Consider the following 55,427-nt stretch of genomic DNA (forward strand, 5'->3'; position numbering starts at 1 on the left):
AAGATCGGGAAGTTCAGTATTTTTCAATGCCTTATCAAGCACAATCATGGTCGAAACCCCGTCGTGTCTGTATTCGATCAATCCGTGAAGCAGGAGAACTCCTCTTTCAACACGCATTCATTGTGACTAATCTATCCGATAATGTCTCACCTGAAGTCATATTCTCTCTTTACGGCAAGCGAGGGACAATGGAGAATTTCATCAAAGAAGCGAAAGGTGGCTTTTATTTCGATAAAACAGATAGTCCACGCTTCTTAGAAAATCATGTCAGAATGATGATTAGTCTGCTTGCATACAACCTCATCAACTGTCTAAAGACTATCGGCTTTGATAAAAAGAACCAAGGGATGACTATTCATTCCATCCGACTAACATTCCTTAAAGTCGCTGGCAAACTTGTGCAAACAGGCAGACGAGCCTATCTAAAATTGTCGAGTTATCATGTGTATCAAACTGAATTCTATAGGGTCTTCGAGCGCCTACGGCGATCCAGTCAATGGATTTAAATCAGTCATCACGTTAATTTTTTGAATCAATCGTCTACAAGGGAGAAGTATGCCTTCAAACAAACAAGAGAATCGTAAGAAGGTTCATTTAGTTAAAATCTACTTCGAGAACGCACTATTTTGTAGAAAAATTTCCAATTTTTCCAAGAACGATTAATTTATTCAAGAAACCAGCTTAAATTATAGAGGTATGAATTATTCAGGTATAATAAAGATTTCGTGAAAATTTATAAAATTAATGATACTGAATTCCTTTTTGATTTCAGTAATCGAGTTTAGGAAGGATTTGATAATTGTGCTTAATATAGTTGAAACGTTTAGTGGGGTGGGCGCACAATCCGAAGCACTTAAGCGCGCTAAAATCCCATTCAAAGTTTCTGCTACCGTTGAATGGGAACTAAGCGCGATTTATGCATATGATATCTTGCATAATGGTCCTCAGGATTTAAGTCTTTATCGTCATCATAATAAAGGATCTTTATTGAAGGAATTGGCTCAATATAATTTAAGTTCTAACGGTAAAGAACCCATGACTGAAAAAGCTTTATCTGCTTTAACTGTTGGGCAACTAAAAGCAATCTATCATTCATTAATAAACAATAATAATCTTGTGGATATTACTTCAGTTTCTGCAGATGATTTGGACGATGATATTGATATCTTAACTTATAGTTTTCCTTGCCAAGACTTATCAGTTAGCGCTCGATGGTGGAATAATTCAAGTGGATTAGATCGGGATTCTGGAAACCGCTCAAGTCTTTTATGGGAAATTGAACGACTATTAATTGAATTTAAGGAACAAAATAAACCATTCCCTAAATTCTTACTCATGGAGAATGTTACAGCAATTAGATCTAAAGCTCACATTGAAAACTTTAGAGTATGGACTAATTTTTTAGAAGATTTGGGATATGTTAATCAAATTTATGATTTAAGTGCAACCAATTTCGGTGTACCTCAATCAAGAAAACGAACATATATGATTAGCGTATTTGTTGGGGATGATCTAGAGATTGAACAAGAGGTTATGAACTATTTCCTATCAAATAATCTTGAGCATATCAAACTCTCCGCAGAAAGTATCAATCCAATCAGTGATTACTTAAGATTAGATTATTCAGTAAAGCATTATCTTGAGGAAGCAATTCATGCTACACCGAATTTTACAGCTTCTCGAGAAAAAATATTTAATAACAACTTAAAATTAGCAACCGATAGTCAAGCAGATAACTCTTTGATTGCTCGTACTATTACTACAAAGCAAGATCGTAATCCCAATTCTGGTATTATCGCTTATGACAAGAACCCTTTAGTTGAAGGAACCAGATATCGAAACCTAACACCTAGAGAAGCCTTTTTGCTTATGGGATTCACGGAGGAAAGTTTCGATAATCTAACAATTAAGAACCCTTCTGAAGACGTAAAAAAAGCTTTTCTAACGCAAGCTAAGTTATTAAAGCTAGCTGGAAACAGCATTGTAGTTAATGTCCTCTGTGGTATTTTTAAACAGATGGATTACATAAACACCCATATTCTTCCTCAAGATGACAAGGAATCCCAAAGTTTATCCGACTTTGGTTTAGAAATTAATATACTATAATTCTTAATAAACGCAAACGAAGTTAGGCGCTCTACAAATTTGTAGAGCGCCTTGTTTTATTGGTGGCATTTCTTTGAATATAATTATTGATCGCGATATTAAACTATGAGATCATTAATAAAACGAAATAAAGAAGGTATTATTATGGATATATTGAAAATTCAAGAACTGTTAAATCAGCAAGAACAAATTAATGCTGAAATAAAACAACTTAATCAAAAGTCTTTTGAAATTAATGAAGAATTAGAAAATTATTTATTAGAAAAAAATGTTCCTAAAACTAAGTTAGGTAAAAGACAATTATTAGAATCACTAGGTTTTACTGTTAGTACAACAAGTAAAAATGGCACTCAAGTTAGCATTATAAAAAATGCCTTAGTCGAATACACTGTGCTATTCAAGCAAAGCAAGTATTATTCCGAAAGCTCGCATAATGCTTGGTATACCTTTAATTCAGGTATTGAAAATTATATTGATTTCGTAATACTCGAATACTCAACAGGAACAGAAAAAACAATTTACTCAATTATAGATAAAATATTATTCTCTGAAATTGCTGAAAAGGCTAAGAAATTTCCTGATGGACGATTTAACATCTACATTCTAGGGGATGAAGAAAAGGCAAGTGTTCATAACAAGACAATAGATCTTACAGAAACATTGAATAATTTCGATATTCTAAGAAAATAATTTTCTATAGCCTAACAAATCCTTATGTCCTTCTTTTCATGAGAAAAAATATTGTATTTAGACCAATTAAACGAGTATAGAAGCTGAGCTATTTACAGTCATCTATACTCGTTTAATATTTTTTTATTTTATAACATCTCCTGATTCTTTATCAAAGAAATGTACTTTATTCATATCAAAAGCAAGTTCCAACGTATCACCTATATGGTACTTGATTCTAGAGTCTACTTTTGCTTGTAATTCAACACCGTTTTGTTCAAAGTATAAAATAGAGCTAGTAAATAATTCAAAGAAAAGTGGCTAACTTAAACTTGAAATTTACGTAATATTAATATATAAGGTACAACACATAGTTATTTATAAATCCATATAAAAAGCCACCAATAAAATATAGAATCTCAAATTAGTGGCACTTTTACTAAAATAATTTCATGGATAATACTTTCCCCTACACCACTTCTACCCCCATCAACCCAACCAAGCCTAAGGCTTGTTCTCTGGACACTTGGCAGCCTTTCAAGTCTTCGATGGCGACTCGGATTGAGTCAAAGTTTGATGTGCTAAGGTTGATGCCTTTTAAAGGTGTATGATCAAAGGTAATGTCATTGAGTTCACACTCTTCAAAGTTGACTTGCTTTAGTTTACATTCAAAGAAGGCTGCTTCTTGAAGTGACGACTCTTGAAAGTAGACTCGCACTAACTTTGAATCCGCGAATGTAGATAAGTTTAAGATTGCCTCTTGGAATAGTGTGTCACCTAACATGGTTTCAGAGAACTGAGTTCCGAGTAACTTACAATTTTCAAACTCTACTCGGTGAATGGATGCTTGGCTTAGATTTACATTCGAGAAGTCACAGCCGATAAAGCGCACATCAGTCAGATCTGCATCACTTAAATCCATATCGTTGAATATACCGTCACGAATGACGCAATTATATAATCGCACTTGTTCCACCTGAACGGTTGTAAAGTCAGGTTCATTCAAATCATAGCCATCTAGTTCTAAGATATAATCGTGGGGTTGGTATAAGTCTTTTAACTCTTTTTCTTCTATATCCGCTTGTATTACTGGTCGTTTAATTCGCATCATCTCGCACCCTTCTTTTTACTTATGGCTATTGTAGCATAGGCTCTATCTTTTTCTCATCCTTCTTTGATTATCAATTGCGACTCTTTGCGTATTCTGTTAGACTTTTTCTTATTAGTCATTTAAAGGAGGTCACCCGATGCTTATAAATTTAGTAGACAAGGATCCTGATGTAATAAAGGCTGTCGCTGATTTGTGGTTAATTGTGAATTTGGAAGTGCATGATTTTGTTGACCCAGCCTATTGGACCAGTCATTATGATGATGTGCTTTCAGCTTTTCATGAGGCGAATATGGTGCTTTATCAAGAAGACAACCGACTGTTAGGCTTTATTGGTATGACGGGAGACTATATTGCGGGTATTTCTATTGAGAAGGAGAGTCGCCACAAAGGCATAGGAAGCCTGTTGTTGACTTATTTAAAAAGCCAACACAAATCTTTGACACTTTCTGTTTATTCACGCAATTCGCAGGCGATACAATTTTATAAAAGGCATGGTTTTCAATTTATTGAGGAGTGCTTAGATGAAGAAACTCACGAGAAAGAATGGCTAATGACCTGGACAGCAACTTAGATTATCAAAGCCCCCAACCAAACTCAATATGAACTGCCCCCTGTCAAGTAGACAAGTAAATAATAAAAATGGTTAAGGCGAATCTTTAGATTCGTCTTTTCTTTATATAGGTTTGGATGCCCATCCATTTCATTAAGTGCTAGACACACTTATGATTAACGGCGGCTTGTTGGAAGTGATTTAAATAAATAGTCCTACGACGATAGCCATAAATTCCATTACATGTTTCATGTGCTTCTTGAATGAATACCATTAATTTTTTTAAGAGCAATTCTATATGTGATGGTTGACGTTTTAACTATTTATAAAAGATCGATTGGCTCACTTTTAATGCTTGGCACAGCCAGATTACTTTTTAGGCTTTTTCTTCGTAAGTCGTTTCTTTTCCTTTCACAGATACACCTCTGGCTTTGAATTGTAGGATTGAGACTCCCCACCATTAGTATACCTAAAAATCCAGCTACGAATCGTTTTCTGAGATGGAACATTATATTTAATTGCCAGTTCATTGATGGATATCTTATCGACCAGGTGTTCTTGTGCCACTTGTTCTCTAAATTCCGATGAATAGTGTTGATTCTCATTCGGTGGTTGGAGGCTATCAATGCCATGTTGTTGATAGAGCCTCACTTCAAATAAAAAGTATGTATTCTCATACTGTAGTCCTAAATTCTTCAACATAGGAAAAGTCATACCCTCTAAATATTGAAGAATATAAAATTCCAGTTCAGCCACTGTATACTTCATATTTGAGTACATAAAAAATCCCCCTAAAGTAGTTTACTTTTTTAAGTGTCTACTTTAGAGGGAGCATATCATAAACTCTTCATATAATTTAATCACCTTTTAGGCACTATAAATCTGCTCTCTTCTCACTTCGACTTAATTCCACAAAGAATCTTTAGGCCAAGCAATAGACCGCTCATATTCTTGTGTTCCTTTAGAATATCGAATCTTCGAAGTTTTCGACGGCGAGCGATCAAAACATTTAATACTTACCTTGTGATGTACCTTAAAATACAGGTTCCTACTTCTCGAAAGATGACCTCACCTTTTTCATCTAGCTCCATTGTATAAGTGGACAAGACCTTTTATTACAAGAATAGTTGGTTGAATACAATACGCCAATGAAAAAGGTTAGAGAAGTATCACTAATTTTATAAGAAGCATTCACTCTCTTATACTCAACTTTAGATAAAACGAGTGCACCAAATTCAACTCCAGTAAATCTCCGGTGTAAGCGAAGATTTAAAACTGTCTTCATTTTCTACAATTGGATTTATTTCTAGGATATTTACGTGCACTCCTACTCATAATAAGCACTCCTTTAATCTGATAACCAAGGTACACGTTAATTACATATTAACAAAAAACTAAATATCTTCATTGCGCATCATCCAATATCCCAAAATCTTCTTCAACCACCTTATAAATATCGACTTACCAATCTAGTCTGCATAAGCTAATCCATACCTTACCCCCATCTTCTGACAATTTTATATCCTTTTAACAAAAAAACTTTTTTTCTCCTTAATTTTATTATTTTCAATCCTTATACTTGTAATTAGTTGAGGCAATTAATGATTAGTTTTATGCGATTTATAAATTAATTTTCTCAATTAAATACACCTTTGTTTTTTGTTATATTATATAACGATGTTATCCTAATTTTGGTTAACATTATCAAAACAGCCTTTTTTCGCGTTATATTTTATAACACCATCTGTCATAACTGACTTGTTTTGTGTATTTTTTATGGATATAATCTAACAATACTAAATAATATTATTAATATTTTATTGGAGGGTTTTATATGACGACGACTTGGACAAAAGAACGAATTATGGCAGATGCGAAAGAAAATAATGTAAAATTTATCCGCTTAATGTTTACCGACATCTTAGGCACGATAAAAAACGTAGAAATTCCTCTGTCTCAATTAAGTAAAGCTTTAGACAACAATATGACCTTTGATGGTTCATCAATAGAAGGCTTTGTACGAATCGAAGAGAGTGATATGTACTTGGTACCTGACTTACAAACTTGGCTGATTTTTGATTGGAATATTGCAAGCGATGATACCAAGCGCATTGCCCGTCTGATCTGTGACGTTGAGACATCATCTCGTGAGCTATTCTCAGGGGACCCTAGAAGCAACTTGAAACGTGTTCTGGAAGAGATGGAAGAACTCGGCTTCTCTGACTTTTACTTAGGCCCCGAAGCAGAGTTTTTCTTATTCAAGTTAGATGAAGAAGGGAATCCAACGATGACATTGAATGATCACGGTGGTTACTTTGACTTAGCGCCGACAGATTTGGCGGAGAACTGTCGCCGTGATATTGTTCTAGAACTAGAAGCTCTTGGCTTCGAGATTGAAGCGAGTCATCACGAAGTGGCCGATGGGCAACATGAGATCGACTGGAAATACGCTGATGCGGTGACGGCTTGCGATAATATTCAAACTTTCAAGCTCATTGTTAAGACCGTAGCTCGACGCCATCATCTTCATGCTACGTTTATGCCGAAACCGCTTTTTGGCATCAATGGTTCTGGTATGCACTTTAATATGTCACTCTTTACTGAAAGTGGTAATTCTTTCTACGATGAAAGTACGCGGTCTGGCTTATCTAAGACAGCCAAGCATTTTATTGCAGGTCTGATGGAATACGCACCGGCCTTTACTGCCGTCTGCAACCCAACCGTGAACTCCTATAAACGACTGGTCCCTGGCTACGAGGCCCCAGTCTATGTGGCTTGGAGCGAGAAAAATCGCTCCCCATTAATTCGTATTCCAGCAGCTCGTGGCAACTCAACCCGTGTTGAATTAAGGAGTGTCGATCCATCGGCCAATCCTTATCTTGCTCTAGCGACGATTCTTAGCGCTGGATTAAAAGGTATTAGAGAAGAACTCGAAGCACCGGCTCCGGTTGATTGCAACATCTACAGCATGACCGCTCGCGAGCGTCTTGACCAAGGGATTACAAGCTTGCCGGGTTCATTACAAGAAGCCATACATGAATTGAAAGCTTCAGACCCAATCTTGGATGCTTTAGGGCCGCATATCTCTACTAGCTTTATTAAAGCCAAAACAAAAGAGTACGAGGAATATGCCAAATATGTCTCACCATGGGAAATTGAACAATATTTTACTAATTATTAAAACATGATTAGTAATTAGTTGACGTCAATTAGTATCAATGTTACTCTATAAAAAAGGTTTTGTGCGAGGCGCGGTTGACATGAGGACTTATGGGTCTGGGGGGATATCGCCGAAACGAATTATCGTTGGTTAGTCATCATAATAGGTGGCTAACTGTTCAACTTAACTGCCAGTTAAGCTGATTGTGCAAGCAATTACCGGGCAAAAGTATACCACTCTTCTACTGGAAGGATCATGGACTTTTGTTCGTGGTCCTATTTTTTATTCACTAAATTAAGGAGAGAGTGTTATGACAAAATTAACAAATAAAAAGGCCATTCCCTTTACAAAAATGGAAGGAATTGGCAATGACTATGTTTATATTAATGACTTAAAGGAAGAGATTGAAGATCTAGCAGAATTAGCAATTCAAGTAAGTGAACGACACTTTGGCATTGGTAGTGATGGTCTCATCGTGCTTCGCCCATCTAATAAGGCAGATTTCCAGATGCGGATGTTCAACCTAGATGGCAGCGAAGGTCGGATGTGCGGCAATGGCATCCGTTGTTTAGCCAAATTTATCTACGATAATGGCCTTTGGGATCAAGAATCGATTGAGATTGAGACACTAAGTGGCGTCAAAACCGTCCAGCTCATTTTCAATGATCAAGGTGAAGTCACAGGAGCTCGGGTCAATATGGGCCAAGCAATTATCGACACGGCCTTGATTCCAATTACGGCAGAGGAAGACCAATGGATTAATCAGGCCATTACAATCGCCGGACAAGCTTATCCAGTGACTGGTGTATCGATGGGGAACCCTCATCTCGTTATCTTTCAAGAAAATATCAAAGACTTGGACTTACAAGCACTTGGACCTCGCTTTGAATATGACACGCGCTTTCCTGAACAAATCAATACCGAATTTGCCCACGTTCACAACCGGCAAGAAATTAGCATGCGCGTGTGGGAACGTGGGAGTGGCGAGACTTTGGCTTGCGGAACCGGCGCCTGTGCGGTTGCGGTCGCCGGGGTGTTGAATGGCCTTACTGAAGAGACGGTTAAGGTGAACCTCTTAGGGGGAACACTCACAATCACATGGGATCGGAGCGACACAGGGCATGTTTATATGGAAGGCCCTGCCCGCACTTCATTCACTGGTCACTACTTTCCACAAGTACATTAGGAGGATTTATCATGCAAGCAAATCATAATTATTCAAGAATTTCTGACAGTTACTTATTCTCAACCATTGCTCAAAAAATTGACACTTACACTCAACTAAACCCTGACAAAGAGATTATTCGTTTAGGCATCGGGGATGTGACCCAACCCCTTGTTCCAGGAATCATTCAAGCCCTCCATCAAGCGGTGGATGAACAAGCTTCTACTGATACTTTTCGTGGATATGGCCCTGAAGGCGGTTATGACTTTCTGAGAGAGGCAATAGCCCAACATGATTATCAAGAAGTTGGCCTGTCAATGGATAGCAGTGAAGTCTTTGTATCAGACGGCGCCAAAAGTGATATCGCCAACTTGCAAGAATTATTCGCACTCGATAGCGTCATCGCCATGGGAGACCCTATCTACCCTGTCTACATCGACAGCAATGTACTCACAGGTCGCTTGGGCGAATGGAATGAAGAGCTTGGTCAATGGAGTGAGCTTGTCTATTTAGAAAGTCATGCGGAAAATCACTTCCGACCTGCCCTCCCTACTGAGAAAGTTGATGTCATTTACTTATGCTACCCCAATAACCCGACTGGGATGACTCTAACGAAAGATGAACTGCAACAATGGGTCGATTTTGCCTTAGAAAATGAAAGTTTAATCCTCTTCGATGCAGCTTATGAAGCTTATATTCAAGAAGACGGTATTCCTCATTCCATCTATGAATGTGAAGGTGCCGAGCGTTGTGCGATTGAGGTCCGTAGTTTCTCTAAGAAAGCCGGTTTTACTGGCTTACGTTTGGGATACTCCGTCGTTCCAAAAGCACTGACTTTCCAAAATATGAATTTGAACCAAATGTGGCACCGCCGTCATTCGACCAAATTCAATGGCGTCCCTTACATCATCCAAAGAGCCGGTTGGGCTTGTTACCAAGAACCTGCCAGGACACAAATCGAGGAAAATATTAGCTATTATATGGAAAATGCTCGAATGATCAAGGAAGGTTTGAAAGAAGTAGGTGCAACCGTTTATGGTGGCGACAATGCACCTTATATTTGGCTTAAAACGCCAGTTGGTGTCTCATCCTGGGAATTCTTCGATCAGTTATTGGAAAAAGTTCAAGTAGTGGGAACCCCAGGGGTAGGATTTGGACCAAGCGGTGAAGGATACTTTAGACTGACCGCCTTCAATACCCGCGCTAAAACTGCAATAGCGATTGAGAGATTGCAGAAGTATTATAGTGAGTAGGGTTTAGAGAGTGTAGGCGATTTTGTTAGTAGATTAAATTTTGATATAATGATACCCCCAAAGGTTAGATTTTAGTCTTACTTTGGTTCTTTGTCAAATAGTGTTGGTGAATATTTAAGGCGATAGATTTAGTTCTATCGTCTTATTTTTTGATGTAAGTTATTTCGCGATCTGTTGGATTGGAGGATATTCTTTTATAGAGCCCCTTCGTCACAAAAATACAATGGGCGTACAGATTCAGCATTAAGTTGTTGAAGTTGGGTTGAGATTAAAATACGACACCTTAAGTGACCGTAATTGCGATAACCTTAGTCAGATCGTTTGATTATCTAGATTTTATTTACGGTGCCTTCCACAACGCTATTCGAGAGTGTATAAGTTAAGCTGTTTTTAATATCTAACGCGTAGGAAGTTAAGGTTCGAAACGCTGTTCTCACCTTGTGTGGGAATACCTATCCATGGTGATGGTTTTTACCTGCCGCCGTTCTTCCAGTGAGAGCCGTAAGAAATAAGCCCTTAAATACAGTTGAGTTCGGCCTTCAAGGATCTCCACCATTTGATGTGTCGCGTTATTCATTAACAGACACGACATTGCCCCAGGAACATTTTTAACCGATTTAAATTCATCGATCGTCAAGTGGGACGGTAAGCAACTGGATTTAGGATTTAGGTTGTCCCCATAGGTTTTTAATTGACGGATGACCGTTGTAGTTGAAACATTCAGGTGTTGGGCGATGAAGGTCATGGACTGCATCTGAGCTAATTCTTCAAGGATGACATACTTCACCGCATTAGAAATAAAACAATGCCGACGAGTTAAGGGAGTGACGGCCACTGTGGTCCGACGGCAATGTTTACACAAATAGCGTTGTTTCTTTAACTTTAAATAGACAGGTTGAAAGTTGTATTGTCCCAATAAAACAACGGAATTCATCGTACCGTTTCGAATGATATCGTGACTACTTTGATTTAGACAGCCACAATGAGAACAGGCTTGAGGCAGATGATCGAGATCCCCGTCACCGTGAGGACTTTTCGATGGGTCACCTTCACATCCAGGGACGTCGATTGAGCCGATGGCGGTAGAATGTAAGTAAGCCATGTTGATTTCCTTACTTATGTGTTTGGTCGTACTTACATCATAGCGGAAATCACTGGCTTTTTGTGTATACAAAAATAGTGCGGGTGATTTCTCACCAACACTAAAAAATATAAAACCAAAAAAACAACCTCACACTAAAAAGCATAAGGTCGTTCTGATTGGATGTAAGGACTGATTTCTAAGATCTATTCACTATTTAGTACGACATGGGAAACGATATGATTAATTAAATTGTGCCAAATTTCTACAAAAAGTAGTCTTTTGAAGAATTATTTGGTATGCCTATTATTCTACTGATGTCTCTCTAAATAGTACTTGATTAAAAGTAGGGATAGGACCTGGTTTACAAGTCCTATCCATTATATTATAAGGTATTTTATTGTTTAGGTGTATAAATTAAATGTTCATTTAAGAAAGCAGTAAAGCCTAATTCACTTAATTCACGACCATAACCTGAGTTTTTAACGCCTCCGAATGGCAATTCTGGCAGTGAGGTCCAACCAGAGTTCATAAAGGACATCCCTGTCTCCACTTTTTCGGCAACTTTGCGAGCGTGGTCTAAATCCTCACCATAAACTGAACCACCAAGCCCATAACTAGAATCGTTGGCTAACTCTACCGCCTCATCTTCATCTTTAACTTTATGAACGATAGCCACGGGACCAAAGATTTCTTGATTAAAGATTGGGTTGTCTTTTGTAATATCAGTCAATATCGTTTGCATTACAAAGTTACCTGGATGGTCAATCGGCTCGTTACCATAAACCACTTTTGCTCCATTATCAACTGCTAATTGAATTTTTTCTAAGACCTCTTCCTTCGCTTTTGCTGATGATAGTGGGGCTAAGGTTGTTTCTGGATCCATTGGATCTCCCCATTTAGCTCCTTTGAAGCTTTCAACTAATATCTTTAAGAATGCATCGTAATTTTTCTCTGTCACGATGAAACGTTTAGAAGAAGTACACACTTGCCCGGCATTATTCAAACGTAAGCCTGGTAGTAATTCTTTTAGGCCATCTAAGTTCGCATCATCCAAGACGATAAATGCATCATTACCACCAAGTTCTAAGGTCGATTTCTTCAAGTTACGCCCAGCAATCTCAGCAATCGTTGCTCCCCCACGTTCAGAACCTGTTAAACAAACACCTGAAACACGCGGATCAGCAATCACTTTAGCAACTTGATCATAATCTGCGAATAAGTTCTTGTAGGCTCCTTCTTGCCCGCCAGCTTCTTTTACTAAATCTTCAAAAGCTTGAGCAGATCCTGGACAGATGGAAGCATGCTTAAGAACCATTGGGTTACCTGCTACATAGTTTGGTGCGAATACGCGCATAATTTGGTAGTAAGGGAAGTTCCATGGCTCCACTGCCATAATCACCCCTGTTGCTTGGCGCACGACATAAGCGTCTCCTGTATCTGTTTCAAAAGGAATTGGTTTCAGGAATTCGTCAGCCTTATCAGCATAGTATTCTGCAATGGAAGCAGATAATTCGACTTCACCCTTAGCTTCTTCGAATAATTTACCCATATCTTTTGTCATAATCTCAGCGTATTTATCGATATCACGACGTAAAATTTCAGCTACTTTATATAAGACCGCTTTTCTATCTTCTAATTGCCCCTCTTTGCGCCATTGTTTGTATAACCTGTGACCATTCTCTAGATGTTTCTCAATCTCTTGATCCGAAATATTTTCGTATGTCTTCAAAACCTCGTTAGTAAAGGGATACTTTGTTTGATATGCCATAAAATAATTCCTCCTTAGAATAATATATATTTTTATTATAACACAAATGATAGCGCTTGCTAGTATTTGGCTCCTAACTCACTATGTTAATTTATAATCACCTATAAATTTATATAATTCATTGTAAGAGGTTTCATTAATAATTCTAAAACGAATAATATTTTTTTATGCTATCAATCTCTAAATTAAAATCCGTTATAATACATCCATTGCCACATGTCACTACTTCCGTTACAATCCGAAATAACTCCCTATATGTATTTGTAAATTAGAAAATGGAGCGTCGTGAGTGGGTGCCACGGTCTGCTTTCTAGATTTCGGTGCGTAGCAGGAGGGTGCCACGCTAAAGTTTGACAAAACGGATCATTTCGAAGGGTCGCGACGCCCTCAAGCCTTGAAATCAAATAATCTAGATAAAAAAACTACCAGTAACTTTCCATAGTCTCTAGCAGTTTAGTTGTTTTAATCTTAGCATCTAGTTATTTTTAATCATCCAGGACGAATACACCCGTTCCTAAGATAATTCCTCCGTGACGGTTGCTAAAGTAGCCAGTAATATTTGTGGACTTGAGATAGAATATTCTTCACGATGATGTTTCCTAAAGCAATCAAATCAATCCCAACTTCTTCCGCTAATTTACCTTTTTCAACAATGTTCGCAATGACTCTTCGAAGCTACTACGCTTCCCCGTAGGACTATCTAACGCCTCTTCACCAAATGTATCTAAACCAAACTGTAACTTATTTATATTCATATAGTAACCCCATCTCTGTGCTGTTTTTTATTATGCACATCATTCTAATTGTTATTTGAATTTGATGTAGTCAACAAAAACCCCACTCTGTTGATTAAACAACAGAGTGGGAAGGGTGTGGAAGAGATTACTTTAACTTGGCTAATTCTTAGACTAACTAGGCTAATTGCTCGACTCTTTGTCTTTCAATCTCAAACACTTTCTTCTTCAGCGAATCTTCAGACACAACCGTTGCATCTTGTGCTTGACGTCGATCAAAAGCATCTGACACAAGCGAATCATGCGCATATTGGTTAAATATATCAGACTTCTCGACAAGTATTTCTAACATTGTTTCATCAATACTTGCTTCAGTCAGCAGACGATATACAATAACATTTTTAGTTTGTCCCATTCGATAAACTCTACTTATCGCTTGGTTCTCAGTAGATGGTTTCCATTGTGGTTCGCATAAAATAACAATATTGGCTGCTTGAATATTTAATCCTACTCCCCCAGCTTCTATTTGACTTAAAAGTATCTTCCCATCTTCAGCTTCAGTAAATGCATCGATCATATCTTGTCGTTGGTTGGTAGAAACATCTCCAGAAATCATACCCACTACATCTTCTCCAAGTAGATTCAGTAATTTGTTTAAAACAATTTTAAAATAAGAGAATATTAAAACTTTATCTCCATTTTCTTTCGCTTCCAAGCAAATATCCATTAATTGTTTAACCTTTTCTGAATGTTTAGGTTCATCACCGGCAAAACCAGCCCGCCTCATCTTCATTAATCCACTAAGTCCTAATGACACAGCGTGATTATAATATTCCTGCTCTATTTCTGAGAAGTTTGACCATAGTTCTACCATTTCAATTTCAGGTAGCTCTTTCAAAACCTCATCTCTTTTTCTTCTTAAGTAGACATAAGAAACAAGTTGTTTAAACTTTTCAGGATCATAATCAGCAAAATCTCGATCGATGCGTCTAACTAATTTAGGTTTGAGATACGAAATCAACTTCTTCATCTCTTCTAAACGATTTTCAATAGGCGTTCCTGTCATATATAAATGATATTTTGATTTTTTAGCTAGTGCATTGACATTTTTGGCCCGCTTAGTCGCTTCATTTTTTATGTAATGAGCCTCATCCACTATGATTAAGTCTAATTGCTTCAACTTGTCATCATTTACTAAATGGTGAGTTTGTTCAAAGTTTGTTAGTAAAATACCACCTTGTTCTTGCCATTTATTCAGCGAAATTCTCCTCAAATCTCCTCGATATATATAGGTTGGTAAATCAGACCATTTTTCAATTTCTCGTTTCCAGTTTGCCAACACACTAAGGGGTGAGACAACTATTGAATGTTTATTATTATCTAAATACAGATGATTAATCATCGCAATACCTTGAATGGTTTTTCCTAATCCCATCTCATCACCTAGCAAAGTACTTTTATATTGCAAAGCATACTTTGTCCCAAATTCCTGATATGGTCTTAAGGTAACTTTTAAACTATCTGTATTAAGTGGGTACTGATTTACTTTTTCAACTATAAAAGAAGGCAGATCATTTGGTGAATATGTTTTAGTTCCTCCAATAACTCTATCTAACATAGCAAAATAATTCGCACTATTTTTCTCAAAATCTTTTCTGATTTCATTTGTTGTTAACTGTACGAGTGGAATGTTTTGCACTTCACTAAATTGTTCAATAAATTGTTCTAAACTGTTAAACAGATTTTCCTTGTATTGAGTGATATTATGTTTAATATCATCGTTATAAAATTGTCGTTTATAGTCGTTTGCATCTTTTTCAGCTAATATCTCTAAGATCGATTTCACTTGGGTTAACGGATTTTTAGCTTTATTAACAATATCTCTTTCAAATTTTCCCAATTGTTGGCGGTGGTGGAGGTGCCCTAGAAGTTCGATTTCCTCCTCAGATAGATTATTTGACCTCAATTGGGGGTAAAAATCTTTTTCCATCGTCTTTACAAAAATATTTAACTGATTTATTAAATCATCATAGTCTTCCTCTGATACATTATCTTTTAATTGCTTTAATTTATCAGATTCCTTTTTCAAACCACCAATTGTTGTGATACCAATTCTATCCAGTTCATTAATAGGTAACACTTTCTCACTATTAGCTTGTAATACTTCAACCATCATGGAGTCTAATTTATGAGGAATTTGTATCTCTTTTGTCTTATTCCAGCTTTCTCTAATGCGTTTTTCAATGACTTCCTCATCAAATTCCATCATTCGATATTCAAGCTCTGCAACTTTTTCAGCAATAAGTTTATTTAATAAATCTCCTTCCTTTGTGTCATATTCAATAACCGCCAAGATTCTTTCCATGTATTTTGAGGGATTTAAGTTGAAGTCGTTGCGCACCTCTATTTCACTGACTGATATTTTATCGAGAAGCTGTAGTTCTCTTTCGAGCGTCTCAATTTTATAGAAATTTGCCATGAAATTCTCTCGCGAATCATTAAGTTTTTTCTTAATTGATCCTCGTTGGAAGAATTTCATAAATGCATTCTTATCATGTTGAATAATATAATCGAGTGAGTTTTTTAACTCTACTATCATTGGCATATACTCTTTTTCTATATTAATTTTTTTCACTTTGATGGCATCTGACACGAATAAGACTGTCAGCAGTTTGAGTTTTTGTTCTGATATTTCAGCTCCGATCATTTTAGGAAAGGTATTCAATACTAGTTTGTCTGATAAATTTTGCTTTGCTAATGATATATTATTAGCAGAGTAATTATTGGGCATTATCTTTGAAATAACTGACAATGCTCTTTGATTGAAGGGTTGATTTTCCACTTTTAATTCTTTTGAATGTGTTTCAAATAATGAAAGTATAACATTAACTGGTAATACATCCACCTTATCTTTTACAGCTTGATTTCTTAAATCGGTTGCTAATGAGCGAACATTATAATCAGTAAATAAGTCGTCTGATTCAGTTAAAAGCTTTTCAATGTCAGTGATTTTACTTTTATATTCTTTTGCATTTTTATAACTAATATCCATACCCTCACGCCCTTATAATTTATTATAATATCAATTGCTATCATTGTATCAAGATAATGAGAAATAAAATAGTTAAATAATGACGGATTGTATAATGATATTAGCAATCTTTAAAACTCAATAAAAAAAACGCCACAAATCAAATTTGCAACGTTTCTACAATATTAAATTCGCCATATCAGTATCTAAAATATCTGCATAACAGCACGCGCCTTCTTGGAAACAATGAACCGATTCAATACTACCTAAGCTATTTGCCAAGGTAAAACTATCACCCCTTCAAAATTCATATATTCCAGTATCGCTGTCACTAATCCTAACCTCATATATCCACCTACTCTTTATATTTTACATTGCTTTGTAATATAACTATGACAATAAATCCGGCAAGTTGCTACTAATCTCAGTACATTTTGTTAAAACTGGAGCAGAGGGTCGTAAAGCGCCGCCACGGACCAAACTGTCTAAAGTAGTAAGTCATTTCGTACCTAATTACTCAAACCTCTTCAATATCGAAACCCTATCAAGCATTGAGAAAACTATTAAAATCCATGGATACCTCACAATCCTCATTCAATCAAAAAGCAACAGAACTAACAAAATTGGGCTAGTTCTGTTGCTTTCTTTACGCTTATTCTCTTTTATTTTTATAACATCAATCTGTATGGGTCATTAAGGTATTCAGATACTGTCTCTAAGAAACGAGAGGCTGGTGCGCCATCAATAATTTGATGATCATAGGTTAAGCTTAATGGTAATTTTTGATGAACGGTGACGGTTCCTTCAGTGTCTAACGCAAGTTCATCGCTTAAAGTACCTACTCCGAGTATTGCTACTTCTGGCAGATTAATGATTGGAGTAAAGTACTCAATATTAGCACTACCTAGATTCGTAATAGTGAATGTTGATCCTGAATATAAGTCTCCTGGTAAGCTACCATTTCGAGCTTGTGAAGCAACGCTTGCGATGGTAGAACCAAGTTGAGATAAAGTCATTTGATCTGCCTCTCGAATGACTGGAACAACAAGGCCTTCTTCGATGTCTGTTGCCATACCAATATGAATAGCTTCTTGTACTTCATGGATTCCATTATGATACCAAGCATTCAATTCTCTGTTTTCTTGTAAGGCTAATATCACCGCTCTTGTCACTAAAGTATTAATCGATAATTCACCTTTATTTAGTGGACGAGAGACTTTTTCTTTTATCTCTTTGCGGAAAGCCATTAAGTTGGTTATATCGACTTTTCTGTGGTTTGTTACTTGAGCTGTTGTTTGAACACTTTCCATCATTCGTTGTGCAATCGTCTTACGCATCCCACTTAAGCCAATACCCCATGTAGCGGTATCCTTACTTTGAACACTTGATACGACTTTTTCACTTGGTACATATCTATCAATATCTAGACGCGTAATACGATGATTGCCACCCGTTCCGTTAACATCCGAGAGATCAATCCCCTTCTCTTCAGCCATCTTACGAGCAAGAGGTGTTGCAAAGATTCGCTCACCATCGCTTCCTTGATTACGTGGTTTACTGCTCGTCTCTTCTTTCGTTGAAGCACTTGAAACTTCTTCAGATGCTTCTTCTGGAACATCTGGAACATCCTTATCCTGTTCGTCTGATGCTACTTCTTCACCTTCTTCACCTACAATAGCTATAACTTCTTTAATGGGTAGAACATCCCCTTCTTGTACATTGATTTTCAATATAGTACCACTGACGGGTGATTCTACAGGACTTGATAATTTTTCAGAACTTATCTCTGCAATCACATCTCCTGTGTTTATTGCATCTCCTTCATTGAAATACAGTGTTTCAATGGTCCCTTCTGTCATCGTTAAGCCCAAGGTAGGCATTACAATATTTTTTGCCATTTATACTCCCCCCTTATGCTCTTGCTTTGAGATCATCGATTAATTCAGCTGCTTCTGTTAATACTTTTTCCGCATCTGGTAGATAAAGTGCTTCTAGATTTGTTGCGAACGGTGTAGGTGTATTTGGTGCACAGATGGTTTTGATAGGGCCATCAAGATAATCAAAAGCTTTCTGTCCTACAACCGATGCAATATCTGTAGCTGTATTGTTATGAGGGTTTGCTTCATCAATAACAATTAAACGATTTGTTTTCTTAACAGATTCAATGACCGTTTCTTGATCCCAAGGTGCTACTGTCCGTAAATCAATAACTTCAACAGATACTCCATCTTTTTCGAGAGTCTCAGCCACATTTAAAGCCACATATAACATCTTTCCAATGGTTACAATCGTTAAGTCTTCACCTTCACGAACGACATTTGCTTTTCCAATCTCAACAGTATAATATTCTTCTGGCACTTCTCCTTTGAGTCCATATTGAGTTTTATCTTCAAAGAATACGACTGTATTGTTATCTTCAATCGAAGCTAAGAGTAAGCCTTTCGCATCATAGGCTGTCGCTGGGACCACACACTTGATACCTGGAATCGATCCTATCATTCCATAATAAGACCCAGAGTGTTGTGCTGCGGCTGAAGCTCCGGCACCATGGTTTGTCCGAACAGTCATTGGAACAGTTGCTTTGCCTCCAAACATATAACGCATTTTTGAAGCTTGTCCTAATAATGAGTCAAAAGAAAAACCAATAAAATCATTAAACATTAATTCTGGAACAGGTCTTAAACCAGTTGCTGCCATTCCAACAGCTGCACCCATATATCCCATCTCGGATAGCGGGGTATCAATCACTCGATCTAAGCCATATTTTGGTCCTAAACCTTTCGTAACTCCAAATACCCCTCCCCAAGCATCTTCATTCTGCTCTTCCAAGTGAGGGATTGCGGTTCCTCCGTGAATATCTTCTCCTAATAGAATAACATTCTCATCTTTTTCCATTGCTTGGTCTAAAGCCTCGTTAATTGCATTCATAAAGTTAATTTGTCTGGTCATTGTATTGTCTCCTTTCTGTGTTTAGGTTACTCAGCAAAAACATCTTCATATAAAGATTCAGGTCTTGGTTGTGGACTCTCCTCTGCAAACTTAATAGCATCTGCGATGTCCGCTTCAGATTGCGACCGAATGTCATCTAGTTCTTCCAGTGTGAGCAGTCCATGTTCCACTGCATAATCTCTAAATATATCCAGAGGATCCGTGTCCGCTAATCGTTTTTCAAAGCCATCTTCTTTGTTTTTATAATTTTGTTCATCACCTTCAAAGTGACCATAATTACGGAATGTAACACATTCAATTAGAGCAGGACCTTCTCCTTTACGAGCGCGTTCAATATATTCTCCTGCTACTTCATATACAGCCATTAAGTCCTTACCATCTACACGAACACCTGGCATATCATAAGCTGCTGCTCTTTCAGCTATCGTATCCGATGCCGATGCATACCACTGTGGTGTTGACTCAGCAAAGAAGTTATTCTCACAAACAAAGATAATAGGTAAATTCCAGATTGAAGCCATGTTTAAACACTCGTGGAATAACCCTTCGTTTGAAGCCCCATCTCCAAAGAAACAAACTGCCACATTGTCTTCTTTTTTATATTTGATTTTCATTCCTGCACCAGTTGCCAGACCGAATCCTGCACCAACCATTCCGTTAGCACCTAGAATCCCTTTATCCACATCGGCAATGTGCATTGATCCTCCTTTACCTTTACCTAAACCAGTCTCTTTACCAAAGATTTCTGCCATCATACCGTTGAGTTCGCCGCCTTTAGCAATACAATGACCATGACCACGGTGAGTAGAAGTAATATAATCATCATCTGTCAAGTGAGCGCAAATACCCGTCGCAACAGCTTCCTCCCCAGCATATAAGTGCACAAATCCTGGAATTAGCCCTTGTGCGAAGAAACGTCTCACATTGTCTTCAAAATTCCGGATATTTTCCATTGTCTGATACATGTCTTTCGCTTTATCTGCAGTCACAGCCTCCGCGGCAGCTTTGGTTGATGTCCGAATCTCTAGTTGTACCAAATCTTTTAATGCCGTTTCGCTACGCCCTTCTAATTGTGGAATTGATTTTTCTTTAACCATTATTTCTTCCTCCTTATATTTCTCTTACAATCGCTTTAGCAACATCTTGAACAAGTTCAGAAACTGTTGGATGTGAGTAAACCGTTGAGGCTAGTTCATAGATCGTACCTTCTGCTTCTACTAGTGTGAGTACTTGGTGTAATATTTCTGTCGCCTCTGGACCACAAATAATTGCTCCAAGAATCTCGCCAAATTTACGTTCGACTATTAACTTAATAAAACCCTCTGTCTGATCGACTGCAATTGCACGACCATTAAAGCCGAATGGCAATTGAGATATTACAACGTCATAACCTTGCACTTTAGCTTCTTCTTCAGAAAGACCGAAGGTCGCCACTTCAGGATGTGTAAAGAGTGATCTAGGAACGTGACAATTGAGGAGCGGACGTTCTTTCATCTTATTCATCGCCCGAACAGCTTTAATTCCTTCTGTACTGGCTGAATGAGCTAGTGTATAGCCACCAATCACGTCACCAACAGCGTAGACATGAGGTTTCGATGTTTGATAATATTCATCCACTGCTATAAACTTACCTTGCTCATCAAATTCAAGATTCATCGCTTGAGCTAAGTCTATATTCGGTTTACGCCCGGTTGCGATGAGTAATCGATCATAGGTATATTGCTTATCACCTTCCAGTTCAACGGTGTTATTTGTAACGTTTTTAATAACCACTTCCGTTTCGACTGTCATCCGGTTCTTTAACTTCTGCTTAATGATTTTTCTTGCATCTTTGTCTTCTGTGAGTAGAATGTCTTTGGCAACTTCAAGCATGGTCACCTCAACACCCAGTGCTTCCATTGCAAAGGCCAATTCAACTGCAATGACGCCACCGCCAATAATCACTAACTTCTCTGGTAATACTTCCATTGAGAAGAAGGTATCTGTCGTTAGATACGGTTGTGAACTTAACCCAGGTATCGGTGGTATAAATGGTTGACTTCCTGTTGCTAACAACACATCTTCATAAGTGATTTTTTCGCCATTGACTTCAAATGTATTATTTGAGGTATAAATTGCCTCCCCTTCAATAAAATCAATATTTAATGATTTAAATGTAGAGTGAATCCCTTTTTGTAAACTTGCGATGACTTTATTTTTTCGCTCGTATAGTTGAGTAAAGTCCACGCCACTCAACTCCACCTGCATACCATTTTGTTGTGCTTTACTTATGGAATCAATCCAGTGAGCATGCTCTAAATAAGCTTTACTCGGGATACAGCCAACATTCAAGCATGTTCCTCCAATAGCTTGGCGCTCAATTACCGCGACACTCTTACCCAAACGAGCTGCTTCTTCCGCTGCAACATAACCACCTGGACCCGCACCAATGACCAATACATCATAATGCTTCAAATTACTTTGCCTCCTTTTTTAAAACGCTTTCAAAATTATTCATTTTCTTTCTCCAAATAACTAAACCTTAATTGACCGTTATTAAGCTTTACGAATGCCCAAGTATCTGAGATAATATCTTGTTTTATTAATTCCCTGGCTAGAGGCGTTTCCAATTGATCAACGATAAATCGTTGAAGAGGCCTCGCACCAAGTGTTGGATCATAACCATTTTCTGCAATCCAGCCTTTCACTTCTTCAGATACAACTAAATCAATCCGATAACGATGTAAACGCTGAGCTAAATCAGCAATCATTAAGTCAACTATGCTGTACATATCATCCAAGGTCAGTGGATTAAATAATAATATATTATCAATTCGATTTAGAAACTCGGGTCGGAAATGATGTTTCAGTTCATCTTTGACTTCATTTTGAACTTTTTCGGATATTTCCTTATCTCGCTCTAACCCTTCGAGCAACTTCAGTGATCCGATATTACTCGTCATAATTAGGATTGTATTTTTAAAGTCAATCGTTCTCCCCTGTGAATCCGTTAATCGCCCTTCATCTAGAACTTGTAAGAGAATATTGAACACATCTGGATGAGCTTTTTCTATTTCATCGAATAAGACTACGGAATAGAGTCGGTGCCTTACTGCTTCTGTTAGCTGTCCCCCTTCTTCATAGCCTATATAACCTGGAGGTGGTCCCACTAATTTGGCTACAGCATGCTTCTCCATAAATTCTGACATATCCAAGCGAACCATCTCTAGCTCACTACCGAACAAGACATCTGCCAGTGATTTAGCAAGTTGAGTCTTTCCTACGCCGGTAGGACCTAAGAATAAGAATGAGCCGATTGGATGGTTTGGATCTTGAACGCCCGCTCTAGACCGGATGATAGCTTGAGCCACCTTGTCTACAGCTTGATCTTGGCCAACAACACGTTGCTTAATAATTTGATCTAATTGCAATAGCCGTTGTCGTTCATTTTCCATAACCCCTTGGACTTTAATCCCTGTTAGTTTCTCAACAATTTCTGCAATATCTGACTCTTCCACTGTATGTCGAATGAGATATAATTCATCGATATTTGCTAGTCGTTGTTCTTCTAAGGCTTCTATCTTTCTATTAATATTAGGAAGAAGTAGTTGAGTAATCTGTACGTACTCGTCTAATTCACCTTTTAGCTGAGCTTCTTTAGCTAATTTTAATTGATAGATTTTATCTTCATTCAATTCTTGTAACTGTTCAATGATCTTTTGTTCAACTTCCCAATGCTTTATTTTCTGATCTAACCGAGCGTTTAATTGATCTAAGTTACGACTTAAGTCTTCTTCAACGTTTTCTGTAAAGCCCTGTTCTTGTTTTAGTTTTTCAATCTTGACTTGAGTGATCTCATCTTTTAATGTTTGGATTTGTGCCGGCATACTCTTTATCTGAATATGTCGAACAGCACTTGCCTCGTCCATCAAGTCAATGGCCTTATCCGGCAGGAATCGATCGGTCATGTAACGATTCGAGAGATTCACAGCGGCTATGATGGCATCTTCAGTAATCTCAACTCCATGATATACTTCATAACTGTCCTTCACGCCTGATAATATATCAATCGCTTCATCAACAGGTGGCTCTGAGACATGAATTCGTTGGAAACGCCGTTCTAAGGCTTTGTCTTTTTCAATATTCTCCCGATATTCATCTTGAGTTGTTGCTCCTATACAGCGAAGCTCACCCCGAGCTAACATTGGCTTGAGAATATTTCCTGCATCCATCGAACCTTCGGTCTTACCTGCCCCTACAATCGTATGAATTTCATCAATGAACAAAATAATTTTATCATTTGAATCTCGCACATCATTTAGAACAGCTTTTAACCGTTCTTCAAATTCACCTCGATATTTAGCACCTGCAACAAGTGAGCTCATGTCTAAGTTATAAACGACTTTATCCTTCAAGTTATCAGGAACGAGTCCTTGTTCAATCTTTTGTACCAATCCTTCGACAATCGCTGTCTTACCTACACCAGGCAGCCCGATTAAAATAGCATTATTCTTTGCTTTTCTTGACAAGACACGAATAATTTCTTCAATTTCTTGCTCCCGTCCAATAATCTTATCAAGCTTACCTTGTTGGTACCGTTCATTTAAGTTTGTTGAATACTGATCCAATGCGTGATATACCATCTCTTGGTTCTCAGAAGTTGCTCGTTTCCCCTTACGAACCCGATTCAGTTTTTCTAATATAAGATCACGATCTATATCATTTTTTAATAAGAATGCTGTGATTGGATTATAGTTTTGATTCATCAGTGCCAGAATAAAATGCTCAGAACTACAGATTTCATCGCGCAATTCTTTCGCTTCTTCTTTTGCACTTTCAATTAAACGATCGTACCTCGGCGTCTGCTGCTGAGCGAATTGACTATCACTCCCTCGACTCACAGGTAACTTATCCAATTCCTGATTAATGAGTTGTACCATCTCATTAATATCAATCTCTAGTGATTCATAGAAATCAAACACAAAATGTTTAGGTTGCATCCAGACTGACCATAGATGAGGGATATCAACTTGAATCTGTTGTCTTTCTTTAGCAAGCGTCTGCGCATCGCTAAATGCTTGAATTACATTATTAGTAAATTCATTCATTCAGTCCAGACTCCTTTCCGTTAATGTATTATTGCGTATAATTTTTGCTTTATCATCGCTCCTTTAATGATGTTTCCTCTCTACTTAATATATAGCAATTTCCGTGCCAACTTTTGAAAAGGCGATATAAACTACGTTGACTCATTGAATAAAATACTTTATGTAACAAGGTGCAACAATTTGTTTCAATTGGTGTATCCTGTGTCCTATGTGGAACAAGGTGAAACAGTTTATCTATATTACATCTAATTGGTATTTCTTAATCTTGCGATAGAGGGTAGTTCGTGACATATTCAAAGCTTTCGCAGCGTGACTCTTATGATAATTATATTCTTCAAGTGTTTGAAGAATTTTTTCTGCTTCATTTTTAGGTTGTATATTTTTTTCTTGTTCTATTTTCACCCTAAGGTTACTTGGTGCTTGTGGAGCACTAAAGGTGGTCATTTCAATTAACTCTTTGATGACAGGCAAGCTAGGTTGTTCGATAGGATAGAACATATACAACCGTTCAAGAAAATTGTTAAACTCTCGAATATTCCCATACCAAGGATAGTGTTTCGTTATGTCGAATAATTCTCTCTTCCACGTAATTTGCCACTTTTTCTTCTGGCAGAATGATTCAATTAATGGAAGTAAATCTTCTGTTCGTTGACGTAAAGGTGGTATTTGAAGTGGAATGACATAGAGTCGGTAGTATAAATCTTCTCTAAAGCGACCTTCACAAACGGCAGTTTTCAAATCCTGATTAGTTACTGTCACAATTCGAAAATCAACCGTGTAAGATTTATTGCTACCAATCGGTGTCACCTGTTTTTCTTCAATCGCACGTAGTAATGCGGCTTGCATTTTTAAAGACATACTGTCCACTTCGTCTAAGAAGAGTGTGCCTCCTTCTGCTTGTTGCATCTTACCGCTATAGCCTTCCTTGCTCGCTCCGGTAAATGCCCCAGCCGCATACCCAAACAACTCACTTTCTAGTAAGTTTTCACTAATTGAACCACAATTTAGACTAATTAATGGTCCATCCTTATATGGACTATTATAGTGAATCGTTTTGGCAATAATCTCCTTACCAGAACCTGATTCACCTCGTATATGAACGGGTACAGTACCCTCAGCCGCCTTATAAACTTTCTCTAAAAAATTCTGATAAGCCTTATTCTCTGATAGTACACCTGGATAATATTTTCTTTCTGTATGATTATTGGTATAGAATTGATACTTATAACCAATCAGCTCCTGATCATACAAAAGGGACTCAACATTATACAGACCGTCATATTGATGACAAAAAGCTTCAATATCAATACCTAGAGATAGTTGCTTATACCTTTCCATTTCAGTAGGAAAGTAAACCACTTGCTTGTGCTCATTGCAAAGCACGCTATGATTATCAGTACCTACTACATAAGTCATTAAAGCTTGCTGCTGCTTGATTCGACGTTGGAATAAACGGTTCATGACTCGCTCAGCAATTAACTGTGTAACACTTTGGTGTTCAATATGATTATTCTTATAGGTGGAAATATCTAATATGCCTACTAGATGATCCCCATCAAATATGGGACATGCAAAACAACTCCATTCATGCGATGCAACTGCATAGTGCTCAAAACGAGATACCTTTTGACTCATCCTTTTTGATATAGCGAGTGATATCGCATTTGTTCCCACATCGAGCTCGTTCCACCGACTCCCCTCAAAGAAGCCAATATTATTTGCTTGATCAATCGCTCTAGCGTTCCCTTGCCTCCAAATAATATAGCCTTCTGCATCGGTTAAGATAAACAATGATTCACTTTGATTTAAAATTTTAGATATCTTGATAATCTCTTCTTCAACTAAATCAATTAATAGTTTATGACGCTTCTGTTTCATTGATAATTGGTCATAACGTAATACTGTATTACTAACCATTTGAAACGGATTTAAATCCTTTTTGCGACATACTTCCCATGAATTAGCTATTTTATCCGGTAATGCATCAGGATTAATTACTTTTTTAATGACAAACTCTTTCCACAATAATTCGTTCAACGTTCATCACCCCTCAGTTATATTATAACTTGCTCTCATAAGTAAGTGAAGCGCTTTCTTTAAATTATAAAAAATATTCATAACTCTTTTCCATTACTTAATCCTTCTTTTTGTTGTGGATAAGATGCCTAATTCCTTGCGATATTTATTAACCGTACGACGTGAGATCGCGTAACCTCTCTCATGAAGAATATCCGCTAGTTTCTGATCTGATAAGGGATGTTGCTTGTCTTCTTGATTAATTAACTTTTGAATTTCTTTTAATATAAATTGTTGACTTAACTCTTCACCTGATTCTGACTGAACTGATGATGTTGTAAAGAGTTTTCGCAATTCAAATGTACCAAAATCAGTATAAAAATACTTACCTTGAATAGTACGACTTACTGTGGAAGGACTAAGGTCACATCTTTCAGCTATTTGTTTAATCGTTAATGGAGACACTTGATGCCCTTTTGAATTGAAAAAAAGCGCTTGTGCTTCAATAATTGCTTGTGTAACTTGAACGAGTGTCACTTCTCTACGTTTCAAACTATACGAGACAGCTCTCACTTGCTGTCGCTTGTCCTTGATAAATTCTTTCAAATCAGTATCATCAATGGCTTTCATTTCTTGATAATATGTATCATTAAAACTTAATTTCGGTAAGTTTTGAAAATTATAAGATACTTCGTATCCCTCTTCTTTCTGTTGAATAAATACATCTGGTTCAATATATTGTGTTTCCTCACTATAAAAGTAAACCGCAGGCGTTATCGCTAAGGTTTGATAATAAGCGACTGTCTCTAATATATCCTCAATAGAAACATTTAAATGATTAGATATCGTTTGGTATTCACGATTGACTAACTCATTAAAGTATATTTCTAAAACAACGTAAGCTATCTCTGGAGCTGATGGGTCGTGTTCAGTTTGAAGCATCCATAATTCCCTCAAATCACGCGCACCAACACCAACGGGTTCTAATTGTTGAAGTAAAGTGATCGCATCGAGTAACTCAATCGTATCACACTCTAGAATCAATTGTAACGCTTCGTCTGACTTGCTAAGAAAGCCATGTTCATCGAATTCATCCACTAGCCTAATCATCAGATCTCGCAAACGGGTCTTGCGATAACACATGATTTGGTCTATTAAATTAGTTCGAAAGGATTGTTGTCTCTGATCCTCTAGTTGATTTATCATTGCTTGGTGATTATCTTGCCTATCTGATGAGTTAACCATGTTACCATATGAATCATACTGACTAACACCATCTTCAATCAGAATATTATCGAATCCTAACGAATTAATCTCTAACATATCTCGTGTATCTTCAACAACCATGAAGGGATTCTCTTGTGATATATCCATCAATAATTGACTTAAATCTTCACGAGCTGTTTGAAGGATTCTTAACGCTTGTAACTGGTCAAAACTCATTTGTTGACGTTGCTTTTGCATTAATTCAGTATTTAATGATGTACCTCTTTCCCGTTTCATATTCTCATTCCCCCATACTTGATACTTTATTATACCATATCTGTATCATTACTCATTAGTCGTAATAGATAACGCTAATAATGTTATTTGGTTAAGATTTAAAGTGGTAGATGGGAGCGTTGTGAGAGGTGATGCCAAGCTCCGAATCAATAAAAACGGTGCGTCGTAAGGTGTCACCACGCTCTGGTTTAGTGGATTCAGTCTATCGCGAAGAGCTGCCACGCTCCGCTTAGTTGAATATCGACTCACGCATCCCAACAAAGTTGTGATAAAACTATATACTTGAATATTAATCTAGAATTTCCAAAACAAAAACACCTACAAGCTATCTCAACTCGTAGATGTTCCTCTAAAAATATATATTTCATCACCACTCAGCATTCTTATGCTCCCATCCAGTCCATGGGTATGGCGTAACGAAAATAACTTCTCTCATTTCTGGATGTTCAACAGCATCGTAAGTTTGATAGTGATTATCATATCCCCGAACCGTTAAATAAAAATAACCATCCCCATCAGCTTGAATTGTCTCCCAGTAACCATTACCCAAACCTACAGTAGCAATGATCGTAACCGTTACATATGGATATGTATAACCTTCTATATAGTCTTGATTGAGAAAATAACGCTCTAGCGTTAAGAAGCCTGACTTATGCGCAAGCGCTTTTAGCCGATATTCATAAACGTCTAGTACATCTTGATACATAAGATTCCCATTCTCATTAAAGACATTGACCTCACAATATTACCTAGTATGACTTTCAAATTTGGATTGCTTAAGGTAAAATAGCCGTTTGAGTTGGCCGATCCTTCATTAACATGGATTGATTACCCGAATTCATAGTCCCAGTCCATACCTCAAACGTGTAGAGTGGGTTCCTATATCCTGAGATGATATCCTCTCTGTAAATAACGGGTTCAAAAGTAATCGTTTCATAAAAAACCCCCGAAATTAACCTGAGTCTCTGGGGTTTTATGTGATAGTCAAAGCTAAATCTAACTCTCAACTAAATCAATACGTTTTCCATATATTTCTTAAACATCGCATCATAGTCTTTGTCAGACTGCGGTTCAACAATCCGATATTCTCTGAGTAACTCCATCTCTTTAACAGCCGCAATACTTCCCAGTGTTTCTGCATTTTCTATCAGTGGAATGTATAATTTATAGCCTAAGATATCGGCAATTAATTGTGGGAATGCTTCGAGCTTTGTAATTCCTCCCACTAAACCAATGGCGTTAAAATCAGCAAGTTCTTCCAAGATACTCACATTGTGCTTAATATTAAACAACATTCCTAGAATAACCGAGAATAATACAGATTCTCTCGAACTTGTTCGTGTTAAAGCCAGTAAGTTTCCTGTTGCCGCCTCATCCCAAGTAGGTGCTCGCTCACCGTTTAAATACGGTACAAAGATACTTTCTGTATGCGGCCGTTTGGCTGCAATTGCATCCAACTCTTCAAAACTACTATTGAAGACTTTATTGGTCCAAGATAGAACATCTGCTCCATTGTTACTAGGTAAACCAAGTAAATATTTATTTTCCTTAATATTATAGGCAAAGTTTTGGTATTGATCGTTTAATTGGGCCTCTGAATGAATGACACGCACAGCATGGCTAGTGCCAATCGATAATACGGCCAGTTCATCCAAGTCACTAAATACGTAATTCGATGAGATGCCATCAGACGTTCCAATCGTGACCGTCACCTCCGCATCAAAAAGTAAAGGTAAAGCTGGTCGATTATAATCGACCGCTTCAATTCGTGGAAGATGATTAATACCCAGGCCAATCTCACTTAACGACCTATCATCCCAAGTCAACTCCGTCAAATTCAACAATCCACTGCTGGAGGCATTACTTACATCAAGTACCCATTCCCCTGTCAATCGGTGGAATAATATATCTTTTAATGATCCAACCCGCTTGTCTTTTTGATATATACTCAATAATTTATAATACGGATTCATGCTATGATTCGGCGTTCCAGTCCGGTAATATTGTTCTACTAATATTTCAGGACTCAACTGTTTAATCATCTCAGCCCCGCGAGTATCAGCCCAAGTTACCAAAGCTCCAAAGAGGGTATCATCTTGATTGATTAATTGAACACTATGCATTGCAGTTGTCAGAATGATTTCCAAGTTGCTAATGGCATTTCTTGATATCAAATCTTTCAAGCCAGCTCTAATATTTCCCCAAATTTCTTCCAAATCCATCTCAAATAGTGAGTCCGTTTTGTAGATAGTTAAGTGAGGCGCTATAACTGTATCGATGACTTCATATGTAGCATTAAATAAATTAATCTTGATATTCGTAGTTCCTACATCGATACTCGCAATGAATTTACTCAATATTCCTTATGCCCACCAAAGTTGAATCTCATGGCAGATAGCACTTGATTTGAGAAGGGCACCTCTTTCAAGGACGCGTTACGCTTCATTAATGATAAAGAAATGACAGGGGTAGGAACTTCCTCCTGTAGGGCTTCACTTACCATCCATTTTGCTTCACCAGATGCATGAACTTTCTGATTAAATTGGGCTAAGTCTTCATCTCTAGTTAACTCTTCATGAATATTATCCATTAAAGCTGACTCAATAATTGATCCATAACGCCAATTATTGGTGACACGACTTAAATCAAAGTCATAGTGACTCTGACTATGTAATAGTTCTAAGCCTTCAGCGATCGCTTGCATCATGCCATATTCAATCCCGTTATGAACCATCTTTAAGTAATGCCCACTTCCTGGTTGGGGGTAAAATTCAAAGCCGCCTGGTACGCAAAGTGAGGCTAATAAATCAAGTAATGCTTGGTCCGTCTCAGCTTGGCCACCTAACATCATACAAGCCCCATTCAGTGCCCCTTCAACACCACCCGATAGCCCACAATCATAGTACTTAATCCCTAAATCACGCAGTGCTTCAAAATTATCAATCGAATCTTTATAGAATGAATTCGAAAAATCAATAATCGCATCATCTTTTTTCAGAAGACTCGACAGTTCATAAATCGTTGCTTTCGTTGGTCCACCTGCTGGTAGAAGTAGAAATACTAAATTTTTCGTATCTTGAACTGATTTTAAGTCATTGATACTACTTAAGTAGTTTAGACGTTCATCAGAATAAATGTCAGAAATTAACGGATTCACATCGAATCCGTTAATTGTCTGACCTTGCTTATTCAATTGTTTAGCAAGCGATAACCCCATCTTGCCTAATCCAATAATTGTTATTTCCATAAAGACCACCTTAGTTTAATTCTGGCCAGAAATCACCATTGGCAACAATTAAATCATCTAATACTTCACGTGCTTTTGTTGCACTTGGTATCGTTCTAGATAATGTATAAGCTTGCCACACTTTTTGATAACTTCCTTCAATAAACCCTTCAACTAATAGTTTTTCCGATGAAGCCTGTTGGAACATTAGCGCTTGTTCGAACATTGGAATCTTTCCTTGAGCTAATGGCTCTGGTCCTTTTGAACCAATAATACATGGAACTTCAACCATGACATCATCTGGGAAGTTGGCAATCGCCCCATTATTTTCAACAATCATAAGCATTCGCTCATGAGTATTGAATGCGATCGCTCGCGCTAAATCCACAATAAAAGATGCGTGACTATCAATATGGAAGCCATTTTCTTTAGCTGTTCCGGCAGCAATAATCCCTTTTGCTGTATCAAATACATCTTTTTCACGTCCAGCCATTACTTCGTTTGCACGGGTGAATTCTGGATTAGAATGTTCAACCATTTCATCTGGGAACAGGTAATATTGTAAGTATGTATTTGGCAAGAAGCGAGGCTCAACAGCGAATAAATCACGTGCTTTTTTATGTGTCTCTTGCCAGCTTGGGTCAGTATGTTGCGTATCAATCTCTACTTGGTTCAAGTATCCATTCTCTTTTACATACGCTTTAACTTGTTCTGTGTAATCCGTTCCATCTTTTCCACGGATTGATGTCCACCAACCAAAGTGGTTTAAACCAAAGTAATCCACTTCTAATTCGTCTGGTGTCATGCCTAAGATTTGAGACATACGGCGTAACGTACCAACTGGCATATCACAAATATTTAAGACTTTAGATTCCGGCTTTAAGACGCGGCACGCTTCTGCTACGATTGATGCTGGGTTGGAGTAGTTTAACATCCAGCAATCTGGTGCATATTCTTCCATTAGATCGATTAATTCAATCATGCCACCAATACTTCGCATACCGTAAGCCATTCCACCCGGTCCACATGTTTCTTGCCCGATTAAGTCATGCTTTAACGGTATTTTTTCATCTTGTTCACGCATTGCATATTTCCCTACTCGTATGTGTGCCATACAGAAATCCATACCGGTGAAAGCTTTCTCTGGATCTGTCGTATAAGCGAAATCAATATCTGGTGCTTCTTCTTTTAACATAATATCAATCGCTTCACCTAAAATCGCTTGACGCGCTTCATCATTATCATATAGATACAATCTTTCTAAGGGGAAGCGGTCGATATTTTCAAGTAACATTTTAACAATACCTGGCGTAAATGTACTTCCGCCTCCTGCAATAACAACTGAGAATTTCTTCATAATTTAATGACGTCCTTTCCTAATGACTAATCTTTTGAACTGAAGCCTAATACTTCATCAACTGACTTTCTAATTGATCCAACTTGAACTCCGTATACTACTTGAACATTGTTCCCTTTGACAACAACTCCACTCGCTTGAGTTTCATTTTTCAACCCAGCTTCATCAACAAGTTCAGGATCTTTTAATACCGTTCGAAGTCTTGAATAACAATTCGTGACTGATTCGATATTATCTTTTCCACCTAACAACTCAACAACAGTAACTCCGATGCTTCCACGTTCTTGAGTAGCGACATCTACATCATCTTCATGGCTAAGGTTCGTTTGCTTATCTAAATAATCTTTTTTTGAATATAATCTTGTCTCTGCTCCCTCAGTCTCACGTCCGATTGTCTTCAAGTCCATAATTTTAATTAAGAGTCTAAAGACAACAAAGTAGATGACAAAGAACACAAGTCCAACCAAGATATACATTGGCCAGCCCGTTTTTTCAATTCCTAAAGGTACGTTCATTAATAAGAAATCAATAAAACCATTAGGACCAATTGAACGGACATTGAATATGTTTAATACAACCATACTTAAGCCACTTAAAGCCGCATGCACAACATATAAAATGGGTGCGATAAACATGAATGAAAATTCAATTGGTTCAGTAACTCCAGCAATAAATGAAGTAAAGGCTGCCGGAATAAGAATAGCTTTCGCACGTTGTTTCTTATCTGGATCTGCTGTAACGTACATTGCCAGACACGCTCCGATTAGACCAAACATCTTCGAAATACCACGCGCGTCCCAGATAACACTTTCAGATAATTGACGAATTGACGGTTCAACCATCTCAGCATAATAAATATTACGAGAACCCTCGAATACAGCTTCCCCAATTACTTCAGTCCCACCAAGTGATGAATATAAGAATGGTGTATAAACTAAGTGGTGTAAGCCTGTTGGGATAAGTAATCTTTCAAGAGCACCATATACGAACAGTCCAAAGTTACCAGCATGTTGAATCCACCCACCAAGTGAATTGATACCACTTTGGAAGAACGGCCAGATGTAAGTCATCACAATCGCAAAAATAACTACAACGGGAATTAAGACTATAAATGCAAAACGTGTTCCACCATAAATATTAAAAGCATTATTGAATTCAATATCTGCATACTTGTTGAATACATATGCGATGATGACACCAAGTAGGATCCCAGCGAATACACCCATGTCTAAAACTTGAACCCCTAGAACGACACTCTGTCCAGTTCCTCTTAAAGCTTCTGGATCAGCTAATGTTCCGTTAAGTTCCATAAATTTGTTCATAGCGTTAATGAAAACTAAAAATGCTAACATTGCAGTGAAACCAGCTTCACCTTTTTTATTATCAGCTAAACCAACCGCAATTCCGACACAGAATATGATACCTAAATTCTGTAGAATTGTTACTAATGATCCGGATATAATCGTTCCAAATCCGACGGTGTATGGATTATCTAGAAATGGTACCACCTCTAGTAAATTTGGATTCGTAAAGATATTCCCAATCGCAATCAACAAACCAGCTATCGGTAGAATCAAGACGGGAATGAACATCGCTTTTGAAAAACGTTGCATGACATCCATTATACTTTGCCCTTTGTTCATACATGAACCTCCTTTTTGTTTGTAAAAATACTCTACCATCAAAACGCTTTCATTAACATAGGAAAGGGCTTCTTAGGAATTTTTTCCAAAAAAAAGAAAAGTTTTTCTATAATTTAGAAAGACTTTTCAATAAGATACTCTAAATAGAGTAATAACATCGAATAAAATTGGGTGGAGTTAATATTATTTCGATCCAAAAACTGATTGTCATCAATCGTAAAAGCAATATCTGATAGATTTGCGAGTGAATTATCACTGGAGTGGGTAAATGAAATAACACCTATACCTTTCTCTTTCGCAATCTCAGCTTTAGTATTCACGAGATCTGTTTCGCCACTTTTTGAAACACATATAATATCTGAAATACGATGTAAATTATTGAGAAATAAAGCATTTGTATCCGCTCCATTAGAGTAATAAACCAGCTCGCCTTGCCCAAGTATTTTCTTATATAAATACTCTCCGATAATCCCTGAATATCCTGTTCCAATAATGTAAAGTGAACGGTCATCTTTTTTTGTCCGCTCGACAAAATCTAGTAAATTTTTTTCATTTTGTATAAATATCTTCTGAATACTCGTTGATAAGTCACCAATATAAGTATCCACTTCGCCGTCCACCGTCTTAACTTGCTGACGACTCAAGTGATAAATCATATCTGTAAATCCATCGAATCCAAGCTTCTTAGCTAATCGAAAAATTGTCGACTTAGAAGTAAACGTTTCGTCCGATAACTTTTGAATCGTCAAATCTTTTAACATAGTCTGATTATTGTCGATGTACTTCAGGACAGTATTTTCAATATCGGTAAATTTTTTGTTCGTTGTATAATAATTATGTTTCAATATGGTATCCTTTCTAAAATGTAGTAGTTTATGATTCCGTTCATTTCATCTGTCTTTATTATACATCTAATTAGTTACTGCACCAAAAGGTACTTTGATATTAATTTACAGGTATTTTGAGAAAAATATTCTTATTATTGGCATTAATTCGTTTTATTTTATTTTACAAGGTAAGTTAACCATAAGTACCTATAGAAAAACCACAGTTTATCAGCTGTGGTTTTCTATCTCTACTAATTCTTCGCATCCCTCTCCGACAATAATCGTAAGCCGTTTAAAATAACTAAGAAGGTTGACCCTTCATGGAACACAACGCCCATTGGCAAGTCGAGCGCACCAATAATATTTAATATGACGAACATTACAATCACTGAGATTGAGAAAATGAATGATACACATTTCTCAGTCTCATCCTGTAAATAATTCAACAAAAATTCTTTTTTCTCAAGTTGATTAATAATTAACTTTGGATCATATTGCGAGCCAATTTCTTTTCGATTGATAAAGCTTTTCTAAGTGATTGTTCTAATAGGTCCATCTTGAATACCTAAACTTAGATCAAGTTGGCTTAGTTTTTCAACAGCTGGTATATCTGCTGGTGCCCAATTTAATGCTTTAATCTCTTTAGAGGCGAGCCATTTAATAGCAACATGTTCAGTCAATACTAGTTCACCAAGTTCCAAATGACAGATAAATGTTGTTAAGTTAACAGTCCAAAATCATAGGTATAACTTGCTACATCAAAGATCTCGTCACTCACTACTACTTCGATTTTTAATTCTTCAATCAATTCTCTATGAAGTGCTTCTTGAGGCGTCTCACCTTGCTCAATCTTTCCGACAGGAAATTCCCATAAATAAGGTAAGGATCTCTCTCCTCCCCGTTGAGCGCATAATATCTTTCCTTCTTTTATTAGAATAGCTCCTACCACATTAATTATCTTAGTATCCACTCACCTTATCCTTACTATTATAATGTTAATTTGCATCATTGTACTTATCATTCTATATGAAAGCGAGGAATGTATGAAGGTCGTTTTGGAATTTGGTGATAGTTTTATAGCCCAAAAAACTACCCCCGTCGAATCTCAACAGGAAGAACTCTATCAAATTTCAACTAAAACTAACTTCTAACGTCTTTTCCGACTATCCTTCCGTATCAAGTACCACCCCAAACCAATGAAGGCTAAGCCACTGACAGTACTTGCATACATATTAGGTACCGTCGGACTCAATGAGATCAGGACAAATCCTAATGCAACAAGCAGTAATTGCCACTTTGCATTCATCTTAATTCACCGTATCAGACTCAGTGTCTTCTTCGATTCGAACTCTATTGGCCGCCAAGACAAATGGTACGTAGATAAAGGAGGCAACCACTATGTTAAAGAGAGATAGTAAGGCCGCTTCAATGCTACCACCCGTCGCTAGATATGCATATAATCCTGGTGGGGTAATCCGAGGAACTGCTAACAATACGGGCGGTACCCAACCCCATGATGTTGCGAAGTAAGCGATTGTTGCCAGAACAGGTGGTGTAATTAACCATGGAATCGCAAACTGTGGATTCAATACAATTGGCATCCCGTAAGCAATTTTTATCGTTAGTTTTTTATTATAGTTTGAAAGCATTATAGATTTTGCTAAATGATTAACCCTGATTGATTATTGAAGAGAAAATGAGTGAAGGATTGGATTTGGCTTCGTAATGATGCACGAAGACAAATACGAAACAAATACCGGCCTGGTGGTATCCCACCAAGCCAAATACCTGCCCACGAATCATCGCCAGATCTCCTTTACTCTCTATTATACTCAACAGCTCCAAAAAAAGAACTACCAAAATAAATTAGTAGATCCTTCATACAAAAATATTTAAAAACTCTTCAACATTCGTAAGGCATTCAAGATCACGAGAATCGTACTTCCTTCATGCATCACCACGCCTAGGCCAATATCCATCTTACCTAAGAAGTTCAACGTTACTAAGGTGACCACTACAATCATCGAGAAGATAATGTTTTGCCATGTAATCTTATTCATCTTTTTCGTCAATCGATGCGCGTAGGCAAGTTTACTTAAGTCATTTTGCATCAGAACCAGATCCGCAACGTCCATCGCGACATCGGTTCCCTCACCCATCGCAATCCCAACATCAGCGGTAACCAAGGCCGGCGCATCATTGACGCCATCGCCCAACATCGCTGTGAGACCGTACCGCTCTTGTTGGTCTTTGACAATCGAAGCTTTATCTTCTGGCATCACATTCGCTTGAACCTCATCAACGCCAACTTTTCGACCAATCGCCTCGCCCGTTAGCTGAGCGTCTCCAGTGATCATTGTCGTATGAATGCCCGCCTCTTTAAAGTACGCCACCGCACTTTGCGCAGCTTCATTAGGTACATCCATCAAGGCAATCAGTCCAATCACCCAATCTTCGCGCCCGATATACACCACTGTCTTTCCTTCTTGAGCTAATCGTTCTTTGAGTTGATTATACTCTGGGCTAACCTTATCAAAGGAAGTTGGTTTACCAATCCGATAATGCTGATTGTTGTAAGTTGCCGACAAGCCTTGTCCTACAATGTTCTCTACCTCTAAAGACAAAGTGCCCGATCCTGGGAAATGCTTAATAATCGCTGACGCTAATGGATGATTCGATTGCTTCTCCATCGATACAACAACATCAATTAATTCTGCTTCATCAAGCTCCTCGTCATATTCAAAGTCGGTCACTTCCGGTTTCCCGTGAGTTAATGTCCCTGTCTTATCAAAGGAAACAGCCTTAAGATCCGCTAACTTGGATAAATATTCCCCACCTTTAACTAGAACACCTTTTCTAGACAGATTCGATATCGTAGCTAACGTCGTTGGAATCGCACTGGCGGCGAGTGCACAAGGTGACACCGCAATGAGATACACCATCCCACGGTACCAACTCATCTCCCAAGTCCAATCAAAGACGAAGGGCCCTGACAAGATGACAAAGGGGAATAAGAATAAAACAAATGAAACGTATTTAGGCTCCAGACGTTGAATCAAGGTCGCTGTCTTCGTGAGACTACTTTGCGATTCATTCACCATCTCCAGAATTTTAGCAAAAACCGTCTCAGAGCTATCTTTTGTCACTTGCATTGTAAAACTACCCGATTCATTCATCGTACTCGCAAATACTTCATCACCGACCGTTTTTTCTTTAGGAATACTCTCACCGTTAATCGATGATTCATCCACTGAACTCGTTCCTTGAAGAATAATACCGTCGGTCGGAATTTGATCGCCATTTAATACTTGTAATGTATCGCCCACTTTGACCTCTTCAACGGAAACTAAGTGTGTCTCACCATTTTCAAGCACTAACCGTGCCTCAGTGGGGTTCATCTCAAGTAAATTCGTAATTTCCTTCTTACTTTTCCCATCGACATAACTTTCTAAGAAATGTGCTCCGGCAAAGATGACAATTAATAAGGCACCCTCTTCACTATTGCCAATGAGAACAGCACCCAAAGTAGCGAGCGCCATCAAGAAATGAATGTTAGGCATGAAGCGTTTCAACTTCAAAGTATTAGAGATGGTGTCGCCAACACCTTCCATAATGACATGGTAACCTGCCGTTACGATTGATGCCAAGAAAGCGCTAGTAGCAAGTAAGTTATTATTTGTAAATTCGAAATAGAGCCCCACAAAGAAAGCAATTAACCCGATAAAATACAAGACAACCGGTAATTTACCATGATGTTGATGTTCATGCTCAGTGTGAGCCTCGTGATTATGTTCTTTTATTTGATTCATCACTGCCAACTCCTTTACGTTAAGTGTAATGATTACGCTTCATATGAAAAATAAATCATATGTTAGTTATATAATACATGAACATTCACTGATATAGCAAGTGGAATGAGGTCTTAGTTTTCTCTAAGATTCCAAGACAACTAAGCCCATCCAATCCGATGGCTGTCAATATGAAACTAACATTTGATAAAAGTAAATTCTCTCTGGCTTACTCTTTATCTAAAACACGAACATTCATCATTTTAGCTCTTTTGATTATTCGTCATCTATTGTCATATTCTCCCTAGAAGTTATACTCTTTCAGTAGAGTATTTTACTTTTTAAGGAGGAATTATTTTTGTCTTCTAAACACATCCCGTACATTGTGATTACACCGGGATTCATATTGTTAGTTGTCTTTCTAGTCATGCCTTTGTTATCCATTATTTGGCCGACATTTTATGATGGCGCTTTTACCTTTGAATCCTATGCGTCATTTTTCTCAAGTAGTTTCAATTTGAGTATTCTATGGCGGACCGTTAAGCTGTCTTTAATCGTCACCTTATTCACAATTATCTTAGGTTTGCCAACGGCTTATTACATCTCTCGCACAGGCAAGAAGTGGCGTTCGCTCTTGATGGGCTTCGTTCTCTTTCCATTATTAACGAATTCTGTTGTGAGAAGTTTTGCTTGGATTAATATTTTAGGTACAAATGGGATTGTGAATCAATTCTTACTGAATACTGGGCTGATCTCGCAACCATTGAAGTTATTGTACACAGAGTTTGCGATTGTGATTGGTTCAATCTATCTTTTCTTGCCATTAATGATTACGACTTTAGTGGGAATTTTAGAGAACATTGATACTGAAATGATTGAAGCAGCTGAGACACTGGGAGCGAATCCGCTTGTTGCCTTCGTTAAAATAATCTGGCCCTTAAGTATTCCTGGTGTCATTGTGGGGAGTATCTTAGTCTTTACCGGTACATTCACTGCTTATACGACACCACAATTATTAGGTGGGAATCAGAATATGATGATGTCAACTTTCCTCTATCAACAAGCAATGTCTTTAGGTAATTGGCAAAGTGCTGGCGTGATTGCTTTGATTATGATTGTCACAACGATCCTTGTCATGAATGTCTTTAATGCCATTGCGAATATGGTTGACCGTAGAGGAGGCGATCTTAATGCGTAAACAATTTGGCTTGAAACTCTTTGTCATTCCTGTTTTTCTATTTCTATTTATTCCCTTATTCATTATCATTGTGACCTCTTTTGGTGAGAAGCCAACGATTCAATTCCCGATTGAAGGTTTTACCTTAGATTGGTATGCGAATGTCTTTACAACGGGTGGCTTTCTAACGAGCTTTTGGTTGAGCTTGCGTATTTCATTTCTGGCGACGCTCTTAGCCTTAATTATTGGTGTCCCCGCTGCTTATGCCTTGTCGCGTTATGAATTTCCCGGTCGTACACGGTTGAAGAGTTTCTTCCTGTCCCCGACGATTATTCCTGGGGTGGTTGTTGGTTTTGCTTTGTTTCAGTTTATTGTGATTCGGATGCAAATTCCAATTTTCATTGGTTTGCTTTTAGGACATTTCTTAATTAGCTTGCCTTACATTATTCGCGTCGTGGGTTCAAGTTTAGAGCAATTAGATATGTCCCTTGAAGAAGCAAGTTGGACTTTAGGTTGTACACGTTTGGAAGCCTTCTTTAAGATCGTTTTACCTAATATTACTTCAGGTATTTACGCTGCTTTTATGTTGGCCTTTATTAATTCATTCAACAACATACCGGTGTCACAATTTTTAACGGGCCCGGGCTTTACAGCCTTACCTACGAACTTAATGGGTTATATCGAATATAACTATGATCCAACAGTTTCGGCATTATCTGTTCTGTTAATGCTACTGACAATTATCTTAATGATTATTATTGAGAAGACTTTAGGTCTCGCTTCAATATCTTAATAAGGAGGACGCCAATACAATGGCTTTTGTTAATTTGAATGACATTCGCGTCAGTTATGACGGGAAGACAGATATATTAAAAGATTTAAACCTCTCCATCGAAAACGGAGAACTTGTGTCACTGCTCGGTCCATCGGGTTGTGGAAAGACAACAACTTTGCGTGTCATTGCTGGATTAATTGATCCTAATGATGGGCAGTTTACAGTGGATAACGAAGATTTGACTGCTACACCCGTACATAAACGCCAATTCGGAATGGTCTTCCAGTCTTACGCCCTGTTCCCGCATTTAACGATTTTTGAAAATGTGGCCTTCGGTTTAAAAATGCAAAAAGTAGACAAACAGACGATTAAAGAAAAAGTCACTGCCATGCTTGAAGTGACTGGCTTAGCTGACTTTGCTGACCGTTATCCTAAACAGTTATCCGGTGGGCAAAGACAACGGGTTGCTTTAGCTCGCGCTTTAGTTATTGAGCCGAAGTTATTATTACTAGATGAGCCTTTGAGTAACTTAGACGCTAAATTACGTGTCTCTATGCGTATGGAAATCAAACGAATTCAAAGACAATTAGGTATTACAACTGTCTTTGTTACCCATGATCAAGAAGAGTGTTTCTCAATCTCAGATAAAGTAGCTGTTATGAACAACGGAGTCATTGAACAATACGCAACACCTGAGGAGATTTATCATTCTCCTAAAACAGAGTTCGTTGCTCGTTTTATTGGCTTTGAGAATTTTATTAATCTTACAAAACAAGCAAGCGGCGCTTACGTTACTGATAACGGTACCGCGATTCATACAACTCAAGCGGACTTAGACCGAGCAGAAGTGAAGGCAACAATTCGCCCAGATGATATTCTAATCATTGACCATACAATTTCTGAAGAGAATACAATTGTTGGTAAGATTTTAGTTCGGACATTCTTAGGTAAAAGTTACCAATACGAAGTGGAGACTCCGGTTGGTAAGTTAATTGTCAATGATGACTCACAAACTCTGTATCAAAGTGGCGATCAAGTTACTCTTTATCTAACACCAGAAAAATTAATTTTAGTTTAAAACATTCTTAAAGGAGAATATATAATGAAAATTATTAAAACATCTGTATTAGCTTTAACATCAGTTATGGTCCTTGCGGCTTGTGGTAATTCAGACACGGCTTCTACTTCAGACACAGCATCTGCTCAAGATAATGGTGAATTAATTGTCTCGACGTTTGCGATTTCAGAAGATGTGATTCAATCTGACGTCTTTGCTCCATTTACTGAAGCAGAAGGCATTAATATTACGCACGAAGTTGGGAATTCAAGCGAACGCTTTACAAAATTACAAAACAACCCACACTCAACCATTGACGTCATTGAACTATCTCAAAACAACGCAGCTTCAGGGGTTGCGGAAGGAATGTTCGAGCCTTTAGACGAAGAAAAAGTACCGAATTTAGCTTTATTAGTAGACGGTGCCCAAGATGCTGTGGATTCAGCTGGAGCGCCTTATACAATGAATAGTATCGGAATTATCTACAATGAAGAAGCGGCTGGCATGACTATCGATGAGTGGTCTGATTTATGGGATCCTGCTTTAGAAGGTAAGATTTCGATTCCAGATATTACAACAACGTTTGGTCCAGCGATGTTACACGTTGCAAGTGATCACGCAGGTGTTGATATTACAACTGATAATGGTGAAGCGGCTTTCCAAGCTTTAACAGACTTAAAACCAAACATTACAAAAACTTATACAAAATCATCTGACTTAGCGAACCTTTTCCAATCTGGTGAAATTGTTGCAGCCGTTGTTGGTGACTTTGCTTACCCAATTATTTCTGAAGCAAACCCAGATGTGCAATTCATTGTCCCTGAATCTGGAACTTATGCAAACTTCAATACTTTAAACGTCGTTGCTTCTTCAGAAAATAAAGAAGCGGCTTATGCTTTCATTAACTGGAAACTCAGTGAAGAATTACAAACACAAACAGCCAGCTCATTAAATGAAGCCCCAACAAATGCGGACGTTGAATTAGACGAAGAAACAGCTGCTAATAAAACTTACGGTGATGTTGCTCAACGCGCCAAAGCCATTGACTTTACTTTTGTTAACGAGAACTTAGACGAGTGGATTAACACTTGGAATGAATTGATGAACCAATAGTCTTTAGCTCACTTTTGAAAAGATGAAATTTCGGGGAGTCACCTGAAGTTTCATCTTTTTCTCATTGTTCTTGAAAGGATTGAATAAATTGATTGATTTACTCATTGAAAATGGGCAAGTATTTAATGCCTTCTTAAAATGCTTTGAAAGAAAAAATATCGCGATTATTAACGACCGTTTCTACTATATTAAAGAGACTGATTTGCGTTATTTAAATCCGAAAGAGATTGTGGATGCCTCGGATAAATTTATTGTTCCAGGTTTGATTGATATTCACATGCATATTGAAAGCTCGATGATTCCCCCATCAACCTTCTCTGGAGCTGCCCTGTCTCATGGAGTGACAACAGTGGTTGCGGACTCTCATGAGATCGCGAACGTCTTTGGCATTGAAGGTATCTATGCGTTTATGGCACAAGACACGGTAATGGATATCTTCTACGCGATTCCTTCATCGGTTCCGTCGACGGTTCCCGAACGCGAAACAACAGGCGGAATGATCGGTGTCGCTGAAGTGAGGGAGTTATTGGAACATCCAAAAGTAATTGCTTTAGGCGAAGCTATGAACTTTAAAGGTATTACCTCTGAACCAGATTCACTGATTCGAAATATTCTACAAACAGTGCAGAAGAACAAGCCTTTCATGCCTCTCGAAGGCCACATTCCCCGCGTTGAAGGTGAGGACTTAGCTAAGTTTATGTATGCCGGTTTAAACGCCGACCATACCCACCAATCTCCTGAATCCATACTAGAAAAGGTTGGGAGCGGGATTTTTATTGAGTTGCAAAAGAAATCACTAACAAAAGAGAATATTGCGGTAATTAATGAACATCAGCTCTTTGAACATGTCGCTTTAATTACTGATGATATTATGCCTGATGACTTGTTAGAGGGACATTTGAACGCCAACTTGCGTCTTGGTATTCAGGAAGGCTTAGACCCGGTCGATGCCATTTATATGAGTACATACACGCCGGCGCGCCGGATGGGCTTTCAAGACCGTGGTGCCATTGCGAGTGGGTTAAAAGCGGACTTTATTCTGTTGAATGATTTGGATACTTTCGAGATTGACTGCGTTTATAAAGATGGCCGTTTAGTTCATCGAGCCGGTGATGCCTTGGCTTTTGATCAAGAGGCTTTAGACTTTCCAAGCCACTTCTATTCGTCTGTTAACTGTGCTGAACTCACCCTCGATGATTTACGAATTCCGGTGCGTGAAGATGTGTCTGAAGTGATGTGTAATGTGATTCAAATTCAATCTGTCGGGACCTTTACCGAACATGTGAAGCGACCGGTTAAAGTGAAGAATGGCTATTTGGATTGGGAAGGTAGCGGCTTGTCATTAATTATTGTTCAAGAACGATATGGGAAAAATAGACAAGTTGGTTATGGGCTCGTAGAAGGCGCATTGAGTGACAAAGGTGCTGTCGCAACGACTTGGGCACATGATCATCATAATTTAATGGTCATGGGAACATCAAGTGAAGATATCTTACAGGCGCAACGCGAAGTTTTACGTCTGAATGGGGCTTATGTTGTTGCGCAAGGCGGAGAAGTTGTCGCAACTTGTCCCCTGCCGATTGGTGGAATCATAAGCGATAAAGCATTACCTGAGATTGGTCGCGATTTAAAAGCGGTGCGCCAGGCTATGATTCATTTAGGATATGACAATACAAATGAAATTATGTCTTTTTCTACGTTATCCCTTCCAGTGTCGCCTCAAATTAAAATCACAGACTTTGGTATGATGGATGTACATACACATCAACTGATTCCATTAATGGAGGATTAAGCATGAAAACATTAATCAAAAACATTCATTTAATTACCTTGGACGCACAATTTACACAATTCGAAGACGCCTTTTTAATGATTGACGGTACGCAAATTGTGGGCTTTGGCGACGCTAGTCAAGCTCCTTCTGAGGCGGATTTCGATACAGTGATTGACGGAAATGGTGCCATAGCTATGCCAGGTATGGTGAATACCCACACGCATGTAGGAATGATTCCTTTTAGATCGCTTGGAGACGACACACCCGACCGGTTAACGCGCTTCTTATTTCCTTTAGAACATGAATGTATGACGAAAGAATTAGCCTACCATAGTGCTAAATATGCCATTGCAGAAATGCAACTTGCTGGCGTAACAACTTTTTTTGATATGTATTATTTTGAAGAAGAAATTGCAGTAGCAACAGATGAAATGCATGCTCGCGCGATATTGGGCGAATCTGTCATCGATAAAAGTCCGGACAGTGAGATTGAATTTGGTGGCTTAGCTTATAGCGAAGATTTTATTCCACGTTGGTTAAATCACGACCGCATTACCCCTGCAGTTGCGCCTCACGCGCCTTATACCAATACGGATGAGTCGCTCATTGCTGCGAGTGAATTGGCTCGCAAATATTATATTCCTTTCTCCATTCACCTGAGTGAAATGACTTTTGAGATGGATAAATACCGTGAAGAGTATGGTCAAACACCCGTTGAATATTTAAGTCAGCTCGGCGTATTAGATGAGAAAACCTTGGCTGCTCATTGTATATTCGTGGCTGATTCGGATATCGCCTTAATGAAAGAAAAGCAAGTTTCAGTCGCGCATTGTATCGGCGCGAATACGAAATCAGCTAAAGGCGTGGCACCACTCTCTTCAATGTTAGAGGCCGGTTTAGCTGTCGGATTAGGGACGGATGGACCGAGTAGTGGCAACACGCTCGATTTATTCACACAAATGCGGATGGTGGCGAATTTTCATAAGACGCATACAGGAAACCGTGCTGCCTTCCCTGCACGAGAGATTGTTCGCTTAGCTACATTGGGTGGGGCTGAAGCGATTGGGATGTCAGACTCAATCGGATCGATTGAAGTTGGGAAAAAAGCTGATATTGTGTTAATTGAAACTGATTCGGTGAATATGTTCCCAATCTTCGATGTTTACAGTGCTTTGGTTTACTCTGCGAATGCTTCAAATGTGAGTCATGTCTTTATTGATGGGAAGTTAGTTGTGGAAGATAAGAAACTAGTCTTGGCTTCTATTTCTGATTTGCGCGGGAATTTAGCTAAGGAAATGATTTATTTCACTGAAAAAGCGTTGGAGTTTAGTGAAGATTTATAATTTAGCAGGAACTATTTTTATAGTTCCTATTATTTTTTTCTTGCTTTTGTTTTTTATTTCCTTTATATTTAATTCCAGACAAATTGAGTCTTTAATTAAGGAGGCCATGTTATGAAATATTCAAAAGCAACGAATTACGCCCTGCATTCGATGGTTCATTTAGCTATGGAGTCGGATCGTGAAGCGGTTCGGGTTGAGGATTTGGCTAGTCGCCAACATCTGTCGCCGAGCTATTTGTCTAAGATTTTGACTAAATTATCTAAAGCCGGGCTTATTACGTCAACACCTGGGGTTAATGGCGGCTACCAATTACTTGGATCACCTGATTCATGTTCATTTTTAGATATTATTCAAGCTGTCGAGGGACAGGAAGCCATGTTAAATTGTACGATGACTCATGAAAGTACGCATCATCACGAATGTTTAATTGAAAATGCGATTTCTGAGGCTGAAGTTAAGATGCAGGAAGTTTTGGCGCAGAAGACTATCGGAGACATTTTAAAAGAAGTGCACGCAAGACAACAGCATTAGGCTAATATTGAAATAATTATTAACCAACTGGACTGATGACTTAGTTGTTGCTACTAATGGATTGGTGGTCTTTGATTCAGAACAAAAAGCACTCTTAGAGGGAAATAACATTCGACTTATCGAAGATACGATTCGTGAATTAAAGGGTTCTGACGGGCAACTTGAGAGTGTCCATTTTGAAGGTGGTGAGATTCTTGAGCGTACGGGAGGTTTTATTACGACAGAATTAAAACACCCGATGCCATTTATTGAGCAACTGGATCTGGAAGTGAGTGAAGCTGGCTTTGTTGTGACGAATATGATGGGACAGACAAATATCCCAGGCATCTATGCTGCTGGTGAAATTACGGGTCCTTCTCAGCTCATCGTCTCTGCCAGTCAAGGTCATATGGCCGGTATTGGTATTATCGCCCAAGCAAGTCAAGCGAATTTTAATCGCATTTAAGGAGAGAATTGAATGAATCATATACACAAATTTAACCAACTAGCATCGCATTACGACTCATCAAATAATATTAAAATGGCTGAGCTCGCAACTGAAGCCATCCGCCCTTTTCTAAATGATGAGCGCTCGGAAAAAGTGGTCGACTTAGGCTGCGGAACCGGCTTAGTCGGCTTGGAATTACTTGAGGACGTGGATTCAATGTTATTTGTGGACGGGTCTGAGAAAATGCTGGAACAAGTCGAGTTGAAACTTGCTGAGAAATCCGCACACAATGCATCGGTTCGCTTGATGGATTTTGAAAAAGGTATTCAACTTCCCGAAAAAGTCGATACGATAATTATGTCACTTGTCTTGCACCACATTCCTAATTATCAAGCATTGTTAGCGTCGCTACTTGAACAGTTGAATGAAGACGGCCGATTATTACTGATTGAAATGGGTAAACAAGGTCATGGACACGGCTTTGACATGAATCAGTTGGCTGAAGAAGTTCAGACAGCAGGCTTTGGGAATGTAGAAGCAGATATGTTCTTTGAAAATCAAGAAAGCTCGCGCTTTTTATTGCGCGCGACTAAATAATAGATGAAATCCACCTCAAATTGATGATTTGAGGTGGGTTTTTTGGTTTTCGGGGCGTCGTGTGGTGGCACGACGCTCCGTATTTTCGTTTGCGGTACGTCGTGAGTGAGCTCGACACTACGCATTTGAATTTGCGGTACGTCGTGGGCGATCACGACACCACGGAAACAGATTTGCGGTCCATCGCGCTGAGTCACGATGAACCGCAAGGTCATTTTTAACCAATAATATAGATACTTACTGCTGATATAATACAGAACACTCCTAGAATGGTCATCGCAATTGAAGTGAGGTTCCATTTTTTGTCGTTTTTATAATAAATTTCCCAGGCAGTATAGAGTTGTGGGATTGAAACAGCAAAAAGTAGTAGTGAAGTGAAGATATGCCTTGATATGAGGTCATTCATTTGTGCAATAAATGCTCCAATGATGATAACAGCACTGATACCTCGTGTAATTGAATTTAGATTGTTCACTTGTCTCACCTCTTTGCTTTCATTCTAACATAAACTGAAAATAATGAGGTGAGACACTGTGAACACTTACTTACGCGTCTAATTTGAAATGCTTATTAAATTTAACCTATAATGAATGTAAGGCAAACATAATTAAGTTGGCTTTGCAGGGCGTCGTGAGTGAGCACGACGCTACGGAAATTGACTTGCAGTACGTCGCGCCTCGTCACGACGCCCCGCAAGCCCAACAAATAAACATTTAAGGAAAGGAGTTGACTAATGTCTTATTTAAGAAATGCGATTAATAATATTTTTTCTTCATTTGATTTTCAAGGTTTGCTAGAAGATGGACTTAGCGCTATCTTCCGGATCGTATTGACCGTCGCTGCTTTATGGCTTGTACGGGTGTTAGTTGAGAAAATTATTACAACTTACTTTGAAAACACAAAGCGCTTTAAGTTTTATAATTTTTCAAGAAACAATACGATTCAACGACTATTGCTGAATATCGTTCTTTATACATTTTACTTCTTCGTTGGTTACAGCGTACTTTCAATACTTGGCATTCCAGTGGGAACTTTAGTTGCTGGAGCTGGGATTGCGAGTGTGGCGGTTGGTTTAGGAGCGAAGGATTTAGTTTCAGATTTGGTGAATGGTTTGTTTATCTTGATTGAACACCAATTTGATGTGGGTGATCACATCGTCATTAACGGTTATGAAGGGCGCATTTACAGTATTGGGGTGCGAACTACGGTGATTCGCGATTATAACGGGATTCATCATTTTATACCCAATGGAAATATTCAAGAATTGTCAAATCTGTCGCGCGAAGCAGTCCGAATTGATTTGGATTTATTGATTCCCACAGATATTAACTTTGCGGCCTATGAAGAGTTACTTAAAGACACTTACCGTCAAGTCATCGAGTCCGATGATCAAATTAATGACACGACGGAATTTATTGGCTTGATGAAAGACAAACACGGACGACTCATCTATAAAATACGGATTTGGGTTAAAGACGCTGATGATGTGGTTGACGTCGAGGGACGTTATTACAAGTTATTCGCCGATGCTTTAAATGAAGCAGGCCATCCAATTCCAATGAGTGAATTGTCACGCATGAATACAATGGTTCAAGTTGAGAAAGAAAATGCAGATGATATATTTTCTTAAAAGCAAAAGACGCCTGAGATAGGCGTCCTTTTTTATGCTTGTGCTTCGATTTTGTCGGTTAGTTTCCTTGTGAAACGGTTTGAAAAGAAATCAATCAACGGACCAGCCAGGAAACCAGTGATGAAGGTTGAAACGCCAACTGGACCCCCAAGAATCCACGCAGTAATTACAACAATTATATCTTGAATCATTCTGACAGTTTTGTAACTCGCTGAAACGCGGTCAGTGATGACTGGCGCTATCGCATCATAGGGTGATACCCCAAGATCAGCGTCCATATATAAAGCGACACCGAAAGTAAAGATTAAAATCGCGACCACTGTAATTAAAAGCTGAACGATAAAGGCAAACTGAGTTGGGTCTATGAATGACTCTAACATGCTGATAAAGAATTCAATCATGTAACCAACAAGCACTAAGTTAAAAATCGTCCCCCAGCCAATAATCTTCCGGTCAAAAAACAAAATAATTGCCAAAATCGCAGCATTGACAAATAACTGATAATTCCCCAAAGTAAAGCCAAGTAACTCACTCGCACCTGTATTAATCGCAGTGAATGGATCCAAGCCCATATTCATTGTTTGGCTCAATGCAGCCCCAAAACTGATGAGGGTAATACCCATTAAAGACATTAACGCCTTCCATATAAATTCTTTCCCATTTATTGAAAACATAAATAGCTCCTTAAAATTTAGTTTTATCTCTATTCCTTAAGGTTAATACAATTGGAGGTAAATATGCAACTGATTCGATTATAAGTGCTGTTACAATTCAAAAAAATGCCTACTAGATCTTTAGATCTAGTAGGCATTATTGACTATTTAAATACACTGTTCAGATCCTTTCTCAACATCATGTGTCAATTTATTCACTTTCTTTTGGTCTTACTACTAATACGTCACACGATGCATGACGAATAACATTTTCCGATACAGATCCCATAAAGAATCTTTCAACGGCACCCATACCTCTCGCACCCATGACAATTAAATCAATATTCTCGCGTTTTGGAATATCTTCAGCAATGACATATTTTGGAGATCCCATCTCAAGGATTGTCTCAACATCTGTTAAGCCACGCCCTGTCGCTAAATCCTTCGCATCGCTCATCACACGGTTACCTAGGTCTCTTAATGCATCCCTAAAATGAATATCCGAACTTGATGTCGCTTGGATTGCTCGTGTATCTAATACATGTAAAATAAATAGTTTGGCATTATTCCGTTCAGCAATTGCTACGGCTTTATTCAAAGCCAACTCAGCGCCTTCAGATCCATCTGTCGCAACTAATATGCGTTGATACTCATGTAACATTTTACACACCTCCTGTATGTCTTATATATTTATTATAACACATAATGAATGCGCTTACTTAAGAGAAGCTTAATATTTCTATAAAATGGATATTATTTTAGATAGTGACTTGTTTATAGTAGAATTTAGTTAAAAGGAGGAGAGATGTGTCAAAGAATTGTGGCAATTTCAAACTCGAGCGCATTTTAGAAAGAGGGATCCAAATATGAAAAAGAACGCACTCAAACGCATTCTGGTGTCAATACTATTCGCTGCGGTACTATTTGCCGGCTTTAGCTCTGCAGTAACCGCTGAAGAAGCAACTGAAAGTGTTGATACTAGCAACTACGCACCTGGTTTATTCTATCCCTATTATGATCACATAGGAGTTGGCATGGAATTTGCGCCTTTTACCTTAACTTTAGATTATGAACCCGATGAAGACGGGATTTACCAAGTCAGTCGTGCCAATACAGGTAATACTGTCTCTTATGTCTATCAATTGACTGAAGAAGGTGTCATCGAATTAGCTTACTACCCAAATTCGTACGAAGGCGAAGACTTCCGTTATCACGAAGACTCCCTAGATGAGCAAGTCGCGACATTCTTCCCAGCCGAGTTAGCAGTTGGAGACACATTCACAAGAGGTTACCGCGATGAACTAGAGTTTACAGTCACGGATATTCTCGCTGAACATGAAGTTGAGGGTGAAACATATCATGATGTCTTAGTGATTGAATCGGTTATGCCAGAAGGTGAGGTACAACGATACTACTACGCCCCTGAAATTGGTGAAATCGCTTCTGAATATATCTTTGATGACGAAGGAAATGCTATTACCACTGCATTGAGTGAATATGGGGAAGTACCAACTGAATAATTTGGATGAGTCAATTGCAAATAAACAAGGGGGCTGACAGTTAATCATTGTCGGTCCCCTTGTTTAAGTTTTATAGATTGGATTTTAGTTTACAAATAACGCACTCTGCTCTCCTGCTTGGCGACCAAAGATAATTATATCAGCTATAGCATTTCCGCCAATGCGATTTGATCCGTGAACACCACCACTTGCTTCACCAGCTGCATATAAACCAGTAATTGCTTCATCAGCTTCATTTAATACTTGAGCGTTTGTGTTAATTTTTACCCCGCCCATTGTATGGTGAATTCCTGGCGCAATTTTTATTGCATAAAAAGGCGCTTCTTCTAATGCAATTTCCATACCAGTTGTTCTTCCAAAGTTATCATCAGTTCCGTTTGCTACACTATCATTCCAAATCGATAGAGTTTGACTCAATACTTCTGGATCCAATTCTATAGTAGTAGCTAATTCCTCAATAGTATCTCCAACTTTAACCAAGCCCATTGATTCATACTGATCTATGGCTTTCACTCGCCCTCTTAGTGCTTGGTCGAAAATTACGTAAGCAGATGAATCTGTTTGAGATAAGATTGCTTGTGACACTGCATCACGTGTATCTAATTCATTAAAAAATCTCTCGCCCTCTTTATTAACCAAAATAGCACCTTCACCTCGTACTGCTTCAGTAATTAAATATGAAGTCTCTTGCTCAACTGTTGGGTGAATTTGTATTTGATCCATATCTACTAACTGAGCGCCAACTTCTTGGGCCATTACTAAGCCATCTCCGGTCGCTCCTTCGTGATTCGTCGTAACAAATCCTTCTAAATCCGGATTATTATCTGTAACCATTTCTAAGTTACCGCCAAAACCGCCCGTTGCAATAATTACAGCTTTTGCATTCACTTGATGTTCATTACCTTCAATATTAACTTGGACACCAGTGACTACTCCGTCTTCTTCTAGTATTTCAGTGACATTGGCATTTACGAAAGTTGGAATTTCACGTTCAAATACATTTCGTTGTAAGCCGTCCACTAGATATCCTCCAATTGCTGATCCAGCTTCAGGACGATGTGCTCTTGGTACACTCATACCACCTGTAGTGGTAATACTACTTAAAGTGATACCCATAGAGTCTAACCACTCTATTGCTGAAGCAGAATTATCTACTAAATAATGAACTAACTCTTCATCGTTTGTATCGTGTCCGCCTGCCATTGTCTCTTCAAAAAACAATTCATTTGAATCTTCTATACCTTCAGCTTCTTGGAACTTAGATTCAGATGCATTCATTCCAGCTGATGATTTCAGAGTATTTCCACCTAATATTGGCATTTTTTCGAATATGGCCACATTTGATCCAGCATCTTTGGCAGCAATTGCTGCAGCCATTCCTCCTCCACCAGCACCAATAACTATGACATCATATGATTCTGCTAAATCATCTGGGTGTGTAAAGTCTGCTGTGACTTCCGATGCTCCAGATTCTGCATCTGTTTCGCTATCTTGTGCACTAACGTTCAAACTACCTACTATACTGCTTAATACTAAACCCATAATCAATGCTGACTTCATTATCTTACAAACGAACTTCATACTTTAACCCCTTTGTGCTTTAATACACATATTATACATATTAATGAAAGTCATTTCAATATATTGAATAAATAAATTTTATAACTTATGTCGGAATATTTCGGTTTTCCGTCCTAATGTGTATTTTTTTGATTAAATCTGCAGTCCTTTTCAATTCGAATGCGCATTAAACACATCTAAAAAAATAAACCAAACACCTTTAAGTGCTTGGTTCGTTTTACTACTGATTCATTTCCCATTGTTCTACTAATGCTTGATACACGGCTTCAGTCTCTGCTTGCGTCGTTTGGTTAAAGATCAACCACCCTGGTGACTCCCCGTCATTAAACTGAATATCGATGTGGTAAGGATGACTGTCATAGATGAAGAGTTCTACTGGTCCGTAACCCTCTAAGTTAAAATGACCAAAGCGTTTCTCCATTCCACCAAAACCATTTGTGCGTGAGCCTTCTAACGGACCTTCATTTAATTCAATCGATTCGATTTGGTCATAGGCCACTTCAAGTCCGTACATCGGTGCTTCGACGGCAACCGTATCTGCTTGGATTGAAACATCATATTCTGACAGACTCATCATCAGAACGAGCCCAATAATACCGACGACTAAGATTCCGAGGATCGCCATGATGACCTTTCCAGCTGGATGAGCGACATTAATTGTCGTACCCATTCCGGATATACGTTTAGGCACGAATAATCTGAAATCATTTGGATTATAGTAGGCACCCCATTTATACTGGCCTTCTTCTTCAGGCATTTGCCATTCCGCTTGATCAAAAAATGTTGCTTGGAGGTCTTTATTTTTCTGAGTTGTTCGGGCCATTAAAGCAACAATGGCTAGTAAGAACACACCCAATAATAGGATTAGCCACAGATCCGATGGATTAAAGAGAATGAGCGCTGTGAAAGCAATAAAGAAGATATTGACCATTAAACTCATCTCCAAGTAACTCACCGCATTATTTCTTTCAAAATGACGCATGTAAGCTTGGGTCACTTCACTATCTTTGGACACAAACGGCGTCTTACTGCTAATCACCATATCATAAGACAAGGGTATCACGATGAGCGTTAGCGGTACAAGGATTAAAGGCAGAAGGAAACTTCCTGAACTTTGAGCGACCCATGCCATGATTACTGGCACCCAACTCAGTAACCAAATGAGCCATGCCCATTTCTTACTTGGCGCTGCTTTTCCTTTTTCTCGGGTCACACTGATATCGACCACGCGTTTTTGTGTTTCATATATCCAACCCTTTTCCTGCTTTAAGACCATGAATTTTCTTTGCCAAATTGATACTGGCACATAAGATAAGACAAAATAACTAAATAATATGAGTATCCACATAAAATCTCGCAACCCTTGGAATAGATCCAAACTCACCAAGAATGACAAGCCAATAAAGACGGCTCCTATAATTAGTTGAGTCACTCTAAACTGGCGTTGTAATGTCTTAACTTCATCTGTTTCAGCATGTTCTGGCGCAAAAGACAGGCCAAATATTTTAAAATTTTGGTAACTGACGGCGTAATTCATCATCATTACAAAGACTAGGATTAGAATAATCGTCATTAAAATCATTGATTCTCTCTCCCTTCAATTAAATTTTCTAACATCGACACGACTTTTTCTTTAAGAGCTTGATTGTCCTCCGTCTTGGCTAAGCCTTCTGCCAAAGTCACTTCCAGTCGGTTTAAATACTCACTTTCAATCATATCGTCTGGATTCTCTCGCACTTTTGTTCCAACCCGACGGTCCACTACAATAATACCTTCCCGCTTCAAGGTTTGATAAGCCTTGTTCACCGTCATTGGATTGACGCCCAAATCTTGAGCCAGTTGCCTTGCGCTTGGTAAATTTTCTCCGTATTTTAAATCCCCGCGGCCGACTCCTAACACAACTTGATCGCGAATTTGTTGGTATATCGGTGTTTCCGCTGATAAATCTATCTCCATTAACATGTTCTCACCCCTTCGATTCCATCTCCATTACCTGTATTACATCATATAATACACAATATACACTTGTCAATCAAAAAAATAGAGCGTTTAATTAAAAACGCCCCATCTAAATGATTAAATCGCTTGGATAAAGGGTTCATGAATTTTTGATGTTGGTGGACCGAGGAGCCAGGTGACGCAGTCACCTTGGCTCTTTTTTTATTCCTATGTTTAAGTGTCTCTCTATGCAACGATAGTTTGTGTTGTGTTCTCATCTTTAA

The 55,427-nt window shown here is 38.2% G+C and carries 46 protein-coding genes and 2 pseudogenes; 19 read left to right on the forward strand and 29 right to left on the reverse strand.

Translation table 11 applies throughout. From position 1 onward, the window contains the following. From ACEN33_RS02575 to ACEN33_RS02585, 3 genes are all read left to right on the forward strand, one after another. Positions 1 to 506, forward strand: a 506-nt coding sequence (locus ACEN33_RS02575) for a transposase (protein ID WP_407094487.1), incomplete at its 5' end; no start/stop codon positions are given. Between the two features lie 295 nt (positions 507 to 801). Beyond that, positions 802 to 2,106 carry a DNA (cytosine-5-)-methyltransferase gene (gene dcm / locus ACEN33_RS02580; RefSeq protein ID WP_407094488.1) on the forward strand — a complete coding sequence of 435 codons (1,305 nt, stop codon included), beginning with the start codon at positions 802 to 804 and terminating at the stop codon, positions 2,104 to 2,106. Between the two features lie 144 nt (positions 2,107 to 2,250). Then, the gene (locus ACEN33_RS02585) at positions 2,251 to 2,796 is read left to right on the forward strand and encodes a hypothetical protein (protein WP_407094489.1); all 546 of its coding nucleotides are present in this window, start codon (positions 2,251 to 2,253) and stop codon (positions 2,794 to 2,796) included. Between the two features lie 448 nt (positions 2,797 to 3,244). Here the strand turns inward: ACEN33_RS02585 and ACEN33_RS02590 are convergent, their stop codons facing one another. Beyond that, positions 3,245 to 3,886, reverse strand: coding sequence for a pentapeptide repeat-containing protein (locus ACEN33_RS02590; protein ID WP_407093518.1), 642 nt, complete (start codon positions 3,884 to 3,886; stop codon positions 3,245 to 3,247). A 136-nt stretch (positions 3,887 to 4,022) separates the two neighbouring features. On the opposite strand from ACEN33_RS02590, the gene ACEN33_RS02595 reads away from it, so the two are divergent. Continuing rightward, a complete protein-coding gene (locus tag ACEN33_RS02595; protein ID WP_407093519.1) occupies positions 4,023 to 4,457 on the forward strand; it encodes a GNAT family N-acetyltransferase in 435 nt (144 codons plus the stop codon). Between the two features lie 139 nt (positions 4,458 to 4,596). Here the strand turns inward: ACEN33_RS02595 and ACEN33_RS02600 are convergent, their stop codons facing one another. Next, on the reverse strand, positions 4,597 to 4,710 hold the full coding sequence (locus tag ACEN33_RS02600) for an IS3 family transposase (protein WP_407094510.1): 114 nt from the start codon (positions 4,708 to 4,710) through the stop codon (positions 4,597 to 4,599). Positions 4,711 to 4,847: 137 nt separating this feature from the next. After that, positions 4,848 to 5,216, reverse strand: a complete 369-nt coding sequence (locus tag ACEN33_RS02605) for a transposase (RefSeq protein WP_407094490.1) — start codon at positions 5,214 to 5,216, stop codon at positions 4,848 to 4,850. 1,054 nt (positions 5,217 to 6,270) lie between these two features. Between ACEN33_RS02605 and glnA the strand changes: the two genes are divergently transcribed. From glnA to ACEN33_RS02620, 3 genes are all read left to right on the forward strand, one after another. Beyond that, positions 6,271 to 7,617, forward strand: a complete 1,347-nt coding sequence (gene glnA / locus ACEN33_RS02610) for a type I glutamate--ammonia ligase (protein ID WP_407094491.1) — start codon at positions 6,271 to 6,273, stop codon at positions 7,615 to 7,617. Positions 7,618 to 7,906: 289 nt separating this feature from the next. Beyond that, positions 7,907 to 8,782, forward strand: coding sequence for a diaminopimelate epimerase (dapF, locus tag ACEN33_RS02615; RefSeq protein ID WP_407094493.1), 876 nt, complete (start codon positions 7,907 to 7,909; stop codon positions 8,780 to 8,782). An 11-nt stretch (positions 8,783 to 8,793) separates the two neighbouring features. After that, positions 8,794 to 10,014 carry an LL-diaminopimelate aminotransferase gene (locus tag ACEN33_RS02620; protein WP_407094494.1) on the forward strand — a complete coding sequence of 407 codons (1,221 nt, stop codon included), beginning with the start codon at positions 8,794 to 8,796 and terminating at the stop codon, positions 10,012 to 10,014. Positions 10,015 to 10,447: 433 nt separating this feature from the next. On the opposite strand, the gene ACEN33_RS02625 is transcribed toward ACEN33_RS02620, so the two are convergent. The 19 genes and pseudogenes from ACEN33_RS02625 to ACEN33_RS02715 form a co-directional block, all read right to left on the reverse strand. Then, a complete protein-coding gene (locus ACEN33_RS02625) occupies positions 10,448 to 11,116 on the reverse strand; it encodes a helix-turn-helix domain-containing protein (RefSeq protein WP_407094495.1) in 669 nt (222 codons plus the stop codon). Between the two features lie 376 nt (positions 11,117 to 11,492). Beyond that, positions 11,493 to 12,866, reverse strand: coding sequence for an NAD-dependent succinate-semialdehyde dehydrogenase (locus ACEN33_RS02630; RefSeq protein WP_407093526.1), 1,374 nt, complete (start codon positions 12,864 to 12,866; stop codon positions 11,493 to 11,495). Positions 12,867 to 13,498: 632 nt separating this feature from the next. Continuing rightward, a complete protein-coding gene (locus ACEN33_RS02635; RefSeq protein ID WP_407094496.1) occupies positions 13,499 to 13,621 on the reverse strand; it encodes a hypothetical protein in 123 nt (40 codons plus the stop codon). Positions 13,622 to 13,778: 157 nt separating this feature from the next. Further along, positions 13,779 to 16,652, reverse strand: a complete 2,874-nt coding sequence (locus ACEN33_RS02640) for an SNF2-related protein (RefSeq protein WP_407094497.1) — start codon at positions 16,650 to 16,652, stop codon at positions 13,779 to 13,781. Between the two features lie 647 nt (positions 16,653 to 17,299). Then, positions 17,300 to 18,529, reverse strand: a complete 1,230-nt coding sequence (locus ACEN33_RS02645; RefSeq protein WP_407090743.1) for a dihydrolipoamide acetyltransferase family protein — start codon at positions 18,527 to 18,529, stop codon at positions 17,300 to 17,302. Positions 18,530 to 18,542: 13 nt separating this feature from the next. Beyond that, positions 18,543 to 19,580, reverse strand: a complete 1,038-nt coding sequence (locus ACEN33_RS02650; protein WP_407090744.1) for an alpha-ketoacid dehydrogenase subunit beta — start codon at positions 19,578 to 19,580, stop codon at positions 18,543 to 18,545. Between the two features lie 26 nt (positions 19,581 to 19,606). Beyond that, positions 19,607 to 20,677, reverse strand: a complete 1,071-nt coding sequence (locus ACEN33_RS02655; protein WP_407094498.1) for a thiamine pyrophosphate-dependent dehydrogenase E1 component subunit alpha — start codon at positions 20,675 to 20,677, stop codon at positions 19,607 to 19,609. 13 nt (positions 20,678 to 20,690) lie between these two features. Beyond that, a complete protein-coding gene (gene lpdA, locus ACEN33_RS02660) occupies positions 20,691 to 22,034 on the reverse strand; it encodes a dihydrolipoyl dehydrogenase (protein WP_407094499.1) in 1,344 nt (447 codons plus the stop codon). 35 nt (positions 22,035 to 22,069) lie between these two features. After that, on the reverse strand, positions 22,070 to 24,667 hold the full coding sequence (locus tag ACEN33_RS02665) for an ATP-dependent Clp protease ATP-binding subunit (RefSeq protein WP_407094500.1): 2,598 nt from the start codon (positions 24,665 to 24,667) through the stop codon (positions 22,070 to 22,072). Between the two features lie 234 nt (positions 24,668 to 24,901). After that, complete coding sequence (locus ACEN33_RS02670; protein ID WP_407090748.1) at positions 24,902 to 26,704, reverse strand: sigma-54-dependent Fis family transcriptional regulator; 1,803 nt, start codon at positions 26,702 to 26,704, stop codon at positions 24,902 to 24,904. Positions 26,705 to 26,797: 93 nt separating this feature from the next. Further along, positions 26,798 to 28,186, reverse strand: coding sequence for an RNA polymerase factor sigma-54 (gene rpoN, locus ACEN33_RS02675; RefSeq protein WP_407090749.1), 1,389 nt, complete (start codon positions 28,184 to 28,186; stop codon positions 26,798 to 26,800). A gap of 367 nt (positions 28,187 to 28,553) precedes the next feature. Then, positions 28,554 to 28,892 carry a hypothetical protein gene (locus tag ACEN33_RS02680; RefSeq protein WP_407094502.1) on the reverse strand — a complete coding sequence of 113 codons (339 nt, stop codon included), beginning with the start codon at positions 28,890 to 28,892 and terminating at the stop codon, positions 28,554 to 28,556. Between the two features lie 301 nt (positions 28,893 to 29,193). Next, positions 29,194 to 30,543, reverse strand: coding sequence for an FGGY family carbohydrate kinase (locus ACEN33_RS02685; protein ID WP_407094503.1), 1,350 nt, complete (start codon positions 30,541 to 30,543; stop codon positions 29,194 to 29,196). After that, on the reverse strand, positions 30,540 to 31,433 hold the full coding sequence (locus ACEN33_RS02690; RefSeq protein WP_407093531.1) for an NADP-dependent phosphogluconate dehydrogenase: 894 nt from the start codon (positions 31,431 to 31,433) through the stop codon (positions 30,540 to 30,542). Before ACEN33_RS02690 ends, ACEN33_RS02685 begins: the two co-directional genes overlap by 4 nt. Before the next feature lie 10 nt (positions 31,434 to 31,443). Further along, positions 31,444 to 32,769, reverse strand: a complete 1,326-nt coding sequence (locus ACEN33_RS02695) for a 6-phospho-alpha-glucosidase (protein ID WP_407094504.1) — start codon at positions 32,767 to 32,769, stop codon at positions 31,444 to 31,446. 26 nt (positions 32,770 to 32,795) lie between these two features. Further along, on the reverse strand, positions 32,796 to 34,412 hold the full coding sequence (locus ACEN33_RS02700; RefSeq protein ID WP_407093532.1) for a PTS transporter subunit EIIC: 1,617 nt from the start codon (positions 34,410 to 34,412) through the stop codon (positions 32,796 to 32,798). A gap of 113 nt (positions 34,413 to 34,525) precedes the next feature. Further along, a complete protein-coding gene (locus ACEN33_RS02705; RefSeq protein ID WP_407094505.1) occupies positions 34,526 to 35,257 on the reverse strand; it encodes a MurR/RpiR family transcriptional regulator in 732 nt (243 codons plus the stop codon). A 512-nt stretch (positions 35,258 to 35,769) separates the two neighbouring features. Then, positions 35,770 to 36,209 (reverse strand): annotated as a pseudogene (locus ACEN33_RS02710) ((deoxy)nucleoside triphosphate pyrophosphohydrolase). Positions 36,210 to 36,546: 337 nt separating this feature from the next. Further along, positions 36,547 to 36,852: pseudogene (locus ACEN33_RS02715) on the reverse strand (PTS sugar transporter subunit IIC); the annotation flags it as partial. An 87-nt stretch (positions 36,853 to 36,939) separates the two neighbouring features. Between ACEN33_RS02715 and ACEN33_RS02720 the strand changes: the two are divergent. Continuing rightward, positions 36,940 to 37,104: a hypothetical protein gene (locus tag ACEN33_RS02720; RefSeq protein ID WP_407089808.1), complete on the forward strand. Its 165-nt coding sequence runs from the start codon at positions 36,940 to 36,942 to the stop codon at positions 37,102 to 37,104. Between the two features lie 27 nt (positions 37,105 to 37,131). Here the strand turns inward: ACEN33_RS02720 and ACEN33_RS02725 are convergent, their stop codons facing one another. Next, positions 37,132 to 39,048: a heavy metal translocating P-type ATPase gene (locus tag ACEN33_RS02725; RefSeq protein ID WP_407089807.1), complete on the reverse strand. Its 1,917-nt coding sequence runs from the start codon at positions 39,046 to 39,048 to the stop codon at positions 37,132 to 37,134. A 337-nt stretch (positions 39,049 to 39,385) separates the two neighbouring features. On the opposite strand from ACEN33_RS02725, the gene ACEN33_RS02730 reads away from it, so the two are divergent. The 9 genes from ACEN33_RS02730 to ACEN33_RS02770 all read left to right on the forward strand — a co-directional run bounded on the left by ACEN33_RS02730 (position 39,386) and on the right by ACEN33_RS02770 (position 47,821). Then, on the forward strand, positions 39,386 to 40,225 hold the full coding sequence (locus ACEN33_RS02730; RefSeq protein WP_407089806.1) for an ABC transporter permease: 840 nt from the start codon (positions 39,386 to 39,388) through the stop codon (positions 40,223 to 40,225). Continuing rightward, positions 40,218 to 40,997 (forward strand): ABC transporter permease, encoded by a 780-nt coding sequence (locus ACEN33_RS02735; protein ID WP_407089805.1) that lies wholly within the window; start codon positions 40,218 to 40,220, stop codon positions 40,995 to 40,997. Before ACEN33_RS02730 ends, ACEN33_RS02735 begins: the two co-directional genes overlap by 8 nt. A 19-nt stretch (positions 40,998 to 41,016) precedes the next feature. Next, a complete protein-coding gene (locus ACEN33_RS02740) occupies positions 41,017 to 42,057 on the forward strand; it encodes an ABC transporter ATP-binding protein (protein WP_407089804.1) in 1,041 nt (346 codons plus the stop codon). Between the two features lie 24 nt (positions 42,058 to 42,081). After that, positions 42,082 to 43,149 (forward strand): PotD/PotF family extracellular solute-binding protein, encoded by a 1,068-nt coding sequence (locus tag ACEN33_RS02745; RefSeq protein WP_197103003.1) that lies wholly within the window; start codon positions 42,082 to 42,084, stop codon positions 43,147 to 43,149. Positions 43,150 to 43,237: 88 nt separating this feature from the next. After that, positions 43,238 to 44,941, forward strand: coding sequence for an adenine deaminase C-terminal domain-containing protein (locus ACEN33_RS02750; RefSeq protein ID WP_407094506.1), 1,704 nt, complete (start codon positions 43,238 to 43,240; stop codon positions 44,939 to 44,941). Positions 44,942 to 44,943: 2 nt separating this feature from the next. Next, positions 44,944 to 46,266 carry an amidohydrolase gene (locus ACEN33_RS02755; protein ID WP_407089802.1) on the forward strand — a complete coding sequence of 441 codons (1,323 nt, stop codon included), beginning with the start codon at positions 44,944 to 44,946 and terminating at the stop codon, positions 46,264 to 46,266. Between the two features lie 111 nt (positions 46,267 to 46,377). Beyond that, positions 46,378 to 46,797 (forward strand): Rrf2 family transcriptional regulator, encoded by a 420-nt coding sequence (locus ACEN33_RS02760; protein ID WP_407089801.1) that lies wholly within the window; start codon positions 46,378 to 46,380, stop codon positions 46,795 to 46,797. Positions 46,798 to 46,861: 64 nt separating this feature from the next. Then, positions 46,862 to 47,242 (forward strand): FAD-dependent oxidoreductase, encoded by a 381-nt coding sequence (locus tag ACEN33_RS02765; RefSeq protein ID WP_407089800.1) that lies wholly within the window; start codon positions 46,862 to 46,864, stop codon positions 47,240 to 47,242. Between the two features lie 12 nt (positions 47,243 to 47,254). Then, complete coding sequence (locus ACEN33_RS02770) at positions 47,255 to 47,821, forward strand: class I SAM-dependent methyltransferase (protein ID WP_407089798.1); 567 nt, start codon at positions 47,255 to 47,257, stop codon at positions 47,819 to 47,821. A gap of 217 nt (positions 47,822 to 48,038) precedes the next feature. On the opposite strand, the gene ACEN33_RS02775 is transcribed toward ACEN33_RS02770, so the two are convergent. After that, positions 48,039 to 48,296, reverse strand: a complete 258-nt coding sequence (locus ACEN33_RS02775; RefSeq protein ID WP_138403861.1) for a hypothetical protein — start codon at positions 48,294 to 48,296, stop codon at positions 48,039 to 48,041. 258 nt (positions 48,297 to 48,554) lie between these two features. On the opposite strand from ACEN33_RS02775, the gene ACEN33_RS02780 reads away from it, so the two are divergent. Then, positions 48,555 to 49,451 (forward strand): mechanosensitive ion channel family protein, encoded by an 897-nt coding sequence (locus ACEN33_RS02780; RefSeq protein ID WP_407093537.1) that lies wholly within the window; start codon positions 48,555 to 48,557, stop codon positions 49,449 to 49,451. Between the two features lie 32 nt (positions 49,452 to 49,483). Here the strand turns inward: ACEN33_RS02780 and ACEN33_RS02785 are convergent, their stop codons facing one another. Both ACEN33_RS02785 and ACEN33_RS02790 read right to left on the reverse strand, forming a co-directional pair. Continuing rightward, the gene (locus ACEN33_RS02785) at positions 49,484 to 50,125 is read right to left on the reverse strand and encodes a YczE/YyaS/YitT family protein (protein WP_407094507.1); all 642 of its coding nucleotides are present in this window, start codon (positions 50,123 to 50,125) and stop codon (positions 49,484 to 49,486) included. Between the two features lie 190 nt (positions 50,126 to 50,315). Continuing rightward, positions 50,316 to 50,765, reverse strand: a complete 450-nt coding sequence (locus ACEN33_RS02790) for a universal stress protein (protein ID WP_407089795.1) — start codon at positions 50,763 to 50,765, stop codon at positions 50,316 to 50,318. 205 nt (positions 50,766 to 50,970) lie between these two features. Between ACEN33_RS02790 and ACEN33_RS02795 the strand changes: the two genes are divergently transcribed. Further along, positions 50,971 to 51,624: a hypothetical protein gene (locus ACEN33_RS02795; RefSeq protein ID WP_407094508.1), complete on the forward strand. Its 654-nt coding sequence runs from the start codon at positions 50,971 to 50,973 to the stop codon at positions 51,622 to 51,624. Positions 51,625 to 51,708: 84 nt separating this feature from the next. Here the strand turns inward: ACEN33_RS02795 and ACEN33_RS02800 are convergent, their stop codons facing one another. The 3 genes from ACEN33_RS02800 to ACEN33_RS02810 form a co-directional block, all read right to left on the reverse strand. Beyond that, a complete protein-coding gene (locus ACEN33_RS02800) occupies positions 51,709 to 53,205 on the reverse strand; it encodes a flavocytochrome c (protein WP_407094509.1) in 1,497 nt (498 codons plus the stop codon). Positions 53,206 to 53,425: 220 nt separating this feature from the next. Further along, positions 53,426 to 54,787, reverse strand: a complete 1,362-nt coding sequence (locus ACEN33_RS02805) for a DUF5808 domain-containing protein (RefSeq protein WP_407089792.1) — start codon at positions 54,785 to 54,787, stop codon at positions 53,426 to 53,428. After that, on the reverse strand, positions 54,784 to 55,167 hold the full coding sequence (locus tag ACEN33_RS02810) for a GntR family transcriptional regulator (RefSeq protein ID WP_138403867.1): 384 nt from the start codon (positions 55,165 to 55,167) through the stop codon (positions 54,784 to 54,786). The genes ACEN33_RS02805 and ACEN33_RS02810 overlap by 4 nt, the downstream gene beginning before the upstream one ends. Positions 55,168 to 55,427 lie beyond the last annotated feature (260 nt).

It is taken from the genome of Ruoffia sp. FAM 24228 (genome assembly GCF_045528575.1).
Lineage (GTDB): Bacteria > Bacillota > Bacilli > Lactobacillales > Aerococcaceae > Ruoffia > Ruoffia halotolerans.

Bases quoted from the DNA above. Each gene is read 5' to 3' on its own strand.
- ACEN33_RS02585 (WP_407094489.1), top strand. From the start codon at position 2,251: ATGGATATATTGAAAATTCAAGAACTGTTAAATCAGCAAGAACAAATT.
- ACEN33_RS02590 (WP_407093518.1), bottom strand. From the start codon at position 3,886: ATGATGCGAATTAAACGACCAGTAATACAAGCGGATATAGAAGAAAAA.
- ACEN33_RS02595 (WP_407093519.1), top strand. From the start codon at position 4,023: ATGCTTATAAATTTAGTAGACAAGGATCCTGATGTAATAAAGGCTGTC.
- ACEN33_RS02600 (WP_407094510.1), bottom strand. From the start codon at position 4,710: ATGGTATTCATTCAAGAAGCACATGAAACATGTAATGGAATTTATGGC.
- ACEN33_RS02605 (WP_407094490.1), bottom strand. From the start codon at position 5,216: ATGTACTCAAATATGAAGTATACAGTGGCTGAACTGGAATTTTATATT.
- glnA (WP_407094491.1), top strand. From the start codon at position 6,271: ATGACGACGACTTGGACAAAAGAACGAATTATGGCAGATGCGAAAGAA.
- dapF (WP_407094493.1), top strand. From the start codon at position 7,907: ATGACAAAATTAACAAATAAAAAGGCCATTCCCTTTACAAAAATGGAA.
- ACEN33_RS02620 (WP_407094494.1), top strand. From the start codon at position 8,794: ATGCAAGCAAATCATAATTATTCAAGAATTTCTGACAGTTACTTATTC.
- ACEN33_RS02625 (WP_407094495.1), bottom strand. From the start codon at position 11,116: ATGGCTTACTTACATTCTACCGCCATCGGCTCAATCGACGTCCCTGGA.
- ACEN33_RS02630 (WP_407093526.1), bottom strand. From the start codon at position 12,866: ATGGCATATCAAACAAAGTATCCCTTTACTAACGAGGTTTTGAAGACA.
- ACEN33_RS02635 (WP_407094496.1), bottom strand. From the start codon at position 13,621: ATGAATATAAATAAGTTACAGTTTGGTTTAGATACATTTGGTGAAGAG.
- ACEN33_RS02640 (WP_407094497.1), bottom strand. From the start codon at position 16,652: ATGGATATTAGTTATAAAAATGCAAAAGAATATAAAAGTAAAATCACT.
- ACEN33_RS02645 (WP_407090743.1), bottom strand. From the start codon at position 18,529: ATGGCAAAAAATATTGTAATGCCTACCTTGGGCTTAACGATGACAGAA.
- ACEN33_RS02650 (WP_407090744.1), bottom strand. From the start codon at position 19,580: ATGACCAGACAAATTAACTTTATGAATGCAATTAACGAGGCTTTAGAC.
- ACEN33_RS02655 (WP_407094498.1), bottom strand. From the start codon at position 20,677: ATGGTTAAAGAAAAATCAATTCCACAATTAGAAGGGCGTAGCGAAACG.
- ACEN33_RS02665 (WP_407094500.1), bottom strand. From the start codon at position 24,667: ATGAATGAATTTACTAATAATGTAATTCAAGCATTTAGCGATGCGCAG.
- rpoN (WP_407090749.1), bottom strand. From the start codon at position 28,186: ATGAAACGGGAAAGAGGTACATCATTAAATACTGAATTAATGCAAAAG.
- ACEN33_RS02680 (WP_407094502.1), bottom strand. From the start codon at position 28,892: ATGTATCAAGATGTACTAGACGTTTATGAATATCGGCTAAAAGCGCTT.
- ACEN33_RS02690 (WP_407093531.1), bottom strand. From the start codon at position 31,433: ATGGAAATAACAATTATTGGATTAGGCAAGATGGGGTTATCGCTTGCT.
- ACEN33_RS02695 (WP_407094504.1), bottom strand. From the start codon at position 32,769: ATGAAGAAATTCTCAGTTGTTATTGCAGGAGGCGGAAGTACATTTACG.
- ACEN33_RS02700 (WP_407093532.1), bottom strand. From the start codon at position 34,412: ATGAACAAAGGGCAAAGTATAATGGATGTCATGCAACGTTTTTCAAAA.
- ACEN33_RS02725 (WP_407089807.1), bottom strand. From the start codon at position 39,048: ATGAATCAAATAAAAGAACATAATCACGAGGCTCACACTGAGCATGAA.
- ACEN33_RS02735 (WP_407089805.1), top strand. From the start codon at position 40,218: ATGCGTAAACAATTTGGCTTGAAACTCTTTGTCATTCCTGTTTTTCTA.
- ACEN33_RS02740 (WP_407089804.1), top strand. From the start codon at position 41,017: ATGGCTTTTGTTAATTTGAATGACATTCGCGTCAGTTATGACGGGAAG.
- ACEN33_RS02745 (WP_197103003.1), top strand. From the start codon at position 42,082: ATGAAAATTATTAAAACATCTGTATTAGCTTTAACATCAGTTATGGTC.
- ACEN33_RS02755 (WP_407089802.1), top strand. From the start codon at position 44,944: ATGAAAACATTAATCAAAAACATTCATTTAATTACCTTGGACGCACAA.
- ACEN33_RS02760 (WP_407089801.1), top strand. From the start codon at position 46,378: ATGAAATATTCAAAAGCAACGAATTACGCCCTGCATTCGATGGTTCAT.
- ACEN33_RS02770 (WP_407089798.1), top strand. From the start codon at position 47,255: ATGAATCATATACACAAATTTAACCAACTAGCATCGCATTACGACTCA.
- ACEN33_RS02780 (WP_407093537.1), top strand. From the start codon at position 48,555: ATGTCTTATTTAAGAAATGCGATTAATAATATTTTTTCTTCATTTGAT.
- ACEN33_RS02785 (WP_407094507.1), bottom strand. From the start codon at position 50,125: ATGTTTTCAATAAATGGGAAAGAATTTATATGGAAGGCGTTAATGTCT.
- ACEN33_RS02790 (WP_407089795.1), bottom strand. From the start codon at position 50,765: ATGTTACATGAGTATCAACGCATATTAGTTGCGACAGATGGATCTGAA.
- ACEN33_RS02795 (WP_407094508.1), top strand. From the start codon at position 50,971: ATGAAAAAGAACGCACTCAAACGCATTCTGGTGTCAATACTATTCGCT.
- ACEN33_RS02800 (WP_407094509.1), bottom strand. From the start codon at position 53,205: ATGAAGTTCGTTTGTAAGATAATGAAGTCAGCATTGATTATGGGTTTA.
- ACEN33_RS02805 (WP_407089792.1), bottom strand. From the start codon at position 54,787: ATGATTTTAATGACGATTATTCTAATCCTAGTCTTTGTAATGATGATG.
- ACEN33_RS02810 (WP_138403867.1), bottom strand. From the start codon at position 55,167: ATGTTAATGGAGATAGATTTATCAGCGGAAACACCGATATACCAACAA.